At 73.4% G+C, this 46,670-nt stretch carries 45 protein-coding genes (1 of these 45 cut by a window edge); 29 read left to right on the top strand and 16 right to left on the bottom strand.

Features of this window, described 5'->3' with window-relative positions; translation table 11 throughout:
* The 3 genes from ACFY4B_RS06620 to ACFY4B_RS06630 form a co-directional block, all read left to right on the top strand.
* Positions 1–174: the final stretch of a hypothetical protein gene (locus ACFY4B_RS06620; RefSeq protein WP_387966712.1), read on the top strand. It extends 1,002 nt beyond the left edge of the window; 174 of the gene's 1,176 nt are visible here — the last part of the coding sequence; the start codon falls outside the window, past its left edge; its stop codon occupies positions 172–174.
* 302 nt (positions 175–476) lie between these two features.
* Entirely contained in the window at positions 477–1,118 is a 642-nt protein-coding gene (locus ACFY4B_RS06625; RefSeq protein WP_387966713.1) for an NUDIX domain-containing protein, read from the top strand.
* A gap of 562 nt (positions 1,119–1,680) precedes the next feature.
* Positions 1,681–2,478: an SGNH/GDSL hydrolase family protein gene (locus tag ACFY4B_RS06630; RefSeq protein WP_074004280.1), complete on the top strand. Its 798-nt coding sequence runs from the start codon at positions 1,681–1,683 to the stop codon at positions 2,476–2,478.
* Between the two features lie 188 nt (positions 2,479–2,666).
* Here ACFY4B_RS06630 and ACFY4B_RS06635 read toward each other — a convergent pair whose 3' ends face one another.
* Positions 2,667–3,617 carry a nitroreductase/quinone reductase family protein gene (locus ACFY4B_RS06635; RefSeq protein WP_387966714.1) on the bottom strand — a complete coding sequence of 317 codons (951 nt, stop codon included), beginning with the start codon at positions 3,615–3,617 and terminating at the stop codon, positions 2,667–2,669.
* Positions 3,618–3,991: 374 nt separating this feature from the next.
* Here ACFY4B_RS06635 and ACFY4B_RS06640 point away from each other — a divergent pair, with 374 nt between their 5' ends.
* Entirely contained in the window at positions 3,992–4,384 is a 393-nt protein-coding gene (locus ACFY4B_RS06640) for a hypothetical protein (protein WP_387966716.1), read from the top strand.
* Between the two features lie 100 nt (positions 4,385–4,484).
* Here the strand turns inward: ACFY4B_RS06640 and ACFY4B_RS06645 are convergent, their stop codons facing one another.
* Both ACFY4B_RS06645 and ACFY4B_RS06650 read right to left on the bottom strand, forming a co-directional pair.
* Entirely contained in the window at positions 4,485–5,648 is a 1,164-nt protein-coding gene (locus ACFY4B_RS06645) for a polysaccharide deacetylase family protein (protein WP_387966751.1), read from the bottom strand.
* 211 nt (positions 5,649–5,859) lie between these two features.
* On the bottom strand, positions 5,860–7,686 hold the full coding sequence (locus ACFY4B_RS06650; protein WP_387966717.1) for an AMP-dependent synthetase/ligase: 1,827 nt from the start codon (positions 7,684–7,686) through the stop codon (positions 5,860–5,862).
* A 540-nt stretch (positions 7,687–8,226) separates the two neighbouring features.
* On the opposite strand from ACFY4B_RS06650, the gene ACFY4B_RS06655 reads away from it, so the two are divergent.
* The 6 genes from ACFY4B_RS06655 to ACFY4B_RS06680 all read left to right on the top strand — a co-directional run bounded on the left by ACFY4B_RS06655 (position 8,227) and on the right by ACFY4B_RS06680 (position 14,939).
* The gene (locus ACFY4B_RS06655) at positions 8,227–11,250 is read left to right on the top strand and encodes a nitrate- and nitrite sensing domain-containing protein (RefSeq protein WP_387966718.1); all 3,024 of its coding nucleotides are present in this window, start codon (positions 8,227–8,229) and stop codon (positions 11,248–11,250) included.
* On the top strand, positions 11,247–11,666 hold the full coding sequence (locus tag ACFY4B_RS06660) for a roadblock/LC7 domain-containing protein (protein WP_049652175.1): 420 nt from the start codon (positions 11,247–11,249) through the stop codon (positions 11,664–11,666). The genes ACFY4B_RS06655 and ACFY4B_RS06660 overlap by 4 nt, the downstream gene beginning before the upstream one ends.
* 8 nt (positions 11,667–11,674) lie before the next feature.
* On the top strand, positions 11,675–12,286 hold the full coding sequence (locus tag ACFY4B_RS06665; protein WP_387966719.1) for a DUF742 domain-containing protein: 612 nt from the start codon (positions 11,675–11,677) through the stop codon (positions 12,284–12,286).
* A gap of 25 nt (positions 12,287–12,311) precedes the next feature.
* Positions 12,312–12,941: an ATP/GTP-binding protein gene (locus tag ACFY4B_RS06670; protein WP_380776918.1), complete on the top strand. Its 630-nt coding sequence runs from the start codon at positions 12,312–12,314 to the stop codon at positions 12,939–12,941.
* Positions 12,942–13,355: 414 nt separating this feature from the next.
* Entirely contained in the window at positions 13,356–13,514 is a 159-nt protein-coding gene (locus ACFY4B_RS06675; protein ID WP_375873423.1) for a hypothetical protein, read from the top strand.
* A gap of 870 nt (positions 13,515–14,384) precedes the next feature.
* Positions 14,385–14,939 (top strand): winged helix-turn-helix domain-containing protein, encoded by a 555-nt coding sequence (locus ACFY4B_RS06680; RefSeq protein ID WP_241853045.1) that lies wholly within the window; start codon positions 14,385–14,387, stop codon positions 14,937–14,939.
* A 204-nt stretch (positions 14,940–15,143) separates the two neighbouring features.
* Here the strand turns inward: ACFY4B_RS06680 and ACFY4B_RS06685 are convergent, their stop codons facing one another.
* Entirely contained in the window at positions 15,144–15,926 is a 783-nt protein-coding gene (locus tag ACFY4B_RS06685) for an IclR family transcriptional regulator (protein WP_387966720.1), read from the bottom strand.
* A gap of 431 nt (positions 15,927–16,357) precedes the next feature.
* On the opposite strand from ACFY4B_RS06685, the gene ACFY4B_RS06690 reads away from it, so the two are divergent.
* The 6 genes from ACFY4B_RS06690 (at position 16,358) to ACFY4B_RS06715 (ending at position 22,287) form a co-directional block, all read left to right on the top strand.
* Complete coding sequence (locus ACFY4B_RS06690; RefSeq protein WP_387966721.1) at positions 16,358–17,467, top strand: ABC transporter substrate-binding protein; 1,110 nt, start codon at positions 16,358–16,360, stop codon at positions 17,465–17,467.
* Between the two features lie 59 nt (positions 17,468–17,526).
* On the top strand, positions 17,527–18,567 hold the full coding sequence (locus ACFY4B_RS06695) for an NrtA/SsuA/CpmA family ABC transporter substrate-binding protein (protein WP_375873426.1): 1,041 nt from the start codon (positions 17,527–17,529) through the stop codon (positions 18,565–18,567).
* A complete protein-coding gene (locus ACFY4B_RS06700; RefSeq protein WP_387966722.1) occupies positions 18,564–19,430 on the top strand; it encodes an ABC transporter permease in 867 nt (288 codons plus the stop codon). The genes ACFY4B_RS06695 and ACFY4B_RS06700 overlap by 4 nt, the downstream gene beginning before the upstream one ends.
* Entirely contained in the window at positions 19,427–20,203 is a 777-nt protein-coding gene (locus tag ACFY4B_RS06705; protein WP_387966723.1) for an ABC transporter ATP-binding protein, read from the top strand. Before ACFY4B_RS06700 ends, ACFY4B_RS06705 begins: the two co-directional genes overlap by 4 nt.
* Before the next feature lie 86 nt (positions 20,204–20,289).
* Positions 20,290–21,195: an ABC transporter substrate-binding protein gene (locus ACFY4B_RS06710; RefSeq protein WP_387966724.1), complete on the top strand. Its 906-nt coding sequence runs from the start codon at positions 20,290–20,292 to the stop codon at positions 21,193–21,195.
* Between the two features lie 3 nt (positions 21,196–21,198).
* A complete protein-coding gene (locus tag ACFY4B_RS06715; protein WP_387966725.1) occupies positions 21,199–22,287 on the top strand; it encodes an LLM class flavin-dependent oxidoreductase in 1,089 nt (362 codons plus the stop codon).
* A 124-nt stretch (positions 22,288–22,411) separates the two neighbouring features.
* Here ACFY4B_RS06715 and ACFY4B_RS06720 read toward each other — a convergent pair whose 3' ends face one another.
* Entirely contained in the window at positions 22,412–23,404 is a 993-nt protein-coding gene (locus ACFY4B_RS06720; RefSeq protein WP_117492663.1) for an aldo/keto reductase, read from the bottom strand.
* A 484-nt stretch (positions 23,405–23,888) separates the two neighbouring features.
* Here ACFY4B_RS06720 and ACFY4B_RS06725 point away from each other — a divergent pair, with 484 nt between their 5' ends.
* From ACFY4B_RS06725 to ACFY4B_RS06750, 6 genes are all read left to right on the top strand, one after another.
* Complete coding sequence (locus ACFY4B_RS06725) at positions 23,889–24,908, top strand: LLM class flavin-dependent oxidoreductase (RefSeq protein WP_074004290.1); 1,020 nt, start codon at positions 23,889–23,891, stop codon at positions 24,906–24,908.
* Between the two features lie 269 nt (positions 24,909–25,177).
* Complete coding sequence (locus ACFY4B_RS06730; RefSeq protein WP_049652183.1) at positions 25,178–25,744, top strand: TetR/AcrR family transcriptional regulator; 567 nt, start codon at positions 25,178–25,180, stop codon at positions 25,742–25,744.
* A 150-nt stretch (positions 25,745–25,894) separates the two neighbouring features.
* Positions 25,895–26,488, top strand: coding sequence for a DUF4865 family protein (locus ACFY4B_RS06735; protein WP_387966726.1), 594 nt, complete (start codon positions 25,895–25,897; stop codon positions 26,486–26,488).
* A 17-nt stretch (positions 26,489–26,505) separates the two neighbouring features.
* Complete coding sequence (locus tag ACFY4B_RS06740; RefSeq protein ID WP_387966727.1) at positions 26,506–27,012, top strand: carboxymuconolactone decarboxylase family protein; 507 nt, start codon at positions 26,506–26,508, stop codon at positions 27,010–27,012.
* A complete protein-coding gene (locus tag ACFY4B_RS06745) occupies positions 27,009–27,953 on the top strand; it encodes a phosphotriesterase (protein ID WP_387966728.1) in 945 nt (314 codons plus the stop codon). Before ACFY4B_RS06740 ends, ACFY4B_RS06745 begins: the two co-directional genes overlap by 4 nt.
* 127 nt (positions 27,954–28,080) lie before the next feature.
* Entirely contained in the window at positions 28,081–28,572 is a 492-nt protein-coding gene (locus ACFY4B_RS06750) for a GNAT family N-acetyltransferase (protein ID WP_387966729.1), read from the top strand.
* Between the two features lie 132 nt (positions 28,573–28,704).
* Here ACFY4B_RS06750 and ACFY4B_RS06755 read toward each other — a convergent pair whose 3' ends face one another.
* Positions 28,705–29,469, bottom strand: a complete 765-nt coding sequence (locus ACFY4B_RS06755; protein WP_387966730.1) for an SDR family NAD(P)-dependent oxidoreductase — start codon at positions 29,467–29,469, stop codon at positions 28,705–28,707.
* 137 nt (positions 29,470–29,606) lie between these two features.
* Between ACFY4B_RS06755 and ACFY4B_RS06760 the strand changes: the two genes are divergently transcribed.
* Both ACFY4B_RS06760 and ACFY4B_RS06765 read left to right on the top strand, forming a co-directional pair.
* Positions 29,607–30,227, top strand: a complete 621-nt coding sequence (locus ACFY4B_RS06760) for a TetR family transcriptional regulator (RefSeq protein ID WP_387966731.1) — start codon at positions 29,607–29,609, stop codon at positions 30,225–30,227.
* A 261-nt stretch (positions 30,228–30,488) separates the two neighbouring features.
* A complete protein-coding gene (locus ACFY4B_RS06765; protein ID WP_387966732.1) occupies positions 30,489–31,631 on the top strand; it encodes an alpha/beta hydrolase in 1,143 nt (380 codons plus the stop codon).
* A 117-nt stretch (positions 31,632–31,748) separates the two neighbouring features.
* Here ACFY4B_RS06765 and ACFY4B_RS06770 read toward each other — a convergent pair whose 3' ends face one another.
* On the bottom strand, positions 31,749–32,078 hold the full coding sequence (locus tag ACFY4B_RS06770; protein WP_049658181.1) for a MoaF N-terminal domain-containing protein: 330 nt from the start codon (positions 32,076–32,078) through the stop codon (positions 31,749–31,751).
* A gap of 210 nt (positions 32,079–32,288) precedes the next feature.
* Here ACFY4B_RS06770 and ACFY4B_RS06775 point away from each other — a divergent pair, with 210 nt between their 5' ends.
* A complete protein-coding gene (locus ACFY4B_RS06775) occupies positions 32,289–33,587 on the top strand; it encodes an esterase/lipase family protein (RefSeq protein ID WP_387966733.1) in 1,299 nt (432 codons plus the stop codon).
* Between the two features lie 138 nt (positions 33,588–33,725).
* Here ACFY4B_RS06775 and ACFY4B_RS06780 read toward each other — a convergent pair whose 3' ends face one another.
* Positions 33,726–34,508, bottom strand: a complete 783-nt coding sequence (locus ACFY4B_RS06780) for a hypothetical protein (protein ID WP_387966734.1) — start codon at positions 34,506–34,508, stop codon at positions 33,726–33,728.
* Positions 34,509–34,682: 174 nt separating this feature from the next.
* On the bottom strand, positions 34,683–35,480 hold the full coding sequence (locus ACFY4B_RS06785) for an IclR family transcriptional regulator (protein ID WP_049653741.1): 798 nt from the start codon (positions 35,478–35,480) through the stop codon (positions 34,683–34,685).
* Between the two features lie 202 nt (positions 35,481–35,682).
* Here ACFY4B_RS06785 and aceB point away from each other — a divergent pair, with 202 nt between their 5' ends.
* Both aceB and ACFY4B_RS06795 read left to right on the top strand, forming a co-directional pair.
* Positions 35,683–37,335 (top strand): malate synthase A, encoded by a 1,653-nt coding sequence (gene aceB, locus ACFY4B_RS06790; RefSeq protein WP_387966735.1) that lies wholly within the window; start codon positions 35,683–35,685, stop codon positions 37,333–37,335.
* A 133-nt stretch (positions 37,336–37,468) separates the two neighbouring features.
* The gene (locus tag ACFY4B_RS06795) at positions 37,469–37,870 is read left to right on the top strand and encodes a hypothetical protein (protein WP_049653744.1); all 402 of its coding nucleotides are present in this window, start codon (positions 37,469–37,471) and stop codon (positions 37,868–37,870) included.
* A gap of 275 nt (positions 37,871–38,145) precedes the next feature.
* On the opposite strand, the gene ACFY4B_RS06800 is transcribed toward ACFY4B_RS06795, so the two are convergent.
* From ACFY4B_RS06800 to ACFY4B_RS06830, 7 genes are all read right to left on the bottom strand, one after another.
* On the bottom strand, positions 38,146–39,531 hold the full coding sequence (locus ACFY4B_RS06800; protein WP_074004301.1) for an 8-oxoguanine deaminase: 1,386 nt from the start codon (positions 39,529–39,531) through the stop codon (positions 38,146–38,148).
* 67 nt (positions 39,532–39,598) lie between these two features.
* Positions 39,599–41,149 (bottom strand): nucleobase:cation symporter-2 family protein, encoded by a 1,551-nt coding sequence (locus ACFY4B_RS06805; RefSeq protein ID WP_117492638.1) that lies wholly within the window; start codon positions 41,147–41,149, stop codon positions 39,599–39,601.
* 318 nt (positions 41,150–41,467) lie between these two features.
* Positions 41,468–42,388, bottom strand: a complete 921-nt coding sequence (gene pucL / locus ACFY4B_RS06810) for a factor-independent urate hydroxylase (RefSeq protein WP_074004302.1) — start codon at positions 42,386–42,388, stop codon at positions 41,468–41,470.
* Between the two features lie 32 nt (positions 42,389–42,420).
* On the bottom strand, positions 42,421–42,756 hold the full coding sequence (uraH, locus tag ACFY4B_RS06815; protein WP_049653752.1) for a hydroxyisourate hydrolase: 336 nt from the start codon (positions 42,754–42,756) through the stop codon (positions 42,421–42,423).
* Positions 42,757–42,861: 105 nt separating this feature from the next.
* The gene (gene uraD, locus ACFY4B_RS06820; protein ID WP_387966736.1) at positions 42,862–43,365 is read right to left on the bottom strand and encodes a 2-oxo-4-hydroxy-4-carboxy-5-ureidoimidazoline decarboxylase; all 504 of its coding nucleotides are present in this window, start codon (positions 43,363–43,365) and stop codon (positions 42,862–42,864) included.
* 248 nt (positions 43,366–43,613) lie between these two features.
* Positions 43,614–43,994, bottom strand: a complete 381-nt coding sequence (locus tag ACFY4B_RS06825; protein ID WP_049653753.1) for a helix-turn-helix domain-containing protein — start codon at positions 43,992–43,994, stop codon at positions 43,614–43,616.
* On the bottom strand, positions 43,991–44,245 hold the full coding sequence (locus tag ACFY4B_RS06830) for a thiamine-binding protein (RefSeq protein WP_063780213.1): 255 nt from the start codon (positions 44,243–44,245) through the stop codon (positions 43,991–43,993). The genes ACFY4B_RS06825 and ACFY4B_RS06830 overlap by 4 nt, the downstream gene beginning before the upstream one ends.
* A gap of 272 nt (positions 44,246–44,517) precedes the next feature.
* On the opposite strand from ACFY4B_RS06830, the gene ACFY4B_RS06835 reads away from it, so the two are divergent.
* Together ACFY4B_RS06835 and ACFY4B_RS06840 are read left to right on the top strand one after the other, a co-directional pair.
* Complete coding sequence (locus ACFY4B_RS06835; RefSeq protein ID WP_074004304.1) at positions 44,518–45,363, top strand: TIM barrel protein; 846 nt, start codon at positions 44,518–44,520, stop codon at positions 45,361–45,363.
* A 107-nt stretch (positions 45,364–45,470) separates the two neighbouring features.
* A complete protein-coding gene (locus ACFY4B_RS06840) occupies positions 45,471–46,358 on the top strand; it encodes a 2-hydroxy-3-oxopropionate reductase (protein ID WP_380779474.1) in 888 nt (295 codons plus the stop codon).
* Positions 46,359–46,670 lie beyond the last annotated feature (312 nt).

The raw sequence follows: 46,670 nt of genomic DNA on the forward strand, positions 1-46,670 counted from the left end.
GGCTGGGCGTTGACCGGCGGGCGGCTGCGGCCGATGACGGCGCACGAGGTGTTCGACGAGCTGGCCGACGACGCCGCGCGTGGGATGCCGTTCCCGCCCGGGGTGGATCCTCGGCCCGGGTTCCCGCTGCCCGGCTTCGGGGGCGCCGGTGAAGGGGGTGGGCCGCTGGGGTGATCGGGGGGCTCGTCGCCTCCGCGTCCACCGGGTTCACCGCCTCCGCGTCCACCATGCGGCGCTGGGGACTGTTCATCGACCGCCTGTTCGGGGAAGATTCGGAGAAGATCAACAGCAGGAGCGTGCGGTGCCCCACGCCGCCGCTCCGGCCGCTCCGTACCGCGCCCTGCAGGTCCTCCCCGCGCACCGCCGGTCCGGCGAAGCCCGACAGCGAGAGGGGGACGGATGAGCGAGCGGAGCGAGCTCGGTGCCAGGGGGTGCGCAGGGGCGAGCACCCCCGCCGAGCGCCGCGGGGCGAGAGCATGAGCCCGATCGAGTACAGCGCGGAGATCGCCGAACTGCTCGGGAAGGTGCGGCGGCGTCCCACCGCGGGCTGGCCGTGGCGGCCGGGTGAGCAGGTGCCGGAGGGGCTGCCGGTCAAGCAGTCCTGGGGGTGGCTGTTCGCACCGGACGGGCGGGTGCTGACGCTGGTGAACCCCCGGGACGGGATCTGCTCGCTGCCCGGTGGGTCGCTGGAGCCGGAGGACGGCGGTGATCCGGCGGCCGCCCTGGCCCGGGAGGCCGCCGAGGAGGCGCAGGCCGTGATCGGCCGGCCGTACTACCTCGGCTACCTCTACGACCGGGTCGGTTCGGCGAACGGCGGGCACGAGTGTGCGCGGGTCCGGATGGCGGCGGCGCTGCGGGCGGTCGGCCCGAGCGTGGCCGACCCGGCCTCGGGGCGGCACTACCGGCGGCTGCTGGTCGCGCCGGGCCTCGCCGTCGAGCTGCTCGGCTGGGGCGCGCCCGGGCTGCGCCAGGCTCGGGCGGCGGTCGCCACCGCCGCGCGCTGGCTCGGCGTGCCCGCGGCCGCGAACGAGGCGATCGAGGAGCTGCCGGTCGAGGGCTGCACGGTCTCCCCGGGTGCCGTGCACCTCGGTGGTGGCCGCCCCGGCGTGCACGGCTGACCACGCGCGTCGCCGTACTCCTGCGCGACCTCCTGGCGGGGCGCTCTGATGCGCTGCCCTGGCGTGGTGTCCCGCCGTGCTGCCTTGACGCGCTGCCACATCGCGCGGCACGTACGGCAGGCGCGGCAGGCGCGGCCATGGCGGACGTCAACCGTCAGCCGCACGCGTCCAATCAGCCGCACGGGTCCGATCAGGCTCACCGGTGAATTTCACCGGTTCCGCCGATGCCCTGTTCCGCCCACCTTCTGACGTGCCTTGAGGTGTTCCGTCAGCCCCCCCTGTGCCCCTCGGCACCCGCTTCGAATCTGACTCGGCGGTAACCGGGCGGAAGCCCCCCGCTTACCGTGCACAGAACTTCCGCAAGTTGCCGGTCTACGCGCGCTGCGCTACGCGCGTCACCGCGTACCCCCGCTGACCTGGGCGAAATCCCGGACTGTCGGCGGCAATTCATCTCCGGGCTGTCGGACGGCCCGTCAATATCCTTGGCATGACCGCTTCCGGGTTTGGCTACCGCCTGGTATCACTTCTGTGACCCTCGCCACGCCACCCCACTGGAGATGCGATGATCCGCCCTGCCCGTGCCCTGTCCATCGCCGCCGTAGCGGCAGGCCTCACCATGACGACGCTCTTCGCCGCGTCGTCCGCGAACGCCGCCGGTGTCAACTACGTGGCCCTCGGGGACTCGTACTCCTCCGGCGTCGGTGCCGGCAGCTACCTGAGCGACAGCGGCAGCTGCAAGCGCAGCACCAACGCGTACGCGTACCTCTGGAAGAACGCGCACGCGCCGTCCTCCTTCAAGTTCGTGGCCTGTTCGGGCGCCAAGACCGGTGACATCCTCAACAGCCAGATCTCCGCCCTGGACGCCAGCACCACGCTGGTCAGCATCTCGGTCGGCGGCAACGACGCCGGTTTCGCCGACACCATGCAGACCTGTGTCCTCGGTTCGGAGTCCGACTGCGTCAACGCCGTCAACACCGCCAAGAACTACGCCACCACCACCCTGCCCGGCCAGCTGGACAAGGTGTACTCGGCGATCAAGTCGAAGTCCCCCAACGCCCACGTCGTGGTGATGGGCTACCCGCACATCTACAAGATCGGCGGCAGCTGCATCTTCGGTATCGGCGACACGGCTCGCGCCGCCATCAACAGTGCCGCCGACACCCTGGACGGCGTCCTCGCCAAGCGGGCCGCCAACGCCGGCTTCGCCTTCGGCGACGTCCGCAACGTCTTCACCGAGCACGAGATCTGCGGCTCGCTGACCACCTGGCTGAACAGTGCCACCCTGCCGGTCGACGAGAGCTACCACCCGAAGGCGGCCGGCCAGTCCGGCGGCTACCTGCCGGTGTTCTCGGCCTCCTGAGGACGGTAGGCCGTAAGGGCCGCAGGAGCCGGATCGGCCCACAGCGGTCGTCGTGGCGGACCGCCGTAGCGAACCGCTTTGGCGGACCGTCGTCACGGACGGGCTCCGACGGGCACCGTCCCGTCCTGGGGCATGCCGGTGCCGCCGTCCCCTCCCACGTTTCGGGAGGGGGCGGCGGCACCGCCGTTTCAGCGGCCGTTCGGTGCCGATCCGTTCGGCGCGGGCCTGCCCGGGGCCGGTCCGGTCGGCGGGAAGGGGATGCCGGCGAGGACCGGCAGGAGTTCCGCCTCCTCGAAGTCGAGGTGCGCCTCCAGTTCGGCGGACATCCGGTCCAGCTCCGTACGGAGCCGCTCCGGTTCGGTGACCGTGATCCCGGCCAGCAGGGCCACCAACTCCTCTTTGATCCGCCCGATGGCCCGGTGCTGCTCGTCGAGCCGCGCCAGGACGTCGGCCAGCTCCGGGTGGCTGCGCGCGAGGGCGGGGAACACGGCGGTGTCCTCCCCGGTGTGGTGGTGCGTCAGCCCGTCGCAGAAGGCCAGGCAGTGCTGGCGCAGCTGCAGCCCGAGCGGGGCCGGTCGACCCGGGAGGTGGGCGTGCGCTTCCTCCCGTACGTGGCGCAGCTGTGCGCGCAGCCAGGTGTGCGCCTCCAGCAGCTTGTCGGCGAGGCTGCGCACCACCAGGGCGGGGCTGACGGAGGGCGGCTCGGGGCGTTCCAGGACGACGACCGGCAACTCCCGGTCGGTGTGCGCCTGGTAGTCGCCGTAGCCCGGAGCCTGCCGGACGACGGCGGCGAACAGCCGTTCCCGGCGGTCGCCTTCGGCGGGCACGGCGACGGTGTCGAAGGCCTCGACGCCGGATCCTGTGCTGTCGAAGGCCTCGGCGCCGATCTCGACCCGGACCACCGGGTGGGCGAGGAGGTTGCGGTACCACTGGGGGTGTTCCGGCGCCCCGGCGGCCGAGGCGACGACCAGGAGCAGCCCCTCCGCCCGGACGTACCCGAGCGGCACGGTGTGCGGCCGCCCGGAGCGTGCCCCGGTGGTGGTCAGCAACAGCAGGTCGCCGCCCTCGAACGGGCCGCCGACCCGCCCGCCGTTGGCGCGGAACTCCTCGATGACGTTCTGGTTGAAGGACATGGGCATGCGTGTGTGGTGGGTCTCCAGAGAGGAAAGGGGAAGTCGCGGTCACCTGCGCTGCCGAGTGCCGAGGACCGGGCGCCGAGTTCCGGAGCCGGTGATACGGCTGGTCGCGCGTCCGGCGAGGTCCGCAGACATCCGTCGGCGTCCGTCACGGGGCACGGTTCGCGCACGCGGGCAGCGGGGTGACCGCCCGGCGTCAGATCAGGGAAGCGGAGAGAGTGCTCATCGCGCATCGTCCCTTCGGAAAGGTGCTCGCTCGGCTGTCGGCCGGCCCACTACTCTGTGGCCGACGCCGCGCTGCACGCCCCCATTAGAGCCAGGCCGCGGACGCGCTGTCAACGAGGACGATCGCCGCCGGAGAGAAACCGGAAGCTGCCGTGGAACGTGTGGTGGACCTCGACGACGCCGCCGCGCGGATCGCCGCCCGGGCCCCGGGATGGCGTGCGGCCCGGCTGACGGTGGGCCCGCTCACCTGGCGCGATCGGCTCGCCCCGTGGCCGCAGCCGCTGGAGACGGACCGTGCCCGGGTCGTCGAACCGGACTCGGTCGGCCTGCGGCTGGCAGACCCGCTGACCGGTGCGGAACTGGAGGTGGTGCTCTTCCGCGGGGGCTGGGCGGACGTGTCCTACCTGGCCGCCGGATGGGAGGAGAAGCTGGTCACGGCGGGGGAGCACGAGGCGGGCGGTGTGATCCCGGCCCAGGACATCACCTCCGCGGCCGACTTCGAAGCGCGCCTGATCGGATGGACGGGAGACGTCTTCGGCGGCTGAGCGCCGGAGCGCGGGAGCGCGGGAGCGCCCGAGCGAACGGCAACGCGCCGCCGCCCCCTTCGGAGGCGGCGGCGCGTCCGTCAGGCCCGGACGGTGCCCGTCAGCGGAGGTAGTCGACCAGGCCGGCCGGCTTGAGCCCGGCGGCGTCGGCGGCGGCGAGGGCGCGCTGGAGGTCGGAGGCGAGGGTGTCGGTCCAGTGCATCAGGACGACGTCGCCCGGCTGCAGCAGGCCCGGGTGCCAGATGTTGGCGGCGCCCCAGCTGAAGTCCGCGTCGGCGGTGAGCACGGTGCGGATGCCGCAGTTGGCGGCGGCCTGCAGGGTGTCGGCGTTCCAGGTGAAGTACGGCGGGCGGAAGAACGTCGGCGTGGTGCCGAAGATGCGGGTCATGGAGTCGCGGGCGTCGCAGATCTCGACCTGCTGCCGTTCCAGCGGGAGCGTGCTGAGGTCGGTGTGGGAGACGCTGTGGTCCTGGACCGAGGAGCCGGGTACGGCGGTGACCCGCCGGAAGAAGTCCGGGTCGGTGGCGGCCGGCATCGGCAGCGGGAAGGCGGTGATCGGCAGCCGGTGGTCGGCGATGAACCGTTCCGCCTCGGGGGTGCGCTGCCAGCCGTCGTCCACGGTGAAGAAGACGACCTTGTCGTTGGTGGGGACGGAGCCGGCGGCGACGGCCGGGGCGGGTGCGGGGCCGTCCACCCGGACGTCGTCCACGGAGAACGGGCCCTGCTGGTACCAGCCGTGGACGTACAGCCGGATGCTGCGCGCGTTCGGGCCGGTGGTGAACCGGGTGCTCAGCCGCTGCCAGCCGCCGCCGGTGGTCTCCGTCCAGGCGGGTGCGACGTCCTTGCCGGTGCCGGTGGCGCCCAGGTAGACGAAGTTGCCGCGCACCCATGCGGAGGCCGTGTAGGTGGTGTTGGGCTGGACCGCGACGGTCTGCGCGCACTCCCCGGTGGAGTCGGCGTTCGCGGGGGTGACGGTCAGCGCGGAGGCGCCGGTGTGCGGGGCGTTGGCGGTGACGGCCGCTTCGGCCGGTCCGCCGGTGCAGCTCCAGCCGGGGACGCTGCCCCAGTCGGCGAGGTCGGGGGAGGGCAGTTCGAAGCCGGGGTTGGTGGCGAGGTTGACGGTCGGGGCGGCCTGGGCGCTCGGACCGCCGGCCGGGGCGGCGTCGGCCGAGGCCGCCGGTGCGGCGAGGCCGGTGAGCAGGGCGACCGAGGCGGCCAGCGCGGACAGGCGCGCGGACAGGCGTGTGGACGGGCGTGTGGACATCGACACGTGAGGACTCCAGCAGGTGGGGGTACGCCCGTGGGGAGGGCGTGAGCGGAATCGGACCGTGGAACTCTGGATCGTCGCAACAATGGACTAGACCAATAAGGCCGTCAAGGGAACGGCGGATGAACCAATTCGCCGCTGCGCGGTCATCACGCCTGTGGCACAAGGGACAAGACGGTACGTCAAGGACCAGACGGACAACCCCGGTTCAGGGCAGGTACAACTCCTCGATGTCCGTCGAGTAGTGCTCGGCGATCGCCGCCCGCCGCAGCTTGAGCGAGGGCGTCAGCAGCCCCTGCTCCTGGCTGAACTCCCGTGGCAGCAGCCGGAACGCGCGGATCGACTCGGCCCGCGAGACGGCCGTGTTCGCGGCCGCCACCGCACGCTGGACCTCCACGTGCAGCTCCTCGTCCGCGAGCACCGTCCACGGGTCCGCCTGCTCCCGCCTGTGGGTCTTCAGCCAGTGCGCCAGGGCGGCCGGGTCGAGCGTGATCAGTGCGGCCACGTACGGGCGGTCGTCGCCCACCACCAGGCACTGGGAGACCAGCGGGTGCGCCTCGACCCGTTCCTCCAGGGCCGCCGGGGCCAGGTTCTTGCCGCTGCTGGTGACGATCAGGTCCTTCTTGCGGCCGGTGATGCTGAGGTAGCCGTCCTCGTCCAGCCGGCCCAGGTCGCCGGTCGCGAACCACCCGTCGACCAGGGACTCGGCGGTGCACCGCGGATGGTTGAGGTAGCCGCCGAAGACCGAGCCGCCGCGCACCCACACCTCGCCGTCGTCGGCGATCGCCACCGAGGCGCCCGGCACCGGCTGTCCGACCGTGCCGAGCTTCTGCCGGCCGGCCGGGTTGGCGGTGATCGCGGCGGTGGTCTCGGTCAGCCCGTAGCCCTCGTACAGCTGGAGGCCGGCGCCGGTGAAGAACAGGCCCAGCTCGCGCCGGAGCGTGGAGCCGCCGCACATCACGCTGCGCACCCGGCCGCCGAGCACCGCCCGCAGCCTCGGGTAGACGGTCCGCTCGTACGCGAGGTGGCGCAGTCGCAGGGCCGCGCCCGGTCCGGGGCCGCGGCCGAAGGCCTTCTGCTCCCGGGCGGCGGCCCAGTCGACGGCCACCTGCCGGGCCTGCTCGAAGAGTTCGCCGCGCCCGGCGTCCTCGGCGGCCCGCCGGGCCTGCTGGAAGATCTTCTCGAAGACGTACGGGACGGCGTGCAGGAAGGTCGGGCGGAAGGTCTCCAGCGCGGGCAGCAGCGCGTCGGTGGAGACCTCGGGGATGTGCCCGATCCGGAAGCCGCCGCGGATCGCCGCGATCTGCACGGCCCGCCCGTAGACGTGCGCGAGCGGCAGGAACAGCAGGGTGGCGGGGCGGCCGCCGCCGGTGTCGCGCAGGACGTCCCCCCAGCCGGCGAGCAGGGCGTCCGCCTCGGCGGCCAGGTTGGCGTGGGTGATCAGGCAGCCCTTGGGGCGGCCGGTGGTGCCCGAGGTGTAGACGACGGTGGCGATGTTCCCGGCGGCGACGCCGAGGCGCTGGCGGTGCACCAGGGAGTCGGGCACGCCGAGGCCGTCCTCGGTGATCGCGGCGACGCAGTCGCGGTCCAGTTGCCAGATGCCGGTGAGGTCGGGCAGCGCGTCGCAGACCGCGCCGACGGTCATCGCGGCGTCCTCGTCCTCGACCAGGCAGGCCACGGCCTGGGTCTCGGCGAGGATCCAGCGCACCTGCTCGGGGGAGGCGGTGGGGTAGACCGGCACGGTGATCGCGCCGATCGACCAGAGTGCGTAGTCGAACAGCGTCCACTCGTAGCGGGTGCGGGACATCAGGGCGACCCGGTCGCCGTAACGCACGCCGTGGGTGAGCAGACCCTTGGCCAGGGCGAGCACCTGGTCCCGGAACTCCCGGGCGGTGACGTCCTGCCACTGCCCGTCCTCGGTCCGCCGGGACAGCTGGACCAGGTCGGGGGTGCGCCCGGCGGTGTCGTAGAGGGAGTCGGCGAGTCCTCCGGAGGCCTCGGGCACGGCCGGGGCGGGGGTGGTGAACTCGCGCACAGTCCTCCCCAGTTCGGTGCCGGTAGTACGGGGTGGGCCGAAACTATCGGATCACCCTGTCACTGCCCAGGGTTGTGGCGGTGACACGACGAGATCGGCACCGGCCTCCTCCGGTGGTGTCGTCCCCGGGGAGGTGCGGAGGAGGAACCGCCGAGGGTGCGGGGGCCTCGTGTCAATCCCGTATTTCCGGGCACGAACGGACATTCCGGACGCGAAGCGGAGGAGGGGGAGGCCGGTTTCTGACGTGTGCGGGACGAGACCGGTCGGTGGACCGGTTCGCCCCTCGAACGAGTGGTGAGGGCGTAGTAGAGTCTCGCAGACCTGTGGCCGGAAACCCCTCCTCCGACCTTGCCCTCGGCACCCTCCATGCCGTCCCGCGCCACCCCCCGTACCAGCCCCGTACCAGCACCGACCCGGCTCCGCCTCGGCCCAGATCCGGCCCTGAACCGGCGCCTCGACACCGTCCCTCCACCGCTCCCGCCGTTCCTACCGTTCCCACCGCTCCCCGTCCGCGCCTGGCACTTCCCGACCGAGGACTCCATGCGTCTGCGCAGCAGCTCGATCCGCGCGAAGATCATCGCGCTGCTCCTGGTGCCCATCGTCGCGCTCGCCGCGCTGTGGGCCTACGCGACGATCGCCACCACCGGGGACGTCTGGAACCAGCTCGGGATCAGCCGTACGTACAAGGAGTTCGCGGGCCCGGTCGACCAGTACACCGGGGACCTGCAGAACGAGCGCCGCGCCGCCGTCCAGCGCCTGGCCGACCCGCGCTCGCCGGCCGCCAGGGACGGCTACGAGCGGGCCAAGGCCGCCACCGACCGCAGCCTGGACGTGCTGCGGCAGAAGAAGGACACCTCCGCGGGCAAGCTCTCCGCCCCGCAGCGCGGCCGCTTCGTGCAGATCGTCGCCGCCGCCGACCAGCTCGGACCGCTCCGCGCCCAGGTCGGCCGCTCCGCGCTGAACTGGGAGTTCGCGCTGGGCCAGTACAGCGACCTGGTCAAGCCGGTGTTCGGCTTCCGGTCCGCCTACGTCGCCCGGCAGAGCGGCCAACTCCCGCGTCAGGGCACCATCCTGATCGAGCTGGTGCGCGCCCGCGAGTACCTGTCGCAGGAGGACGCGGCGATGGAGGGCCTGCGCACCGGCGTCGCCAAGCCCACCGCCGAGCAGTACCAGGTCGCGCTGGACGCCCTGCACAACCAGCAGGCGCTGTTCACCGTCTACGTCGCCGAACTCGACCCCGCCGACCAGTCCGACTACGTCGCGCTGCGCGGCGGCGAGGCCTGGGGCGCGCTGGCCCGCGCCGAGGCGGACTTCGTCGGCGCCGGCGGCCCCGAGCGGGTGGTCCAGGCGCTCAACAGCGACTCCTGGCGGGTGACCGCCGACCGGGCGCTCGGCGACCTTGCCTCGATCAACAGCCGGATCTCCGCCGGGCTGGACGAGCGCGCGCGGTCCGCCTCGATGGGACTGCTGTGGCGCGGCGGCATCGCCGGTGCCATCGGCCTGGTCGCCGTGGTGCTGTCGATCATGATCTCGTTCCGGATCGGCCGCGGCCTCGCCCGCCAGCTGATCGGCCTGCGCAACGCTGCCCACGAGCTGGCCGGCACCCGGCTGCCGTCCGTCATGCTGCGGCTGCGCCGCGGCGAGCCGGTGGACGTGGCCACCGAGGCCCCCGAGCTGCACTTCGGGGACGCCGAGATCGGCCAGGTCGGCCAGGCCTTCAACGCGGTGCAACGCGCCGCCGTCGAGGCCGCCGTCGAACAGGCCGAACTGCGGCGCGGGGTCTCGGCGGTGTTCGTCAACCTGGCCCGGCGCAGCCAGGTGCTGCTGCACCGCCAGCTCACCCTGCTCGACACCATGGAGCGCCGCACCGAGGACCCGGCGGAGCTGGAGGACCTCTTCAAGGTCGACCACCTCACCACCCGCATGCGCCGGCACGCCGAGGGCCTGATCATCCTGGCCGGCGGCTCGCCCGGGCGCGCCTGGCGCAAGCCGGTCCGGATGGTGGACGTGGTCCGGGCGGCGGTCGGCGAGGTCGAGGACTACGCCCGGGTGATCGTCCGGCCGTTCCCCGGCACCGGCCTGCTCGGCAGCGCCGTCGCGGACGTCACCCACCTGGTCGCCGAACTCGTCGAGAACGCCGCCGTGTTCTCCCCGCCGAGCACCCAGGTCACCGTCCAGGGCGAGGTGGTGGCGCACGGCTTCGCGCTGGAGATCGACGACCGCGGCCTCGGGCTGAGCGAGCAGCTGCTCGCCGAGATCAACGAACGCCTCGCCGTGGAGCAGGAGTTCGACCTCGCCGACACCGACCGGCTGGGCCTGTTCGTGGTCAGCCGGCTGGCCCGCCGGCACGGCATCCGGGTGCACCTGCGGCCGTCCCCGTACGGCGGGACGACGGCGGTGGTGCTGATCCCGCGCGAGCTGCTCGCGGAGGCGCCGGACGGGCGGCCGGAGCCGGGCACGGCCGGGCAGCGGCCCGCGGCGGGCGGCCGGCGCGGGCAGCGGGACCTGGTCGCGGTGCCCGGGTCGGGTGGTGCTTCCCCGTCGGCGGCTCCGTCGGCACGCCCGTCGGCTCCCTCGTCGGCGTCCGCGGTCGGTTCCGTCGGTTCCGCCGGTGCCGGTGGTGACGCGGACGGCAGGCACCGCGGGGCGACGGGAGGGCCGCGCCCCTCCGCGCCGGACGCGGGCCGGACGGCGGGCGGACTGCCGCGCCGGGTCTCGCGCGGCAAGGGCGGGCCGGTGCTGGTCCCCGCGCCCGCGGCGGACACCGAGGACGCGCCGGGGCCGGGGCGGCACCGGCGGGAGGACGTCGTGGTGGCCGCGGCCGAGGCGGCCGTCGCGGCTGCCGAGGCCGGCGGAGCTACCGGGGCCAGTGGAGTCGGCGGCTCCGTCGGGCGGACCGACCCGGCCGCGGTTCCGCCCGCGGGTGCCGCTCCCCGGACGGCGGGCGGCCTGCCCCGGCGGGTCCGGCAGGCGAACCTGGCGCCGCAGCTCAGGGAGCAGCTCACGGAACAGCTGAAGGAACGGTTCCGCAACGGAGCCGGTACCGGAGCCGATGGCGAGGCCGGAGGCGCGTCGGCCGGAGGCACCCAGGACGGCGGGGAGGTCCGGGAACGCTCGCCCGAGGAGGCGAGGGCCACCTTCGCCTCCTTCCAGCGCGGCTTCACCCGGGGGCGAGGGGCCACGGCCCCGGCGGACCGTACGGTCGGCTCCCCGGGCCGCGCCGGTGCGCCGACGGACCGGACCGGCGCTCCGTTGACGGATCGTCCCGGCGCACCCGACGATCGTGCCGTGCGGGGGACCGGACGGCCCACCGCCGTACCGGCCTGGCAGCCGCCCGACCGGTCCCGGCGGGCGATCGCCCCGGCGCCCGCCCCGGCGGCGCTGCCCGCGCCGCGGGACACCGGCCGGGCGCCGCTCGTCCGGCGGGTACCGCCGGGGCAGCCGGTCCGCCGGACCCCGGACACCGCCGTACCCGCACCACCCGCTTCATCCGCACCACCTGCACCACCTGCACCACCCGCTCCACACGCACCACCCGCTCCAGCGGAAGGAACTGATTCATGACCACGTCGATGCAGTCGTCAGGGGACCTCAACTGGCTCCTGGACGACCTGGTGGGGCGCGTCGCGGCCCTGCGGCACGCGGTGATCCTCTCCAACGACGGCCTGGCCACCGGCGCCTCCCGCGACCTCGACCGCGAGGACGCCGAGCACCTGGCCGCCGTCGCCGCCGGGTTCCACAGCCTGGCGAAGGGCGCCGGCGGGCACTTCAAGGTCGGCGGCGTCCGGCAGACCATGGTGGAGCTGGACGAGGCCTTCCTGTTCATCACGGCCGCCGGCGACGGCAGCTGCCTGGCCGTGCTGAGCGAGGCCGAGGCGGACATCGGCCAGATCGCGTACGAGATGGCGCTGCTGGTCAAGCGGGTCGGCGAGCACATGGCCGCCGAGCCGCGCACCGAAACCGCCCCGCCGGTGAGATGAGCGGTCCGATGGCGGATCCGAAGGCGGATGAGCCGGACGGCCCGGAGACGCCGGACGGCCCCCAGGTGCCGGTGGGTACGGCCGGGCCGTCGGGCACCGGCGGTTCCTCCGGTGCCGGCGGGCCGTCCGGCAGTGGCGGTTCGGACGCCGTCGACCGCCCGGACGGCCAGGACGGCCAGGACGGCGAGGTCGACCCGGACGGGCCCGACGTCGACCTGTTCCGGCCGCGCACCCCGGTCGACGACCGCTGGTTCGACGACGAGGCCGGCCCGGTGGTGCGGCTCTACTCGATGACCCGCGGCCGCACCCGGCCGGTCGAGGAGGGGCTGTTCGACCTGATCTCACTGGTCACCGCCGTCGATCCCGGGCCGGTCGCGGGGGCCGTGCCCGCGCACGTCCTCGACCCGGAGCACCAGACGCTGCTCACCCTGTGCCGCCGCGAGCCGCTCTCCGTCGCCGAGCTCGGCTCCTACACCGACCTGCCGGTCAGCGTGGTGCGGGTGTTGCTCGGCGACCTCTACGACGCCGAGCTGATCAGCGTCACCCGACCCGTTCCGCTCGCCGAGCTGCCGGACGAGCGCCTGCTGCGAGACGTGATCAATGGACTCCGTGCGCTCTGACCCCCGCCCCCGCCCGGAGGGCACCGTGCCCGATCCGAACGGCACCGCGTCCCACCCGGCGAACGCCAACGACCCGCGCTGGCGCGGCGGTCCGGCCGTCGCGGTGAAGATCCTGGTCGCGGGCGGCTTCGGCGCGGGCAAGACCACGCTGGTCGGATCGGTCAGCGAGATCCGGCCGTTGCGGACCGAGGAGGAGCTCAGCGAGCTGGGCCGCCCGGTCGACGACACCTCGGGGGTGGAGGCGAAGCGCACCACCACCGTCGCGATGGACTTCGGCCGGATCGATCTGCGGCCGGGCCTCGCGCTCTACCTGTTCGGCACGCCCGGGCAGGACCGGTTCTGGTTCGTCTGGGACGAGTTGGCCCGCGGCGCGCTCGGCGCCCTGGTGCTCGCGGACACCCGGCGGCTGGCCGACTGCTTCCCGTCGGTGGACTTCTTCGAGCAGCGCGGCATCCCGTTCCTGGTCGCGGTGAACTGCTTCGAGGGCACCGAGCGGTTCTCTCCGGACGAGGTCCGCGAGGCACTCGACCTCGACCCGGACATCCCGGTGGTGCTCTGCGACGCGCGGCTGCGGCAGGACGGCAAGGACCTGCTCGTCGCGCTGGTCGAGCACGCCGCCGCCGGCCGGCACCGCCGCGCCCCGGTCGGCGCCTGAGGGCGGCTCGGCCCCGGCCGGACCCGGCTCGGTCCGGTCGGAGCAGGTCCAGCTCCGGCCGGGGTCGGCCCGCGCTCCGGCTCGACAACGGGTGAAGGACGGCTGGGCGACCGCCGTACGACGGGTGTGCGAAGAGTCGGCAGGTCAGCGCGCCGACCTGCCCCTTCTGCCCGCCGTCTCATTTCACCGTCCGCATCGTGGACGATCACTGCGCCGAAGGTTGCCTAGACCGGCCCGGCCGTGGAAGGCTCTGTGGACGAAGGCCGCCCGGCCATGCCGTCGGGGGCGCCGGAAACGCCCCGTTCGTACGGGCGTTGCAACCGGCGGACGGCCTTCGACGAACCGGCGAGGCATCGTCGGCGGGCACCGTCAACGGTGCGCCGCCGTGTGGAGAACGAGGGGGAGGGCAGCAGGATGACCGTCGGTCGACGACGCATCACCACCGCCGTGCCCGGCTCCCCGCTGCCCGGTGCCCCCATGCCCGGCGTCGCCGTGACCGGTGCCGCCGATCCGGCGCTCACCGTCCGCCGCTACATCGACCACGCGCTGATCTGCAGCGCGTGTTGTCGCTGACCGGCCTGACCTTCCCGACCTTCCCGGTACGTCCCCGGAGCTGACGGCCCACCCGGCCCTCTCGGTCCACCGTCCGACGCACCGCCGAAACCCGTCGACCAGGCCGTAGCGGACCGCCCGTCCGGCGTGCCCGCGGCCGACCAACCGGACCCGCCCAGCGGAGAGACCACCAGTGAACATCGTCTGCCCCAGCGCCACCCCCGGCATCGTCGGCCGTACCCGAACGGCCGGGTCGGCCCCCGCGATGCGCGCGGGTGGACGGACCGGACGGTGGAACCGGTGCGGGAGCCGCGCCGTGGACAGCCGGCGGGGTCGCCTCGACCTCGAGCCGTTCTGGCCGTCCCGGCAGCCGCACCTGTTCGATCAGACGTGTCCCGGCTCGCCCAGCGCGTCCCGGCCCTCCGCCCGCTGATCCGGTTCGTTCCGGTCCAGCCCAGGCAGTACGCCCGGTCGACGCGCAGACGACTCCACCCCGTCCGTCACGCGCGAAATGAGCGGCACACCATGTCTTCTTCCTCCACGGCCACCCTGCCCCTGCCCACCGCGACCCCGCACCTGCGCGCGGTCCGCTCCGTCCCGCCGGCCTCCTCCGTCCCCGCCACCGCGCCGGTCGGTCCCGGCGCGTCCGGGGCCGCGGGACCGTCCGTCCCCCCGGCGTCGCTGTCCGACCGATGGCCCGGGGTGGCGGCCCGTCCGCCCTATGCCGGACCGACCCACGCCGGAACGGCCCATGTCGGACCGACCCGTCCGGCGACCGGCCCGGCACCCGCAGCCGCGCAGCCGGGAGTGACCGTCCCGCAGGTGCCCCAGGCGCTGCTCGCCGCGCTGCCGGAGGGGGCGGCCGTCGTCGCCACCCTGCCGCAGGGCGCGCTGCCGCAGGGTCTGCTCGCCCAGTACGGAATCCAGTTCGGCGGCGTGAACGGCGGCGCGATGGTCGGGTACCTGGTGCTGGTGCCGACCGAGGGCCCGGCGGCGCAGGTCGTCGGCCTGCCGGGGGCTCCGGCCGGTGTCGGGGCCGCCGCCCAGCCCGGGGCCCACACGCTCCCTGGGGCCCACCCGGCCCACGGGGCGCAGCCGACGACCGGCGGGCCCGCCGGCCAGACCGTGGCGGGGGTCCGTCCGGTCCGCCCGGCCGGGCGCGGCATCGCCGTCGACACCGAGCGGCGCAACGCCTACGTCGACGGGCGGCTGCTCGACCTCACCTACCTGGAGTTCGAGCTGCTGGCGCACCTCACCGAGCACCCGCAGCGGGTGCACACCCGGGACCACCTGGTCTCCGCGGTCTGGGGCTACGGCCATGTCGGGGACGGGCGGACGGTCGACGTGCACGTCGCCCGGCTGCGCCGCAAGCTCGGACCGGCCTACCGGGACACCATCGTGACGGTCCGCCGGGTCGGCTACAAGTACACCCCGGCCGCGGTCTGACGGCTGGTTCCGGCCTGACGGCGGATCTGACGGCCGATCTGACGGCCGGTCCGGCGTCCGATCTGGCAGCAGATCGCCAACGGCCTCTTGCCGCCGGTCGGTTGACCATCGGCCGGTCGAAGCAGCGGACCGCTCGTCCTGGACACGGACGGGCGGCCCGCTGCTTCGTCGCGTTCCTGCGGCGCGGAAGGAGCGCCGGGAGCGTCAGCCGCGCTGGTCCGGCGGGAGCAGGAGGACGGCGAGGGCGTCGGCGCAGCCGCGGGCGTGGCCGAGGAACCAGTCCAGCCGGTCGTCGGTGAGGTGCGCGGGCGTCGAACGGACCGCCAGCGCGAACCGCGCCTGCCCGGCACCGTCCAGGACGGGCACGGCCACCGTCCGCACCCCGGCGGTCGACTCGCCGTCGTTGAGCGCGTACCCGGCCGTCCGGACCTTCGCCAACTCCTCCTCCAGGACCGCCGGTTCGGTGATCGTGCGGTCGGTGAAGGAGGCCAGCGGGCCGAGTGTCGAGGGCGTCGTCTCGCCCGGGCGGGGCCAGGCCAGCAGGACCTTGCCGAGCGCCGTGGAGTGCAGTGGGCGGCGCAGGCCCAGTCCGGTGTCCGGGCGGACCGATCCGCCGACCAGGATCACCGCGTGCGCGCCGCTGCGGATCGCCAGGTCGGCGGTGGCCTTGGTGCGCCGGGACAGCAGCTCCAGCTCGGGCCCGGCGAGGTGCAACCCGCGCTGGTGGAAGGTGAGCTGGCCGAGTTCGGCGACGGCCGGACCGAGCCGGTAGCGGGCGGTCTGCTCGTCCTGCTCCAGGAACCCGGCGCTGACCAGCGTGCGGGCCAGCCGGTGCGCGGTGGAGACCGACAGGCCCATCCGGCGGGCCAGGTCCGAGGCGCTCAGGTCGGGGCCGTTGTCATGGAAGCAGTGCAGCAGTCCGAGCGCGCGCTGGACGGCCTGCGCACCGGCCGGCGGACTCTGGACGGCGGTGGCGGCCCCGGGCATGGCACCTCGCGTTTCGGTTCGGAACTCCGGCCCGGCGGCCGGAGGCGGTCTCAGCGTAGGGCAGCCGGTGCTGCGGGAATGTGTCGACGACGTTGCAATGGAATGGCGTTGATGAACAACCGATCCCATCATGTGGCAAAGACTTGCCTCGGGCTCGTCCGCCGTGGAACGCTCCTGGCATCGCGCCGGACGGCCACTCGGTCCAGGCGGCGCCTGCCCCGACTCTGCGGAAGGAGAAGCACCGTGACGTCCCACCGGTGTCTCCCCTCCCGTGCGTGTTGTCGCTGACCGACGCCTCCTGCGCCACCTGCCTTCCTCCCTGCATCGTGGCGTACAACTTCCTTGCGCACCAGGCTTCCTGTGCCTTCGTTCGGTAATCGATCCCGAGCTCCTCCGGCTGTCGTCGGAGCCCCCGTAGAGGACCAACTCCGTTGTCCAGTCGCATCCAGAACGCCTCCCCGCTTCCCGACACCCTCTGGTTCACCCGCTGCCCGGTGCCCACCGCGACCGGGATCGCCGCCGACCAGGGGTGGCTCGCCCGGGAGTTCGCCGCCGACGGCATCGCCGTCCGCTCCTTGCAGGACGCTCCGCCGGAGGTGGCGGCGGACCACCACTACACCCACGCGCTGACCGGACTGTTCCGGGAGGGCGGCAACGTCCCCGCACTGTGGGCCCGTTCGCGCGGCGAGGCGACCAGGCTGATCGGCCTCACCTGGATCGAGGAGCGCCAGGTGGTGCTGGTGCGGGCCGGCAGCGGCGTGACCGAACCGGCGCAGCTGCGCGGACTGCGGCTGGCGGTGCCGCATCATGACATCGGCATCGACTTCTGGCGGGCGATGGCGCTGGCCGGCCTCCGCGGCGCCCTCGGGCTCGCGGGCCTCACCCTGGCGGACGCCGAGCTGGTGGACGTCCCCGGCGTCCCGGGTGGCGGGCAGTGGTCCGCGGAGCTGGCCGCCCTGCGGGACGGGGTGGTGGACGCGGTGTACGTGAAGGGGGCGCTCGCCGTCGAGGCGGCCCGCCGGATCGGTGCGGAGGTGGCCGTGGAGCTGGACGCGGCGCCGGACCGCCGGGCCCGGGTCAACAACGGCACCCCGCGGCCGATTACCGTCCACCAGCGGCTGCTGGACGAGCAGCCCGAGCTGGTCGCCCGGTTCCTCGCGGTGCTGCTGGAGGCCGCCGACTGGGCGGCGGAGCACCCGGAGGAGGTGGTCCGGATCCTGCGGGCCGAGACCGGTGCCGGGGCCGAGGGCGTCGCCGGGGCCTATGCGCCGGGCAGTCACCGCACCCTGCACCTGGACCTGTCGGCGGAGCGGCTGGAGCTGCTGGCGCTGCAGGAACGGTTCCTCAGGGAGCAGGGCTTCCTCGCCGCGCCGGTGGACGTCCGGGCGTGGGCCGACCCGGAGCCGCTCCGTGCGGCCCGCGAGCTGCTGCGTGTGCGGCGTGCGGGTGAGGGCGCGGGTGTCGCTGCCGGCACCGACACGAGCGGCGCCGCAGGTTCGGGTGCGGGCGCCGACAGCGTTCGGATCACAGACTTCAGGTAACAGCGTTCAGCTAACAGATTTCAAAAGTTGTCAGCTGTCGGCTGTCATCTGTCACTCACATGGAGACCCCCGTGAAGACCCCCCGCCTCGCCCTCGCCGCCACCGCGTTGCTCGCCTCCACCGCCCTGGCCGCCTGCGGCTCGTCCGCCGACGGAGCCAAGGCCTCCGCCGAAGGCGGGGCCGGTGGCAAGGCCGACGTGGTGCTCCGCCTGCCCGACCCCGGCAACAACGGCTTCCTCGCCCGCGGCAAGAAGGACGGTTCGCTGGACCGGGCCCTGGCGGCCGTCCACGCCAAGGTCGCCTGGACCGGCAGCGCCGGCCCCTTCGCCCCCGCCGCCCAGGCCCTCTCCGCCGACCAGCTGGACGTCGCCCAGGGCTCGATCACCTCGGCCGTCGCCGCGCTCGCCCAGAAGCCCGGCTTCAAGCTGTTCGCCCAGACCGCGCCCGACGGCGTCGGCGAGGGGATCCTGGTGAAGAACGACTCGCCCGTCAAGTCCGTCCAGGACCTGGTCGGCCGGAAGGTCGCCGTCTCCCAGGGCGGGACCAGCGAGTACCTGCTGCTCAAGGCGCTGGCGAAGAACGGCATCTCGGCCGACAAGGTGGAGCGGGTCTACCTGCGCGCCGACCAGACCTCCGGGGTCTTCAACTCCGGCCAGGTGGACGCCTGGGCGACCTGGAACACCTTCTCGACGCCCGCCATCGCCAACGCCGGCGCGCACTTCCTGGTCAACGGCCAGGAGGTCGGCTCCGACAACTACGCCGTCTGGGCGGTGCGCAACGGCTTCGCCGACAAGCACCCCGAGGTGGTCAAGGCGTTCTACACCTACCTGCGCGAGAACGGCGAGAAGGAGAAGGCCGACCCGGCCGGCTACCTCAACGTGTTCACCGACGCCGGCCCGACCGCCGTCACCCCCGCCGAGAAGGACGTCGCGGTGAACGTCAGCAGGCAGGGGACCCCGGCCGACGCCATCTCCGACGCCGACACCGCCCGGTTCGGGACGGTCGCCCAGTTCTTCGCCGACCAGAAGGTCACCAAGCAGCTGGTGGACGTCAAGCCCTACCTGATCGACGTCAACAGGCTCGGGGACGGTGCCAAGTGACCACCACGACAGAGAAGTTCACCCCCGAGGACACCCGGGCCGCCCTTGACGCCGGCCTGGTCGCCCCGCAGAGCCGGCGGAACCGGCCCCGCCCCCGCGCGCTGGCCGTGACCCTGCGCACCGTCGGTCCGCTCGCCCTGCTCGGTGGCTGGGCGCTCGCGTCCGCCACCGGCGCGCTGACCCAGGACGTGCTCGCCTCGCCCGCCCAGGTCGCCCAGGCCGTGGGGGAGTTGTGGGGCAACGGTCAGCTGACCGACGCCCTGTCCGTCTCCCTCACCCGGGCCGGGCTCGGCCTGTTCTTCGGCGCGACCACCGGCCTGGTGCTCGGCGTGGTCACCGGATTCACCCGGCTCGGCGAGGAGTTGCTCGACTCCGCGATCCAGATCCTGCGGACCGTCCCGTTCCTGGCCCTCGTCCCGCTGTTCATGGTGTGGTTCGGTATCACGGAGACCGCGAAGGTGGCCCTGATCGGGGTCGCCACCAGCTTCCCGATGTACGTGTCAGCCTCGGGCGGGGTCCGCAGCACCGACCGCAAACTGGTCGAGGCGATGCGCAGCTTCGGCCTCGGCCGCTGGGCGATCGTGCGCACCGTCGTGCTGCCCGGTGCGCTGCCCTCGCTGCTGTCCGGACTGCGCCTGTCGATGACGCTCAGCGTGATCGCCCTGATCGCCGCCGAGGAGATCAACTCCACCGAGGGCATCGGGTACTTGATGGCCCAGGCGCAGAACTACTCGCGCACCGACGTCCTCGCCGTCTGCATCCTGATCTACGGGCTGCTCGGCCTCGCCGCCGACGGCATCGTCCGAGCCCTGGAGCGCGTGCTGATGCCGTGGCGCCAGGCCGTCCAGGGAGCGGCCCGATGACCGCCGACACGACCACCGCCGCCACCCGCGCCCCCTCCTCGCCCCGTTCGCCCGCTCCTCCCTCGGCGTCCGAGCGGACGGCCCCGGCCGTCCACCTGCGCGGCCTGCGCCGGGTGTTCGGCACCCGGGCGGTCCTCGACGGGGTCGACCTCTCCATCGCCCGCGGCGAGTTCGTCGCCCTGCTCGGCGCCAGCGGTACCGGCAAGACCACGCTGCTGCGCATCCTCGGGGCGCTCGACCAGGCCGACGAGGGCACCGTGCTCGTCCCGCCGGTCCGTACCGTGGTGTTCCAGGAGCCCCGGCTGGTGCCGTCCAAGCGGGTGCTGGCCAATGTCACGGTCGGCCTCCCGCGCGGCGCCGCGACCCGGGAGACCGGGCTGAAGGCACTCGCCGAGGTCGGCCTGGAGCGGCACGCCGAGGCCTGGCCGGCCACCCTCTCCGGCGGTGAGGCGCAGCGCGTCGCGCTCGCCCGGGCACTCGTCCGCGAGCCGCAACTCCTTCTACTGGACGAACCGTTCGCCGCCCTGGACGCGCTCACCCGACTGCGCATGCAGGACCTCGTCGGCGACCTGGTGCGCCGCCACCGCCCGGCGGTCCTGCTGGTCACCCACGACGTGGACGAGGCCGTACGGCTCGCCGACCGGGTCGTGGTCCTGCGCGACGGCCTGCTCGCCCGGGACGAGGCCGTCACCGTCGAGAGCCCGCGCGATCCGGCCGACCCCGCCTTCGCCGACCTGCGGCGCCGTCTGCTCGCCGACCTCGGCGTCCACTGACGTCCACGACCCCCCGCTTTCCCCGACCTTCCCCCGATCCCGCCTGCCTTCCCACAAGTCAGGCCCGCACCACCGGAGTTGACCAGATGACCGTCACCCTCGGCGTCCACGCCAGCAACCCCTCGCTCTACTACCTCGCCCGACTCCCGTACCTGGACGAGGAGCTGGCCCCGCTCGGCGAGACCGGCGCCTTCCACCACTACGCGGACGGCACCCGCACCGGCGCCCTGCTCGCCGAGGGCGTCATCGACTTCGGCGGCACCGGCTCCACCCCGCCGATCACCGCCCAGGCGGCCGGCCACGACCTGGTCTACGCGGCGGTCTCGGCGCCCCGACCGGACCACGGCGCCCTGCTGGTGCTGGACTCCGGTCCGGTGCGGACGGTCGCGGACCTCAAGGGCGGCACCGTCGTCCTCTCCGTCGGTTCCTGGCAGACCCACCTGCTCGCCAAGGCCCTGCACGCCCAGGGGCTCTCGTACGGCGAGGACGTCACCCCGGCGCGCCCGGCGGCCGGTGAGGACCAGGCCCGGCGGCTGCGCGACGGCGAGATCGCCGGCTGGATCGCCCAGGGTGCCGAACTCGCCGCGGCCCGCCGCACCGGGGAGTTCCGTGAACTGGTCCGCACCGGTGACGTCATCACCGACCGCTCGGTGTTCTTCACCCGTCGGGACTTCGCGACCGGGCGCCCCGAGGTGGTCGCCGCGATCGCGACCGCGCTGCGCCGGGCGGACGCCTGGGTGGCCGCCAACCCGGCCGAGGCCGCCGCGATCGCCGCCGAGGACCTGGGCGGCACGGCCGCCGACTGGCAGTCCGCGCTGGTTGCACTGCCCTGGCGACTGGAGCCCGCCACGGCCGGGTTCGTCGCCGAGCAGCAGGAGGCCGCGGACATCTTCCACGGCGTGGGCTTCATCGACCGGGCGCTGACCGTCGCCGACGCCCACCTCTCCGCGCTGGAGGCCCCGGTGGCCGCCGCGCTCGCGAAGGCGGTCTGACCCATGGCCTCCGAAGTCCTCTGGTACATCATCCCGCGCGAGGGCCACTACCCCTGGGAGCCGGCCGGGCGCCGCCCGGTGGACCTCCGCTACCTCCAGCAACTGGCGGGCAGCGTCGAGCGTTTGGGCTACACCGGCGCCCTGCTCGCGACCGACCTGTACGACGTCTGGACGCTCGGCAGCGCGCTCGCCGCCGCCACCACCCCGGCCTTCAAGCCGCTGCTGGCCGTCCACCCGGGGCTGGTCTCACCCACCCTGCTGGCCAAGATGGCGCTCAGCTTCGACCACCTGCACGGCGGCCGACTGCGCTTCAACGTGGTGAACGGCTCGACCGCGCAACTGCGCGAGTACGGCCTGGACGTCGAGCACGACGACCGCTACCGGCTCAGCGGCGAGTACTGGTCGATCGTCAAGCGTCTCACGGCGGGCGAAGTCTTCGACCACAAGGGCGAGTTCTACGAGCTGAAGAACGCGGGCGCGAGCCTGCGCGAGCTGGCCCCGGCGCAGCCCGGCGGCATTCCGCTCTGGTTCGGCGGCAGTTCGGCGGCCGGCATCGAGATGGCGGCCGAGCACGTGGACGTCTACCTGACCTGGGGCGAGCCGCCGCACCTGCTCAAGGAGAAGCTGGACCTGGTCCGCGAGCGCGCCGCCGCCCACGGCCGGAGCCTGCGGATCGGACTGCGGCTGCACCTGATCGTCCGCGACACCGAGGACGAGGCCTGGGCGGCCGCCGACCGGCTGCTGGACGTCACCAGCGAGGCCACCTACGCGCGCCAGCTGGGCGGGGCGAAGGGGGAGGACGGGGTCGGCTGGCAGCGGCAGTTCCGCCAGCACGGGGGCAAGGTGCCGGCCCGGGCCCGCGAGCTGGAGGCCTACCCCAACCTCTGGCCGGGGATGAGCCTGTTCCGCCCCGGCCCCGGCACCGCGGTGGTCGGCTCGACGGCCCAGGTGATCGAGCGCCTGCAGGAGTTCGAGGCGCTGGGTGTCGACACCTTCATCCTGTCGGGCAACCCGCTGCTGGAGGAGGCCCACCGGGTTGCAGAAACGGTCCTGCCGGCCCTGGGTATCAAGCGGCCGGCAGCGAACAGCTGACGGCTGACAAGTAACAGATATCAGCGAACAGATAACAGATGACAGCTGACAGATTTCGAAATCTGTCAGCTGTCATCCGTCGATCGTCAGCCAACGCCTCCCGCTCCGCCGGAGGCGTCTCGGCTCAGCGGCTCAGCCGGTCGATCTCCGCCAGCTCCTCAGCCGTCAGCGGGCCGCCCGCCAGCGCGTCGAGGTTCTGGTCCAGCTGGGCCACGCTGCTCGCGCCGATGATCACCGAGACCACCCGCGGGTCCCGCAGCACCCAGCACAGCGCCAGTTGCGCCAGCGTCTGCCCGCGCCCCTCGGCGACCTTGGCCAGCGCCCGCAGCCGGTCCAGCTTCGGCCCGGTCAGCGCCTCCTCGGTGAGGAACTTCCCGACCGACATCCGCGAGCCCGCCGGCACCTCCCCGGTCAGGTAGCGGTCGGTCAGCAGCCCCTGGGCCAGCGGCGAGTAGGCGATGAGGCTGGTCCGGGTGTCGCCCACCGCGTCCAGCACGCCGTGGTCCTCCACGTACCGGTTGAGGATCGAGTACGCCGACTGGTTCATCAGCACCGGCGTCCCCAGCTCGCGCAGGATCGCCACCGCCTCCCGGTGCTGCTCCGCCGGGTAGTTGGAGATCGCGGCGTACAGCGCCTTGCCCGAGCGCACCGCGCTGTCGAGCGCCCCCATCGTCTCCTCGATCGGGGTGTCCGGGTCGTACCGGTGCGAGTAGAAGACGTCGACGTAGTCCAGGCCCATCCGGTCCAGCGACTGGTCGAGGCTGGCCAGCAGGTACTTGCGGCTGCCGCCGTTGCCGTACGGGCCGGGCCACATGTCCCAGCCGGCCTTGGTGGCGATGAACAGCTCGTCCCGGTACGGCCGGAAGTCCTGGGCGAACAGGTAGCCGAAGTTGCGCTCGGCGCTGCCGTACGGCGGGCCGTAGTTGTTCGCCAGGTCGAAGTGGGTGACACCCCGGTCGAAGGCCCGGCGGAGCACCGCCCGCTGCACCTCCAGCGGCTGGGCGTCACCGAAGTTGTGCCAGAGCCCGAGCGATACGGCGGGCAGCTGGACGCCGCTGTGGCCGGCCTTCCGATAGGTCATCGAGTCATAGCGGTCATCCGCGGCGAGGTAGCTCATGCCGGACATCTTGCCAGTCGGCCGTGGCGGATCAAGCCCTTGCCCCGTCCCCGGCCGGTGCCTATGCTCGCGGAGGATCGTGCGCGTGCGAGGCGAGGGGGAGGCGAGATGGCAGTCCGGACCGTGACCGCCGCCGCAGCCCGCTGTTGTTGTCGCCGCCACCGCAGCACCGTCCGCTGACGCCACCCGCGTGCCCTGCCGCCTGAGCGGCGCGCCGCCCGTCCCGTCAGCCGCTCCGCCGGTGCCCGCCCGTGGGAGTGCGGCGCCGGACCACGTACCGGCTCCCCGTGCTCCGCGCGGCCCGTCGGCTCCCGGGGCTCCACCGGCCTCGTCAAGCCCGGCCCGGTCTGCGCCGAACCCCTTCCCGAGGGCTCGTCCTCGAGCCCCTCCGACTCTTCCCGAGCCCCTCCGACTCTTCCCGAGCCCTTCCCGAGCCCCTCCCGAGCCCCTCCCGAGCCCCTCCCGAGCGTTCAAGGAGACCGCCGTGCGGTTCACCGTCTCGTCCCTCGTCGCCAACGCCCCCGATCCGGTCACCGGCGTCCGGCGCACCCCGGAGCAGAAGCTCCACAACGTCATCGACCAGGCGGTCCTCGCCGAGCGGCTCGGCTACGACGGCTACGGGGTGGGGGAGCGGCACGGCGAGCCGTTCCTCTCCCCGGCCCCGCCTCTGCTGCTCAGCGCGATCGCCGCCCGCACCTCCACCATCCGGCTGTTCACCACGGTGACGGTGCTCAGCATCCTCGACCCGGTCCGGGTCGCCGAGGACTACGCGATGCTCGACCAACTCTCCGGTGGCCGACTTGAGTTGATCGTCGGCAAGGGCAACGACCCGCGCCACTTCGGGCTGTTCGGCCTTCCCGAGGAGCGTCAGTGGGAGGCGCTCGCCGAGAACTACGGTCTGCTGCGCAGGCTCTGGCGGGAGGAGAAGGTGACCTGGGAGGGCTCGACCCGCCCGCCGCTCCGGGATGCCACCGTCTGGCCGCGCCCGCTCCAGGACCCGATCCCGGTGTGGCACGGCAGCGCGACCAGCACGCGGTCCACCGACCTCGCGGCCCGCCACGGCGACCCGCTCTTCTCCGCCAACTCCTTCCACCCGCTGGAGAAGTACCGGGCGCTGGTCGACCACTACCGCGAGCGCTGGGAGTACTACGGGCACGACCCGGAGCGGGCCAGGGTGGGCGCGAGCTTCGGCGGACTGTACGTTGCCAAGCGCTCGCAGGACGCGGTCGAGGGCTTCCGCCCGTACTGGAACGCCCTGTTCGACTCGGCCGCCGGTCGGCACAACAACTCGCCGTTCACGTCGCTGGAGGACGCGCTGGAGCGCGGTTCGGCCCTGGTCGGCAGTCCGCAGCAGGTGATCGAGAAGATCCACCGCTACCACGAGGCCTTCGGCAACGAGGTGGTCGGCATCGGGGTGGACGCACTCACCGAGGGGGCGCAGCGCGAGCAACTGGAGCTGTTCGCGAGCGAGGTGGCCCCGGAGGTCCGCCGCGCGCTGCCGTAGTCGCCCGCGTCCGGCGCCCGCCCGCGCAGTGCGCCGTGCACCCCCTACGCGGCGTGACGCCGGCCACCGTCCGTGACGTGACGCGCGCCACCAGGCGCGCCGGAATGCCGCTCGGCGGTGCGGGGGATGACGAACGGTCGAGGGGCCGTGGCCGCCGGGGGGCGGCGCACGGCCCTCAACCGTTCCGCGAGGAGGATCCGGGCGCCCCGGGGCGCCCGGGCGGAGTCAGCGCTGGTCTTCTGTACCTACTGGTATGTACAGTGAGCCGCATGAGCACCCAGGACCGTCTCATCGAGAGCACCCAGGCCCTCCTCTGGGAGCGCGGCTACGTCGGCACCAGCCCCAAGGCCATCCAGCAGCGCTCCGGGGTCGGCCAGGGCAGCATGTACCACCACTTCACCGGCAAGCCCGACCTCGCGGCCGCCGCCCTGCGCCGCAGCGCCGAGCAGATGCGGGGCGTCGCCGAGGCCGACCTCGCCGCCCCCGGCACCGCCTACGACCGGATCGCCGCCTACCTGCACCGCGACCGCGACGTCCTGCGCGGCTGCCGGATCGGCCGGATGGCCCAGGACCCCGACGTCGTCGCCGACCCGCGGCTGCGCGCGCCCGTCGAGGAGACCTTCGACTGGCTGCGCGGCCGGATCGCCGAACTGGTCGCCCAGGGCCAGGCGGACGGCGAGTTCGCCCCCGGCCTCGACCCGGCCGACACGGCCGCCGCCGTGGTCGCCGTCGTCCAGGGCGGCTACGTCCTGGCCCGCGCCGCCGACAGCGCCGAGCCGTTCGACCGGGCCGTCCGCGGCGCCCTCGGCCTGCTCGCGGCACACCGCACGGCCTGACCCGCACGGCCTGACCCGCACGACCCCGGGCGCGCCGCCGCACCCGTACGGCCGAACCCTCGCGGCCGAACCCGTACGACCAGAGCCGACGCGCCTGCCGAAAACCAGGACGTCCGCCGTCAGACCGGCCAGAACCCGAGGAGCCCCGCCGTGCACGCCATGCAGTACGAGATCACCCTCCCCGCCGACTACGACATGGGCGTCATCCGCAAGCGCGTCGCCGACAAGGGCCACCTGCTCGACGCGCACCCGGGCCTCGGCCTCAAGGCCTACCTGGTCCGCGAGCGCGGTCGGCAGGGCTCGCCCGTCAACCAGTACGCGCCGTTCTACCTCTGGCGCACCGCCGAGGGCATGAACGGCTTCCTCTGGGGCCCGGGCTTCCGCGGCCTGAGCGCCGACTTCGGCCGCCCCGCCGTCCGGCACTGGCTCGGCGCGGGCCTGACCCGCGGCGCGTCGTCAGTAGCGGGGGAGAGGACCGAGCAGCCCAGCACCGCCACCCGGGCGACCGTACGGCTGCCGGAAGGCGCCGACCCGGCCGTGGCCGTCGAGCGGGCGCTCGCGGACCTGCCCGCGCACCCGGACCTGCACACCGCCGCCGTGGCCGTCGACCCGAGCCGCTGGGAGCTGCTCCGCTTCGCCCTCTGGAACGGCCCGGCCCCCGAGGACGCGCCCGGCGTCCGGTACCAGGTGCTGCACCTGTCCCGCCCCGAACTGGACCGGCTGCCCGCCGGCCGCCACTGGTGAAAGGACCCACCGCCCCGATGTCCCCCGCGACCGCCCCCGCCGGCCCCGACCTCACCCCGGCCCCGCTCGACCGCGCGGCCGGCCACGCCCTGCTCGCCGACCTGGCCGGTCCGGGCGCCGCCGCCACCCTCGGCGGCCTGGACGCCCTCGCCCCCGGCTTCCCCGACTGGATCGTCACCAGCCTCTTCGGCGGCACCTACCAGCGCCCCGGCCTCGCCCTGCGCGACCGCCAGATCGCCAACCTGGCAGCCCTCACCGCCCTCGGCGGCGTCGAGCCGCAGCTCGCCGACCACGTCCGCTACAGCCGGCGGATCGGCCTGACGGAGGCGGAGATCACCGAGGTCATGGTCCACCTCGCCCCGTACGTCGGCCTCCCCAAGGCGCTGGCCGGCCTGCGGGTCGCCACCGCGACCTTCGCCGAGAGCACCGAGAGCGCCGAGAGCACCGAGAGCACCGAGAGCGCCGAGGCCACCAAGGCCGCCGAGAGCGCCGCCGGGACCGTCACCAAGGAGGCCGGGGCATGAGCCGCACCGTCCGCACCGTCCTCGGCGACCTGGACCCCGCCGCCCTCGGCGTCACCGACGCCCACGACCACCTCTTCATTCGCAGCCCGCTGCTCCCCGGCCAGGAACTGGACGACCCGGCCGCCGCCGAGGACGTCCTGCGCGCCTACGCCGCCGCCGGCGGCCGCACCCTCGTCCAGTGGACCCCGCTCGGCCTGGGCCGGGGCGCGGACTCGCTCGCCGCGCTCTCCCGTACGACCGGCGTGCGGATCGTCGCCGCCACCGGCGCGCACCAGGCGGTCCACTACGCGCCGGGCTCCTTCTCCGCCATCGGCGCCGGGGCGGAGGACCGCCCCGGCCCGTACGCCGACCTGGCAGAACGTTTCGTCGCCGAGCTCACCACCGGTCTGCCCGGCGCGCCCGAGGGGGTCCGGGCCGGGCTGATCAAGGTCGCGGCCGACGCGGGGCCCGACAGTCGCCACACCCGGTGGACGATGGCCGCCGCCGCCGAGGCCCACCACGCCACCGGCGCCCCGATCGCCGTCCACCTCGAAGCCGACGGCGCCCCGCTCGGGGTGGTGCACCGGCTGTGCCACCGGCACGGCGTCCGGCCCGACCGGGTCATCCTCGGCCACCTCACCCGGCTCCCCGACCGTGCGCTGCACCGCCACCTGGCCGCCGAGGGCGTGTACCTCGCCCTGGACAGCCCCTCCCGGGCCGGCCACGCCGACGACCACCAGGCCTTCGAGGTCATCGCCGACCTGGTCGAGGCGGGCCACGCCGCCCAGCTGCTGCTCGGCGCCGACACCACGACCCGGACCGCCCGCGCGGCCGGCGGCCCGGTCCGGCTGCTCACCGAGCTCGCCCCGCGCCTCGCCCGCAGCCACGGCCCCGAACTGCCCGAGCTGCTCCTCACCGCCAACCCGGCCGCCGCCTTCGCCGCCGACTGGCGCACGCCGTAGGGCACCCGCCGTAGGGCGCCCGCCGGGCCGTCGAACCCCGCCGAACCGCCGGGGCCGGTGGCGCGCGGGCCCGCAGGTACGGGAAACGGACTGACGGCCGCCGGTCGGGCCCTCTACGGTGCCGGACATGGTGACGCTGACACTCCGAACCCTCGCGACCGCCGACTGGCAGCTCTGGCGGGACCTCCGCCTCGCCGCCCTGACCGACGCACCGGAGGCCTTCAAGGCCGGCCTCGCCGACTGGCACCGGGGCGGCGAGGAGCGCTGGCGCGACCGGCTCGGCATCCCGGGCGCCCACCACGTCGCGGCCCTGCTGGACGAGGACCCGGTCGGGCTCGTCGGCGGCCTGCCCGGATCGCCGGACGGGGTACGGGAGTTGCGCTCGCTCTGGGTCGCCCCGCGGGCGCGCGGCCGGGGCGTCGCCGACCGGCTCGTCGAGGAGGTCGAGCGCTGGGCCCGCGCCACCGGCGGGACCACGCTGCGCCTCGCCGTGCTCCCCGGCAACGAAGCGGCGCTCGCCCTCTACCGCCGCCACGGCTTCGCCCCGCTCGCGGAGCCGGGCGACCTGCTCGCCGACGGGGTCACCCGGGAACTCCTGCTCGGGAAGCCCCTGCGGTGACCTGACCGACCGCCGCCGCACCCGGCTCCGGCTCCGGCAGCGACAGCGACAGCGACGCGAAGGCGGGGCCTGCGCCGTACGGGGGACGGCACAGGCCCCGCCTTCGACCGGATCGCGGGGGCGATCAGCCGGTCACATGTGGGTGCCGCCGTCGATGCGCAGCTCGGTACCGGTGACGAAGGCGCCGTCGTCGGAGGCGAGCATGGCGATCACGCCGGCCACCGTCTCCGGGCCGGCGAAGCCCTGGCCGAGGGCGGGGGAGAGCTTGGCCAGCAGGCTGAAGTCGGCGTCGGCGGGCAGGCCCGGGTTGTGGGTCATGCCGCTGTCGATGCTGCCCGGCGCGACGCAGACCGCGCGCAGGCCCTGCTTCGAGTACTCCGAGGCGATGGCGTGGGTGAAGGACTGGATGCCGCCCTTGGTCGCGGCGTACGCGGCCATGTACGGGTGGGCGAAGCTCGCGGAGGTGGAGCTGAAGTTGACCACCACGCCCCGGCCGCCCGCGAGCAGCGCGGGGAGCGCCTCGCGGGTCATCAGGAAGGTGCCGGTCAGGTTCACTGCGAGGAGCTTGTTCCAGAACTCCAGGCTGGTCTCGTGGGTGTGCGAGGAGCGGAGGATGCCGGCCGCGTTGACCAGCACGTCCAGGCCGCCCAGGCCGGTGGTCGCCTCGGCGACGCCCGCGACGACGGCCGCCTCGTCCGAGATGTCCAGAACCTGAATGCTCAGGCGGTCCGCGGTGCCCTCGGCGGTGGCGCGGTCCAGGGTCTTCTTCAGGCCGTCCTCGTTGACGTCGACGGCGACGACCTTCCCGCCCTCGGCGAGGATCCGGTGCACGGTGGCCTGGCCGATGCCCGAGCCGCCGCCGGTGATCAGGACGTTCCGTCCGCTGAAGCGCTCCATGGTGGTACTCCGTTCGTTCGTGGTCTCTCGACCTCGGGGACCACGGTACGCCTGAGTGGCACGTTGTGCCAAAAAGGCTTGATGTGCCAGATCGTCGTGACGTGCCACCTTGGCATGCGTCCGCGTAGGCTGGCCCTGTGACCGGACGCCCGACCCTGACCCAGCGCCGCCGTGAGGCCACCCGACTGGAGATCGCCCGTACCGCCGCCGCGCTCTTCGCCGAGCGGGGAGCCGAGGCGGTCACCGCCGAGGAGATCGCCCTCGCCGCGGGCATCTCGCTGCGCACCTTCTACCGGTACTTCTCCGTCAAGGAGGACGCCGTCGCCCCGCTGCTCGCGTCGGGCGGGCAGGAGTGGGTGGAGCTGTTCGCGGCGAGCCCGGCCGACCTGCCGCTGCGCGAGGCGCTGGAGCGTGCGGCGGTCGCGTCGCTGACCCCGGCCGACGAGGCGCGGGCGGAGATGATGCGGTGGGCCCGCGGCCTGCTGCGCGACCCGAAGCTGAACGCCACCTGGCAGCGGGTCCACGCCGACTCGGAGGCGCGGCTGCGGGTCGCCCTCACCGGGCGCTGCCCGGACGGCACCGATCCGCTGGAGATCCGGCTGGCCGCCGCCGCCGCGACCGCGGCGATCCGGGTGGCCCTGGAGCAGTGGGCCTCCTCCGAGGCGCCCCTCGCCGGTCCGGGCTCCCCGCAGGACCTCGGCGCGCGCTGCATGCGCGAGCTCACGGCGGGGCTGCGGCTCTGGGGGCGGGTGGGCTGAGCCCGGGCGCAGCCCACCTCGCCCGCTCCGGCTGACGGAGGACAGCCGACCGCTGACAGATGTCAGATGACAACTTTCGAAATCTGTTATCTGAACGTTGTCATCTGTCAGCCCGGCTCCCCGTCACCTCCCAGCCGCGGTCAGCTTCCTCCCAGCTGGCGTTAGGGTTGGTCCTCGCGCCCCGGCGGGGGAACCGGGGTGACCTCCTCGGATGTCCCCAGCGGAGGGGACTGGAGTTCGAGGCGTGGGAGCAAGCGGGACATGGGTCTGACGAGCCACAAGGTGCTGGCGCTGACCGCACTGATCGCGGTCGTGATGATGGTCGCCACGGTCTGGCTGTGGCCCAGACTCGCGAAGAAGACCTGGCAGTCGGTGCTCGGCCGGATCGGCGCACTGCTCGCCACCCAGCTCGCGGTGCTCGCCGCGCTCGGCCTGGTCGCGAACAACTACTTCGCCTTCTACAGCAGTTGGGACGACCTGCTGGGCACCGGCGACACCGGCCCGGTGGTCATCCACAACAAGGCGGACGCCTCCGGCCGGCTGATGGTGGAGACGATGGGCCAGGCCGCGGTCAAGGGCGGCGGCGCGATGGGCCGCGAGCCCGCCCAGTCCGGTGAGATCCGCAAGGTCCGGATAGACGGCGCGGCCAGCCGGCTGTCCACCGAGGGCTACGTCTACCTGCCCCCGCAGTACTTCCAGCCGGAGTACGCCCAGAAGCAGTTCCCGGCCGTGATCGTCAGCACCGGATTCCCAGGAATCGCCGAGAACCTGATCACCCGCTTCAACTACCCGGGCGCCGCGCTCAAGCTGCTGCAGGAGGGGCGGATGCAGCCGACCGTCATGGTCCTGGTGCGCCCCTCGCCCGCGCTGCCCCAGGACACCGAGTGCGAGGACGTCCCGAACGGCCCGCAGTCCGACACCTACTTCACCAAGGACGTGCCCTCGGCGATCCAGGCCAGCTACCGGGTCTCCACCGACCCGCAGGCCTGGGCCTTCATGGGCAACTCGACCGGCGGCTACTGCGCGCTCAAGCTGGCCATGCGCCACCCGGACGTCTTCCCGACCGCCGTCGCCCTCTCCGCCTACTACGACGCCGCCGACGACCCGACCACGGGCGACCTCTTCGGCGGCAGCAAGCAGCGCCGCGACGAGGCCAACCTGCTGTGGCGGCTGAAGAACCTGCCGCAGCCGAAGGTGTCCGTGCTGCTGGCCGGCACCAAGAAGGGCGACGGCGACTACCGGCAGCAGACCGAGGCCTTCGTCGACGGGGTGCAGAGCCCGATGAAGGTCTCGTACAGCATGCTGGAGAACGGCGGCCACAACTTCGAGACCTGGAGCGCCCTGCTGCCCTCCTCGCTGGAGTGGCTGTCCCAGCACCTCAAGGTGCCGAACCAGTCCGCATGAGCCTGAATGACCGATCCTGAACGACCGATCCTGAACGACCGAGCCTGAACGACCGAACCCCCGGAGCCATGGCACCGGGGGTTCGGTCATTCAGGAGCCGTACGGCGGTCCCGCCGCTCAGGCCACCCGCTCCAGCGTCCCGGTGTGCAGCTGGCCGACCCGGCCGCCCTCGCCCTCGAAGGTCCAGAAGGCCCGCACGGTCAGCCTGCCGAGGTCCATCACGTGGCTGACGGTGATCCCGCTCTGCTCGGTCCAGCTGACGAAGTAGATCGAGGGCGCGACCTCGGCGACGTGCAGGCGCACGTCCTCCCACTGGCCCGCCGACTCGCCGAGGCCCTCCCAGCGCAGCCGCGTACCGTCGGCCGAGTAGGTGTTGCGGAAGGCCGCGCCGTTGTCGACCCGGAAGAGGTAGGTGCGGCCGGCGAAGGCGGGCAGGGGCGCGGTCATGGTGGGGCGGGTCCTCGTCTCTGTCAGGTCGTGGCGAGCACCCGGTCGGGCTCGCCGCTCTTGTGCACGGCGGATGATGTCAGGCTTCCAATTTATCCGACCGGGCGCACTCGGTCAGGCAAAGGCCACGGTACGGTCCGCCACCACGCGGCGGCCCGGGTGTGCGACCGGCACATGGGCAGGGCCGCGCGCCGGCCCTAGCGTCCGGCCATGAGACGTACCCCCACACGCCCCGGCCCCGCGAGACGCGTCCCCACCGCCCTCGCCGCCGTGCTCCTGACCCTCGCCGCCGCCCTGCTCGGCACCCCCACCGCCGCGCAGGCGGGCACGGCCCGGGCCGCGGCCGCCGCCCCCCTCACCCTGGAAGCGACCTTCCCCGCCCCCGGCAACGGCTGGGCCAAGGTCGAGCGCTACCTCGACACCACCCCCGGCTTCGGCGCCGAGCAGTTCCCCGCCGATGGCCGCGGCGACCAGGACGGCGCCCGCCGGACGTACTTCGGCACCGGTCGGCCCTCCTCCGCCCGGTTCCTGCTCTACTCCGCCGCGGGCTGGGACACCGGCGCCCAGGCCACCCCCGTCCTGCTGGTCCACGGCGCCAACGACAACGCCGACCGGGCCTGGGCGAACCCGGGGGAGAGCGGCGCCTGCGGTGCCGTGAACTGCCCGTCCACCGGGCTCGCCCAGTACCTGGCCGGCACCGGCCACCGGGTCTTCGCGATCGGCTTCGCCCACAAGCACGGCGACAACCTGCTCCAGGCGCAGGCGGTCGGCGACGCGGTCGCGCTGATCCGGGCCCGGCTCGGGGTCCCCCAGGTCGACGTGGTGGCCTGGAGCAAGGGCGAGGTCGCCGCCCGGGCGTACGTGTCCTCGGTGAAGCCCTCCTGGGGGAGGGCGTACGCGGGCGACGTGCGCCGGCTGGTCACGCTGGGCGGGCCGCACGGCGGGCTCGACTACGTGTACGCGCACGGCTGGGACTTCGACCTGGTGACCTGGCCCGCCTGCGGCGGCACCGCCAACGCACCGTCCCCTCACCTCTCCATGACCTGCTACGGCACGTACACCGCGCAGCCCTGCCTCGGGGTGCTGCCGAGCGGCGGCTACGACTGCTACCCGGGCCAGCGCCAGCTGCTCGCCCGCTGGGACGGCACCTACGGGGTGGACAGCAGTGCGCAGGACTGGTGGACCACCTACTACGGCGGCCAGGGCTTCTACACCTCCGGCCAGGGCATCCAGGCGGCGATCGACGCGGGCTCGCTGATCGCCCCGCTCCGGCAGGCCGGCATCCCGGCCGCGGTGCGCACCTACCTGTTGGCGGGCGGGTCCGCCGACATCCCGGGCGTGCTCAACGAGGGCCGCGGGCCGAGCGACGGCCTGGTCTTCACCGCGAGCGCGCTGGACACCACCGGCATCGCGACGGTCGGCGGCACCCGGCTGCTCGGCGGCCTGAACCACCTGGAGCTCGCCTGGGCGCCGGACGCGGCGAGCCAGGTCAACACCTGGCTGGGCTGAGCCTCAAGCCGGTCAACTCGGCTGCCGCACGGGGCTGTTGGTCGGCATCTCGGCGGGGATGGCGCCCCGCCCGCCGCCGGCAGGACGGTCCCGTCGGCAGGGCCGACCCCGCCGACGGGACCGCGCGGCCCACACGGCTCAGGAACCGGCGGCCGTCCCGGCCACCGTGATGTCGAACGGCTGCCGGTTGTTGCCCTCGTACCGGTCGTCCGCGCTGCGCACCGCGACCGAGCCGCCGCTCAGCCTGCCCTCCGGCAGGTCCGGGGCGAGCCGGACCGGGATGAGGGCGGTCGCGCTGCGCCCCTCCCGCAGTCCGGGCGCGAACACGCACCGCACGACGCGGCCGCGGCTCACCACCTGGCAGGTGGACGGGAAGAACGGGCCCTCCGGGCTGACGCCCTCCGGCAGGGTGATCGCGACCGTGAACGGGGAGGCGGTGGTCTCCGGGCCGCCGTTGCCGACGAAGGCGTGGATGGTGGTGGTGCCGCCGGGCGCGGCCGCGTCCGGGTCGATCCGGACCACCTCCAGGTCGGAGTCGGACGGTCGCGCGGCGGCCTCGGCCGTCCCAGGCCCGGCGGTGGACCCGGCCCCGGACCCGGCTCCGGGCTTGGCCGGGGCCGGCAGGGTCGAGGCGGTGGGCGTCGCCGGTGCGGGCAGGGTGGACGGCGAGGGCGCACCGGCCGCGACGACCTCCACGGCGGGCCGGGGCTCGGGCCGCCGCAGCGCCCAGACCGGGTCGGTGGCCAGTACCGTCACCGCGCACCCCGCCGCCACGGCCGCGACCAGCCCGGCCCCGCCGAACCCCCGGCCCCTCGCGGCGCGCCGTACGCCACCGGCCCGTACGCCATCGGTCCGGACCTCACCTCCCCGGACCCCACCGCCCCGCGCGCCCTCCCATGCGTCCCGGTACTGCTGCTCCATCCCCGCTCACCCTGCCCTCGCGTCCCGGCCGCCCGCGCCGTTGCGGGCCGCGTCGGCACCAGGGTGGCGGAGCCACTGCCGCAGCTGGGCGGCAACCCGCCCGTCGTCCGCCCGAACGGATGACGCGGCACGCCGTGCCAACCGGGTCGGCGGGCAAGGGAGGTTGACGTTCCGTCAGGGAGCGAGGACCTGGCCCAGCCGGGTCGCGATCTGGTGCATCACCGGTACCAGCGAGGCGGCTCCGGCCTGCTCCTCCAGCGCCCGGATGCGGGCCTCCGGGCCGGAGACCGAGAGCGCGGTGGGCGTCGGCGCGCCCGGGACGGCGAGCGCGATGCAGCGGACGCCGATCTCCTGCTCCTGGTCGTCGACCACGTAGCCGCGCTCGCGCGCCTCGGCGAGCTGGCGCATCAGCTCCTGCGGGTCGGTGACCGTGTACTCGGTGTGCGCTGGCAGCGGGTTGGGGCCGAGCACGGCGCGGGCCTCGTCCTCGGGCAGCTGGGCGAGCAGCGCCTTGCCGACGCCGGTGCAGTGCGGCTGCACCCGTCGGCCGACCTCGGTGAACATCCGCATCGAGCGGCGCGACTGCACCTGGCCGACGTACACCACCTCGCCGCCCTCCAGCACCGCCAGGTTGGCGGTCTCGCCGGTGGCCTCCATGAGCTCGGCCAGGTACGGGCGGGCCCAGCTGCCGAGCAGCCGGCCGGCCGTCTCGCCGAGCCGGATCAGCCGGGGGCCGAGGGTGTAGCGGCGCGCGGTGTCCTGGCGGACATAGCCCTGCTGCACGAGGGTACGAACCAACCGGTGGATGGTCGGCATCGGGAGGCCGGACGTGGTGGAGAGCTCGCTGAGGGTGGCCACGCCGCCGGAGTCGGCCAGCGCCTCCAGGAGTTGGAAGGCGCGTTCGACGGACTGCACGCCGCCGCCCGCGCGGTCGGCGCCTGTCGTCGATGCTGGGTCGGGGGTCGCAACCACCGGCGTTTCCTTCACTGTCGGGGAGGAGTAGAGTCCCGGCGATCTCTTCAACAAACCGTTGAAATTCTGTATCGCGGAAACTAGTCTCCACCTTACAGAATCGAACTCGCCGGCAGGCGGGTACCGATCGAGGAAGTTCCCTGAGGAAGTTCCCACCGGAGCTCCCTCCGCCAGGCTCAACCGTCTTAGGAGTGTCCTGCTCATGGCTGCAGATCAGGGGCCCGTCGGCGCCTCGCCCGCCGCTCCGGTCGTCACTGTCGCCGGTCCTCGCGTCCCCCGGGCGGAGGAGGTGCTCACTCCGGAGGCGCTTGCCTTCGTCGCCGGGCTCCATCGGGCCTTCGAAGGGCGCCGACAGGAGCTGCTGGCCGGGCGGAAGGCCCGCCGCGCCGAGATCGCCGCCACTGGCACGCTGGACTTCCGCCCCGACACCGCCGACATCCGGGCCGGGGACTGGAAGGTCGCCGAGGCGCCCCGCGCCCTCCGGGACCGCCGGGTCGAGATCACCGGGCCGACCGACCGCAAGATGGTCGTCAACGCGCTCAACTCCGGAGCGCGGATCTGGCTCGCGGACTTCGAGGACGCCTCCGCCCCGACCTGGGAGAACGTGGTCGTCGGCCAGGTCAACCTGACCGACGCCTTCGAGGGCCGGATCGACTTCACCGGCGCGGCCGGCAAGGCGTACACCCTCAAGCCCGCCGCCGAACTCGCCACCGTCGTGGTCCGCCCCCGCGGCTGGCACCTGGACGAGAACCACCTGCTGGTCGACGGCACCCCGGTGGCCGGCGCGTTCGTCGACTTCGGCCTCTACTTCTTCCACAACGCCGCCCGGCTGCTGGCCAAGGGTGCCGAGGACCCCAACTCCGGCCCGTACTTCTACCTGCCGAAGACCGAGAGCCACCTCGAGGCCCGGCTGTGGAACGACGTGTTCACCCACGCCCAGGCCGAACTCGGCATCCCGCACGGCACGATCCGGGCGACCGTGCTGATCGAGACCATCACCGCCGCGTTCGAGATGGACGAGATCCTCTACGAGCTGCGCGACCACGCGGCCGGCCTCAACGCCGGGCGCTGGGACTACCTGTTCTCGATCGTCAAGAACTTCCGCGACGCCGGCGAGCACTACATCCTGCCGGACCGCAACACCGTCACCATGGCCTCGCCGTTCATGGCCGCCTACACCCGGCTGCTGGTGCGGACCTGCCACCGGCGCGGCGCCCACGCGATCGGCGGCATGGCCGCGTTCATCCCGAGCCGCCGCGACCCGGAGGTCAACGCGGCCGCGCTGGAGAAGGTCAAGGCGGACAAGGACCGCGAGGCCGGGAACGGCTTCGACGGCTCCTGGGTCGCCCACCCCGACCTGGTGCCGGTCGCCCGGGCCTCCTTCGACGCGGTGCTCGGCGAGCGGCCCCACCAGAAGGACAACCCCGGCCCGGCCGAGCCGGTGACCGCCGCCCAGCTCCTCGACATCGCCGGAGCCGGCGGCACCTGCACCCGCGCGGGGCTGCACAACGCCGTCCAGGTCGGCATCCGCTACATCGAGGCCTGGCTGCGCGGGCTCGGGGCTGTCGGCATCTTCAACATGATGGAGGACGCCGCCACCGCCGAGATCTCCCGCTCGCAGATCTGGCAGTGGATCCACAACGGGGTCGTGCTCTCCGACACCGGCGAGAAGGCCACCGCCGACCTGGTCCGTTCCCTGGTCGCCGCGGAGCTGGCCGAACTCCTCGCCGAGCTGGGCGAGGAGGCCTACGGCGCCGGCCGCTGGCCGGAGGCCGCCCGGCTCTTCGAACAGGTCGCCCTGGCCGAGGAGTTCGTGGACTTCCTGACCCTCCCCGCGCTCCCGCTGCTGGGCTGATCCCGACCTGCCCGCCGGAGCCCGCCCGGCTGCGGTGCGCCGGCGGTCCACCACTCCGTTCCGTACGGCGACGAATCCCACCTGTCCTCTCGTCGCCGTACGGAACGGTCTTGTCCACGTAAGGAGTTCACCCATGGCGCGCATGTTCTTCAACGGCCAGGCAATGGTCGGTGGTCCCTTCCACGCGAAGGTCGCCGACTCGCTGATCGGGCCGGCCAGGACCGCCCCCGGCTACCGCTTCTTCTCCATCGACCACAGCGGCGGTACGGACGTCTGCCCGGGACTGCTGGCCGACCCGGAGGCGGACACCGCCATCGAGGGCGAGCTGTACGACATCCCCCTGGAGCGGCTGCGGGACGTCATCCTGCCGGGGGAGCCGCGGGAGCTGGAACTGGGCGTCATCGAGCTGGAGGACGGCTCCGCGTGCCTGTCCATGCTGCTCTCCCGGGGCGAGCTGGAGCGCGGCGTCCACCGGGAGATCACCCACCACGGCGGCTGGCGCGGCTACCTGGCCTCGATCGGGCGCACGGCCTGACGGCTGCCGCCGGGTGCGCCGGCAGCCCCGGACCCTCGCCGTGGGTCCGGGGCTGCGGTCCGCGCACCGGTGACGGCGAACAGGCGACAGATAACAGGCGACAGATAACAGATAACAGATGACGAAAGTTGTCAGCTGTCATCTGTCCGCCGCTGTCGTCCGTCCGTCGCCCCGAGGTGCGCGGAGCCCGGGGGCGCACCGTCCCTGGGCGCCCCCGGAGTACGGGGTGGGCGTCGGACCGGCCCCAGGCCGAACCGGCCCAGACCGGACAGGCCCTAGACCGGACGCGCCGCCAGCTCGCGGGCGGCGCGGGCGCAGTCGCGTGCGATCCGGTCCTCGTTGACGGTGGTCAGCTGCCCCTTCTCGACCACCGCGTTGCCGTTGACGAACAGCACCGACAGCGGCGGCAGCGCGCCGAAGGTGAGCGCGGCGACCGGGTCGGCGATGGACGAGTGCATGACCCCGTCGATCTTCCACAGCGCCAGGTCGGCGAGCTTGCCGACCTCGATCGAGCCGATCTCGTCCTGCCGGCCGAGCACCCGGGCGCCGCCCATGGTGCCCAGGCGCAGCGCCTGCCGCCCGGTCAGCGCGGCGGGGGAGCCGTGCAGCCGGTTGATCAGCAGGGCGTTGCGCAACTCCGTACCGAGCTCGCCGGACTCGTTGGAGGCGGTGCCGTCCACCCCGAGCCCGACCGGGACGCCGGCCCGGAGCATGTCGGGCACCCGCGCGATCCCGGCCGCCAGGCGGGCGTTGGAGGACGGGCAGTGGGCGACGCCGGTGCCGGTCTCGGCGAACTTGGCGATGTCGGAGTCGTTCATGTGCACGCAGTGCGCCATCCAGACGTCCTCGCCGAGCCAGCCCACCGACTCGAAGTAGTCGGTCGGCCCCATGCCGAACAGCTCCTTGCAGAACGCCTCCTCCTCGGCCGTCTCCGAGCCGTGGGTGTGCAGCCGGACGCCCTTGCGGCGGGCGAGTTCGGCGGACTGCCGGAGCAGGTCGGTGGAGACGGAGAAGGGGGAACAGGGCGCGAGGGCGATGTGCAGCATCGAGCCGAAGGAGGAGTCGTGGTAGCGGTCCACGGCGGTCTCGGAGGCGGCCAGGATGTCGTCCAGCTCCTCGACCGCGTGGTCCGGCGGCAGCCCGCCGTCCTTCTTCGAGCGGTCCATCGAGCCGCGCAGCGCGGTGAAGCGCAGGCCGAGCTCCTGGACGGCCTCGATGGAGGCGCCGAGGATGTCGCCGCCGTCCTTCGGGAAGACGTAGTGGTGGTCCGAGGCGGTGGTGCAGCCGGACTTGAGCAGCGCGGCGGCGGAGCCCTGGCTCGCGGCGTGCACGAGCCGCTCGTCGATCCGCGCCCAGGTCGGGTAGAGGGCGACCAGCCAGTCGAACAGGATGTCGTCCTGGGCCAGGCCGCGGGTGATCCACTGGTAGAAGTGGTGGTGGGTGTTGACCAGGCCGGGGGTGGCCAGGTGGCCCTCGCCGTTGATCCGGCGCACCACGTTGTCCAGCCACGCGGGGGCGGGGCCGTCGCCCACCGCCTCGATGGTGTTGCCGAGGAGGACCACGTGGCCGCGGGCGTACTCGGTGTCGTTCGCGTCCACGGTGGCGATCGCGACGTTCTCGATCACGGTCCGCTGGTCGGTGGGCGGGGGCTGGACTGCCATGGCGTGACTCCTAGGGGGGAGGGCCGGGAGGGGTGCGCACCGTGGTGCGCGCCCCTCCCGGGGCCGGTCAGGACGGCGTCGCCGTCGGAACCGTGGGACCTGTCGGCATCGACGGCACCGACGGCACCGCGGGAGCCGTCGGAGCCGCCGGTACCGTCGCGTCGGAGCCCTGGCCGGGCCTGGAGCGACGGGCGGCCCCGACGTGGTGGAAGAGCAGGTTGAGCAGGACGGCCACCACGCAGCCGGCCGATATCCCCGAGTGCAGCAGGGTCCGGGCGGCCTCCGGGAAGGAGTCGTAGAACGTCGGCGCGGCGATCGGGACGATGCCGACCCCGAGCGAGACGGACACCAGGATGGTGTTCGACCCGGACTCCATGCCGGCCTCCGCGAGGGTGCGGATGCCGCTGGCCGCGACCGTGCCGAAGAGCACGATCCCGGCGCCGCCGAGGACGGGCTGCGGCACCAGGGAGACGACCGAGCCCAGCACGGGGAACAGCCCCAGCAGGACCAGGATGCCTCCGCCGGCCGCGACCACGAAGCGGCTGCGGATCTTCGTCAGCGCCACCAGCCCGATGTTCTGGGCGAAGGCGCTGGCGGCGAAGCCGTTGAAGACGGGGCTGAGCGCGGTGGCCAGGCCGTCGGCCCGCAGGCCGGCGGCGAGGGTGGGTTCGTCCGCCTCGCGGTCGACGATCCTGCCGAGGGCGAGCATGTCGGCGGTGGACTCGGTCATCGCGACCACCATGACGATGCACATCGAGACGATCGCGGCGGCGTCGAACACGGGCGCGCCGAAGTGGAACGGGGAGGGGAGCGAGAAGACCTTCGCGTCCTTGACCGCGCCGAAGTCGGCGAGCCCCAGCGGGAAGGCGATCAGGGTGCCGAACGCCAGGCCGATGAGCAGGGACAGCTGCTGCCAGAACCCGCGCAGCAGCCGGTTGCAGAGCACCACCGCGACGAGGGTGATCGCGGCGAGGCCGACGGCCCGCATGGAGCCGTACCCGGGGGCGCCCGGCGAACCGCCGCGCGCCCAGTTGACCGCCACCGGGAGCAGGGACACCCCGATGAGGGTGATCACGGTGCCCTGGACGACCGGGGGGAAGAACCGGATGAGCTTGCAGAAGTACGGTGCCGCGAGGAAGCACAGGAGCCCCGCGACGATCACCGCTCCGAAGATCACCGGGAGGGCCTCCTTCGGTCCTCCCGTCTTCTCGATGGAGCCCTTGGCGATGGCGATCATGGGCGCGACCCCCGCGAAGGAGACGCCGTTCACGAACGGCAGCCGCGCGCCGATCTTCCAGATGCCGAGGGTCTGGAGGAGGGTGGCCAGTCCGGCGGTGAACAGGCTGGCCGAGATGAGCAGGGCGAGTTCGGCGGGGGAGAGCCCGACGCCGGCGCCGACGATGAGCGGGGGTGCGACGACCCCCGCGTACATCGCGGCGACGTGCTGGAGTCCGGTGGAGAACAGCTTCACCGGGGGCAGCAACTCGTCCACGGGATGGGTTCCGGGCCGGGGCGGCTTGCCGGTGCGGTGCGCCGGCGTGCCGTCCGTGCCGTCCGGGTCCTGCGTTCTCTCCGGGGTGGAACCGCCGTCTGTACTGGTGGTGTTGCTGGGTGCCATGTCGAGCCCCTCTTGTGCCCGTGGCTCCCGGCGCGCCCGTGGCGCTGGAGTGCGGCTGGTGCTGGTGCTGGTACGACCGGGGGCGGGACGGCGGTGCAAGGATCCCTCGGCCGGGCTCTCCAGTGCCCCGGGCCGGCCGCCGCGAGGCAGACACGAACTCCGGTGGGTGGGGGTGGAGGTGGAGAAGAACTAACTGGTGCGGGTGGTGCCTGGTGATGGGGCCGGTGGGGCGGCCCGCCCGGACGTCCGGCCCGTGGGGACCGGGGGATGCGGCGATTCCGGGCGGCGTCCACCTGAGGGTGGTGAGGGTGGGGGAGGTCAGGCGACCGGGATGACCGGGACGACGCCCTCGCGGTGCACGGTGCCCTCGATCAGGCCGTACATGCGGTCCGCGGCGAAGTAGACCTCGTTCTCGTTCTTGAGGCCGAACGGCTCCAGGTCGACCAGGAAGTGGTGCTTGTTCGGCAGTTCGAGGCGGACCTCGTCCACCTCGGCGCGGTTGTTGAGGACCCGGGTGCCCATCGCGTGCAGGGTCTGCTGCAGCGAGTAGGAGTAGGTCTCGGCGAACGCCTCCAGCAGGTGCCGCTTCACGTGGGTGTAGGAGCGGTTCCAGTTGGGCTGGGCCTCGCCGTCCCGGCCGCTGTAGCCGAACTTCCAGCGGGCGGTGACCTGGGTGGCGAGGATGCGGTCGTACGCTTCCTGGAGGGTGGTGTAGCCGTCCTTGATGTAGCCCCAGAACTCCGAGTTGGTGGAGTTCATGACGACCAGGTCCTTCAGGCCGGATATGACCTGGACGGACTCCCCGTCGTAGACGATCTCGCTGGTGCGGACCTCCTGGCCGTTGCGGACGAAGGAGTGGCCGACCTCCTCCGAGCCGATGAAGCGGGCCGAGCTGTCCGGCGTCCGGATCCGGTCCCAGGAGTACTCCTCGATCCGGATCCGGGCGCTGTGCACGACGCCGCGCTCGGTGTCGTCGACGAAGTGGCGGGCCAGGAGGATGCCGAACGCCTCGGCCGACTCGATGCCGTGCTCCTTGGCGAAGGCGTAGACGGTGTTCTTGGTGGTGTCGGTGGGAAGGCAGTTGGCGTTGGACCCGGTGAGGTGGACGTCCTCGAACTCGCCGCGGAGCGAGACCGAGACGTTCAGGTCCTTGATCTCGTGCCGGGTGGAGTCGCGGTGGATCCGGACGATGCGGTTCTCCGCCTTGCCGTACTGGTTCTGACCGAGCACGTGGGCCATGACGTGGCTCCTAAGCTTTCCAGGTCGGTCCACTAGCTTCCGCGGTAGACCGAGTATCCGAACGGGTTGAGCAGCAACGGCACGTGGTAGTGGTGCTGTTCGGGCGCGACCGTGAAGACGATCGAGACCTCGGGGAAGAACGGCGGCTCGGCGGACGTGGACGCGGAGTACGCGCCGGTGTCGAAGAGCAGCCGGACGACCGAGCCCGCCTCCACGGCCGGCAGGTCCTTGACCCGGCCGTCGGAGTCCGTGGCGGAGGTGCCGAGCACCTGCCAGCCACCCTCGGTGTGCAGTGCGAGCTCGACCGGGACGCCCTCGGCCGGTCGGCCGAGGCTGGTGTCGAGCACGTGGGTGGAGATGCCAGTCATGGGTGAAGTGACCTTACTGATGGCAGAAGTGATGGTGCGTCAGCATCAGTGGATGCCGGAAGTGTCTGGCAAGGAGGATGAGAGAAAGCGCGATATGACTGAGCGTCAGGGAGCGTCGAGCAGGCGGTCGAGCCGGATGTCGTTGATCTTGCGCAGCTCCCCGCGGACGATCTCCGCCTCGGTGGCGGCGTCGTTGGGGTGGCGTTCGCGCAGGGCGGCGAGCATGCCGACCGCGGTGCGGCCGGTCGCGCAGATCAGGAACACGTGGCCGAACTTGGCCTCGTAGGCGGCGTTGGCCTCGTGCAGCGCGTCGAGGACCGCCTGGTCCACGCCCTGGATGCCGGCCTGTTCGCGCTCGGAGACGGCGTCGCCGGCCGTCGGCCTGCCGATCCGGGCGTGGCCGGCCATCGCGTCGCGCAGGTCCTCGGTCGTCAGTGACGCCATGGCCGCCGCGTTGGCGGCGAGCAGGGTGTCGCGGTCGGACCAGGGCCGGGCCGCGGCGACCGCGGCGGCCCAGCGGGGGCTGGAGCAGACCTCCAGCAGGATCCCTTCCAGTGCCGCGGCATCGGTCGCGGCCAGGACGTCAAGGGTGTGGGGGTGGTTGGTCACGGGTGGACCTCCTGAAGAGTGGTGCCACCCGGAAAAGCTAGATCGGCCCCACCCGGCCGTCAACACTTTGTTGAACGGTTGGTGGTTACGTTTTGAACCGGGCCCCGATGTCGGGCCCTTTCGTGTGCGATTCGCCAAGTGTGCCCCGCCGCAGGCCGATCCGGTCCTGTCGTGTCGGCGGGGTCACCCGTTCGGAGGCCCCCTGGGCGGGGGCGCGCACACGCCCCGGAGGGCGTCGAGCCGGAGTGTCAGGACGACTTCGCGCCGTCCTGGCGGTTCAGGTAGTTGTACACGGTGAAGCGGCTGACGCCCAGGGCGGAGGCGACGGTCTCCACGCCGTGGCGGACGGTGAAGGCGCCGCGCTCCTCCAGCAGGGCGACGACCCGCTGCTTCTCCAGGCGGTCGAGCTCGGCCAGCGGGCGGCCGTCGAACTGCCGGGTCATCTCGGCGAGCAGCCGGTCCAACGCGCTGCTCAGGTGCGGCAGTCGGACGGCCAGGGCCGGGGTGCCCTCCCACTCCAGGACCACGTCGTCGGGCTTCGCCTCGTCCAGCGGGACGTGCGTCGCGCCGACCGCGGCCAGCAGCGGCTTCACCGCCGCGGCGAGCGGGTGTTCCACGTTCTCGGTCACGGCGTACCGTCCTCCTCGCCCAGCACGCTGACCTGGACCGAGATCCGGGTCGCCCCGGCGTCCAGGGTCTCCTTGAGCAGCTTGGTCACCGCGGCGAGGACCTGCTCGGCCCCGCCCTCGGCACCGGTGCCGAAGGGGCCGACCGAGACGTCCAGGCCGGCGTCGTCGACCACCCGGCGAGCCGCCGCGGCGTGCTCCGGGAACGTGTCCAGTTCGAACGGTTCTGTCGTGAACTCCACCATCAATCGCACGGGGTCACTGTAGCGAGCGGGGGTGCGGGCGGGCAGGGGTCGGGGGATCGAACGGTCCGGCCCCCGCGGACGGCGCGCCGCCGGTGTGGCCTCGGGGTGCCCTCGGGGCTGCCCCGGTGTGCCCTCGGGGCACCCGGCAGGGCCCCTCGGGACTGCTTCAACAAAATGTTGCGACTCCCTTGACACTCGCTCGGCGGGCCGGAGATGCTTCCACCACACAGAATCCCTCTTCCGGATCGTGGAAGTTGCGGATGAAGGAAGAGAGATGAGAGGTGAGTGACGTGACGGCGGCTGCCAAGCACGGCTTCACGGTCAACCTGTCGATCCTGTTCGGCGAACTGCCGCTCCTGGAGCGCCCCGCCGCGGCCGCCGCGGCCGGCTTCACCGCCGCCGAACTGTGGTGGCCCTTCGGTGCGGAGCACGACCCCTCGCAGGCCGAACTGGACGCGCTGCGCAAGGCGTTCACCGACGCCGGCGTGCGGCTCACCGGACTCAACCTCCTGGACGACCTGGGCAAGGGCGCCCGCGGAACCGTCTCGGTGCCCGCCGAGCGGGACCGCTTCCGCGCCAACCTCCCGGTCGCCGCCGAACTCGCCGCCTCGCTCGGCGCCACCGCGCTCAACGCGCTGTACGGCAACCGGGTCGAGGGCGTCGACCCGGCCGAGCAGGACGCGCTCGCGCTGGAGAACCTGGTGCTCGCCGCGCGGGCCGCGCACGGGATCGGCGCCGTCCTGCTGATCGAGGCCCTGAACAGGGCCGAGTCGCCGGACTACCCGCTGGTCTCGGCCGCCGCCGCGGTCGAGGTGGTCGACCGGGTCAACGCCGCCACCGGCCTGGGGAACGCCAGGTTCCTCTGCGACCTGTACCACCTGGCCAGGAACGGCGAGGACCTGGCGGCGGTCATCGACACCCACGCCGACCGCATCGGCCACGTGCAGATCGCCGACACCCCGGGCCGCAACGAGCCCGGCACCGGCGAGCTGGACTTCGAGGACCTGTTCGCCCGGCTCACGGCCGCGGGCTACGCGGGCTCCATCGGTCTGGAGTACCGCCCCTCCGGCGGCGTCAGCGCCGACAGCTTCGGGTGGCTGCCGCGCGAGCTGCGCGCCGCCCAGTAGCGGAGCCGCCCGGCGGCGCGCCGCCGAGCAGTGCCCGGTTCGAGCGGCGGGCAGCGCACCGCCGACCCACCCGACCTCCCACCCGCACACGTAAGGAACTCGACGCGATGAGCCGCAAGATCGCCTTCATCGGCCTCGGCATCATGGGCAGCCCGATGGCCGCCAACCTGGTCAAGGCCGGCCACCACGTCACCGGCTTCAACCTCACCCGGCCGCCGATCGACGCCCTGGTCGCGGTCGGCGGCCACGGCGCCGGCAGCATCGCGGAGGCGGTCGGGGACGCCGAGGTGGTCATCACCATGGTCCCGGCCGACCCGCAGGTCGAGCAGGTCGTCCTGGGGGAGGGCGGCGTGCTGGAGAACGCCAGGCCCGGCACCCTGGTGATCGACATGTCCTCGATCACCCCGCAGACCTCGATCAGGGTCGAGGCCGCCGCCAGGGAGAAGGGCGTCCGCACCCTGGACGCCCCGGTCTCCGGCGGCGAGGCCGGCGCCGTCGAGGCCGTCCTGTCGATCATGGTCGGCGGTGCGGCCGAGGACTTCGCCGAGGCCAGGCCGCTGTTCGACGCGCTGGGCACCACGGTCGTCCACGTCGGCCCGGCCGGCGCCGGCCAGACCGTCAAGGCCGCCAATCAGCTGATCGTCGCGGTCAACATCCAGGTGCTCGCCGAGGCCGTGGTGTTCCTGGAGAATGCCGGCGTCGACCTCGCGGCCGCGCTGGACGTGCTCGGCGGCGGCCTGGCCGGCTCCACCGTGCTCAACCGCAAGCGGGCGAACATGCTGAACCGCGAGTTCGCCCCCGGCTTCCGGATCGACCTGCACCACAAGGACATGGGCATCGTCACCGACGCCGCCCGCGCCGTGGGCGCCGCGCTGCCGGTCGGCGCCGTGGTGGCCCAGCTGGTCGCCTCCGCCCGGGCCAACGGCGACGGCTCGCTCGACCACTCGGCGCTGCTGCGCGGCGTCGAGCGGCTCTCCGGGCGCGAGGTCGCGTAACCGCCGGGGGCTCCCGCGCGGAGCCCCCGGCCCCGAACTCCTCCTGGTGGCGTGTACCTATCCGGTCGTGCCCGCGCCGCCAGGAGGCCGGACCCGACCGGCGTGCGGGCCGGGGCTCATCCGCCCGCCCGTCGGTCGATCCAAGCCGGTGACGCGTACGTCCCCCTGGGGGCACTTCGGTCGTGCCTGGTACGCGTCGCCAGGGCCTGTCTTCGAACTCCCGTCGTCCGCCCGGAGGGCGGGCGGGGCGGCGTTGGGGTGCGTGCATCGCAAGGCGGAGGAGGGAGCCACTGCGGAGCATTGGCGACCGAC

It is taken from the genome of Kitasatospora sp. NPDC001261, assembly GCF_042896795.1.
Classification (GTDB): domain Bacteria; phylum Actinomycetota; class Actinomycetes; order Streptomycetales; family Streptomycetaceae; genus Kitasatospora.

Coding starts and splice junctions, on each gene's coding strand:
- ACFY4B_RS06705 (WP_387966723.1), top strand. CDS start 19,427: ATGACCGCCGACACGACCACCGCCGCCACCCGCGCCCCCTCCTCGCCC.
- ACFY4B_RS06665 (WP_387966719.1), top strand. CDS start 11,675: ATGGCGGATCCGAAGGCGGATGAGCCGGACGGCCCGGAGACGCCGGAC.
- ACFY4B_RS06745 (WP_387966728.1), top strand. CDS start 27,009: ATGAGCCGCACCGTCCGCACCGTCCTCGGCGACCTGGACCCCGCCGCC.
- ACFY4B_RS06645 (WP_387966751.1), bottom strand. CDS start 5,648: ATGTCCACACGCCCGTCCACACGCCTGTCCGCGCGCCTGTCCGCGCTG.
- ACFY4B_RS06765 (WP_387966732.1), top strand. CDS start 30,489: ATGGGTCTGACGAGCCACAAGGTGCTGGCGCTGACCGCACTGATCGCG.
- ACFY4B_RS06750 (WP_387966729.1), top strand. CDS start 28,081: ATGGTGACGCTGACACTCCGAACCCTCGCGACCGCCGACTGGCAGCTC.
- ACFY4B_RS06740 (WP_387966727.1), top strand. CDS start 26,506: ATGTCCCCCGCGACCGCCCCCGCCGGCCCCGACCTCACCCCGGCCCCG.
- ACFY4B_RS06755 (WP_387966730.1), bottom strand. CDS start 29,469: ATGGAGCGCTTCAGCGGACGGAACGTCCTGATCACCGGCGGCGGCTCG.
- ACFY4B_RS06805 (WP_117492638.1), bottom strand. CDS start 41,149: ATGGCACCCAGCAACACCACCAGTACAGACGGCGGTTCCACCCCGGAG.
- ACFY4B_RS06720 (WP_117492663.1), bottom strand. CDS start 23,404: ATGAGCTACCTCGCCGCGGATGACCGCTATGACTCGATGACCTATCGG.
- pucL (WP_074004302.1), bottom strand. CDS start 42,388: ATGGCCCACGTGCTCGGTCAGAACCAGTACGGCAAGGCGGAGAACCGC.
- ACFY4B_RS06660 (WP_049652175.1), top strand. CDS start 11,247: ATGACCACGTCGATGCAGTCGTCAGGGGACCTCAACTGGCTCCTGGAC.
- ACFY4B_RS06715 (WP_387966725.1), top strand. CDS start 21,199: ATGGCCTCCGAAGTCCTCTGGTACATCATCCCGCGCGAGGGCCACTAC.
- ACFY4B_RS06780 (WP_387966734.1), bottom strand. CDS start 34,508: ATGGAGCAGCAGTACCGGGACGCATGGGAGGGCGCGCGGGGCGGTGGG.
- ACFY4B_RS06675 (WP_375873423.1), top strand. CDS start 13,356: ATGACCGTCGGTCGACGACGCATCACCACCGCCGTGCCCGGCTCCCCG.
- ACFY4B_RS06625 (WP_387966713.1), top strand. CDS start 477: ATGAGCCCGATCGAGTACAGCGCGGAGATCGCCGAACTGCTCGGGAAG.
- ACFY4B_RS06630 (WP_074004280.1), top strand. CDS start 1,681: ATGATCCGCCCTGCCCGTGCCCTGTCCATCGCCGCCGTAGCGGCAGGC.
- ACFY4B_RS06770 (WP_049658181.1), bottom strand. CDS start 32,078: ATGACCGCGCCCCTGCCCGCCTTCGCCGGCCGCACCTACCTCTTCCGG.
- ACFY4B_RS06685 (WP_387966720.1), bottom strand. CDS start 15,926: ATGCCCGGGGCCGCCACCGCCGTCCAGAGTCCGCCGGCCGGTGCGCAG.
- ACFY4B_RS06655 (WP_387966718.1), top strand. CDS start 8,227: ATGCGTCTGCGCAGCAGCTCGATCCGCGCGAAGATCATCGCGCTGCTC.
- ACFY4B_RS06635 (WP_387966714.1), bottom strand. CDS start 3,617: ATGCCCATGTCCTTCAACCAGAACGTCATCGAGGAGTTCCGCGCCAAC.
- ACFY4B_RS06710 (WP_387966724.1), top strand. CDS start 20,290: ATGACCGTCACCCTCGGCGTCCACGCCAGCAACCCCTCGCTCTACTAC.
- ACFY4B_RS06840 (WP_380779474.1), top strand. CDS start 45,471: ATGAGCCGCAAGATCGCCTTCATCGGCCTCGGCATCATGGGCAGCCCG.
- ACFY4B_RS06695 (WP_375873426.1), top strand. CDS start 17,527: ATGGAGACCCCCGTGAAGACCCCCCGCCTCGCCCTCGCCGCCACCGCG.
- aceB (WP_387966735.1), top strand. CDS start 35,683: ATGGCTGCAGATCAGGGGCCCGTCGGCGCCTCGCCCGCCGCTCCGGTC.
- uraH (WP_049653752.1), bottom strand. CDS start 42,756: ATGACTGGCATCTCCACCCACGTGCTCGACACCAGCCTCGGCCGACCG.
- ACFY4B_RS06795 (WP_049653744.1), top strand. CDS start 37,469: ATGGCGCGCATGTTCTTCAACGGCCAGGCAATGGTCGGTGGTCCCTTC.
- ACFY4B_RS06775 (WP_387966733.1), top strand. CDS start 32,289: ATGAGACGTACCCCCACACGCCCCGGCCCCGCGAGACGCGTCCCCACC.
- ACFY4B_RS06730 (WP_049652183.1), top strand. CDS start 25,178: ATGAGCACCCAGGACCGTCTCATCGAGAGCACCCAGGCCCTCCTCTGG.
- ACFY4B_RS06800 (WP_074004301.1), bottom strand. CDS start 39,531: ATGGCAGTCCAGCCCCCGCCCACCGACCAGCGGACCGTGATCGAGAAC.